Source organism: Janthinobacterium sp. GW821-FHT03A03, assembly GCF_059421435.1.
The window spans coordinates 1-55,209 of sequence record NZ_JBWKUZ010000010.1; the positions used below are offsets into that span (position 1 = coordinate 1).

Consider the following 55,209-nt stretch of genomic DNA (forward strand, 5'->3'; position numbering starts at 1 on the left):
GTGATGGCCGGCGCGCCGGCCGCCGGCGCCGCGGGCGCGACCGGCCCTTCCGGCACATCGCTGGCAGGCGCCGTCAACTGGGCCGTCACGCTCGATGGCAGCGCCGTCGGCGGCGGCGGTGGCGGCAAGCGGGGCTCGGGCACGGGCTGCAGCTTGGGCGGCGGCGGTGGCGGCGCCACCGGCAGGGGCTTGGGCGCTTCGGCGATCAGGGCCATGCTGACCACCTGCTGCCTGTCCAGTCCCGGCGGCACCGTGTCCGCATGCGAAGTGAGCCATTCCAGCGCCATGTAATGCAGCACGCCGATGACCGCGACAATGACGACGGTACGGCGGCGCGGTGGCGAAAAGAAGGAAGCGGGCATCATGGGCGCTAGTGTACCGCTTTCGCCCCACTGCTGCCCCTTGCCCGCGCTCAACTTCTGATGTTTTATGTAAGAAAATGTTGGCGGCATTGCGTCAGTTGCAAGCTGATATCTGCTACGCTAAGGGCAGGAACGAACCTACCAGGAGACTCAGCATGGCAAATCCGCAAATGCCCCACATTCCGGGCGCAGCAGTTGTGACCGATACGCTCGACTTCGTCAAAAACCTGTGGGGCAGCATGAGCGTCCCCGGCATGGGCATGCCCGGCATCACGGCGCCCACCATGTCGGTGGAAGAACTGGACAAGAAAATCAGCGACCTGAAAGCCGTCGAAGCGTGGCTGAACCTCAATACCAGCATGCTGCGCGGCAGCATCCAGGCACTGGAAGTGCAGCGCGGCACCATCGCCACTCTGCAATCGATGGGCGCTTCGCTGGCGGCGGCCATCAAGCAGCCGGGCGCCAGCGACAAGCCGCTGTTCGAATCCGCGCCCTACGCTTCCGCATTTTTCCAACAAGCAACGCCAACACCGGCCGCCCCTGAACCGGCGCCCGCGCCCGCCCCGGCGGCGGAACCTGCGGCAGCGGCGCCCGGCGACGCGGCGGGCCATGCAGCGGCCCAGCTGGCCAATCCAAGTGCTTGGTGGAATTTGTTACAAGATCAATTCAAACAGGCGGTGTCGACGGCGATGTCGCCCGATGCGGCGGCGGCCAGTTTCGGCGGCGCCGTCAACGCCAAGCCAGCGGCCGGCAAGCCGGGCAAACCTGCAGAGGCAGGCACGGCAGCCAAGGCTCCGGTGCGCAAGGCGCCCGCGAAACGCGCGGCGCCCAAAGCCAGGACGGCAGGCAAGGCCTGACGTCCCGTGGCGGCGATATGATCAGGCGATACGATGAATGCGGATCGCCTCGATCATGTTGTCGGCCTGGCGTTTAACGTCACCGATCGTGATCAGGCCTTCGTCGGCCAGCGCCTTGGCGTGCTCGTACGAAGTCTGGAATGTTTCCAGCGTGTCTCCCTTGGCGGCAACCGGGCGTACCCAGGCAACGGCGCCGACTTTCATTTTTTTGTACACTTCATTGACCACATCACGCATATTTTCTTCCTTATTGTTGTAAAGCAACTCAAGCGCAGGCGCGCCCACGCTGACCCCTAGTTTATCATCCGCCGCGCTCGCGCACCGGTTTTGCGGGTTTTTCCGGCGCGGCCTCCGTATTTTCCACCACCACGGCCTCCCCTTCCGGCGCCGGCGGCGGCGTCAGTTGCACCAGTTGCTCCATCAACTGGGCGAAGCGCTGTTGTCCTGGTGCAATTTTGTCTACATACAACAACACTTCCATGGCCTCTGCCGCCAAGTCCGCCTGGTAGCCGCGTTGTTGCAGGAAGGAAACGATGATTTGCGCGGAATTGAACAGGATGCGCAGATTGTTCGGCAGCTTTTCGCGCGCCGTGCGCATCCAGGCCACCGCTTCGTTGAGCTTGTCCGTCTTCCACAGCAGCACGCCCTTGTTCATCAGATCCGACGCTTCCTTGCGCGAGGCGATGATCAGGCTGGTGCCTTCGTCGCCCATCTTGGCCTTGTCGAAAATCTTTTGCACCTCGTCCTGCACCACCTGGTTGTCGTGGTTATTCTTCACCACGTAGCACAGCAGGCCGGCCGGCGCATCCTTGACGCCGACGGCAAACAGCAGGGTGGCCAGCTCCATGCAGATGTTTTTCTCGGGCCGCGCCGGGTCTTCCGCCAGCATCGCTTCGAGTTCGTCGCCGCACTTGCGCGCGCGCCGGTAATCGCCCGTTTCGTGGTGCACCATGCCTTCCGTGATCTTCGCGCGCAGGCCGATCTGCTCGGGCGAGAATTCGCGCTGCGCCAGCAGCAGCCATTGCAGCGCCTCCTTGGCATCCTTTTTCAGGCCGCACACGCGCGCCAGGCCCAGGTAGGCGTCCGGCGTCTTCATGACGGAAAACTCGCCGATGGAAATACACTTGCGGAAAGCCTTTTCCGCCATGCTGACATTGCCCACTTTCAGGGCCGCCAATCCCAGGTTGCGCTGGCGCGGCACGGAATTGGGCGACAGGCGGGCCGCCTTTTCCAGCACGCCGCAGGCCTCTTCGTGCTGGCCCATCAGCTGGTAGGCGACGGCCATCTGGTCGTAGGCGTCGATGTAATACTTGTTTTCGACGATCACGCCCTGGAAGATCTGCCGCGCCGCCTCGTGTTCGCCGTTGTTCATGCGGATCTTGCCCAGTCCCGCCCTGGCCCAGCTGTAATCGCGCTCGGCCAGCACTTTTTCGTACACGGCGCGGGCCTTTTCCGGCTCGCCGCTTTTCAGCAGCAAACTCGCCTTCATGCGCAGCAATTCCAGCTCGTGCAGCTTGTTGACTTCGATCTGCGCATCGCACAATTTGGCCGCGCGCAGATAATCCTTTTCCATGCAGGCCTGGTCGATTTCGCGGAAGACCTGCTTCTTGTGCCAGACGCGGTTCAGCCGCGTCAGCAGCACGCCTTCCGTGATGGGCTTGATCAGGTAGGCGTCCGGCTGGTGCTCGGCCGCGCCCATCACCGATTCCACGCTTTTCTCGGCCGACACCATCAGCCACACGCTGGACGGCGCCGTCAGATTGCGCACGCGCGTCTCTTCCAGCACCTGCTGGCCGTTCTTGCCTTCACCGAGGTTGTAATCGCACAGCACCACGTCGTAGCGCGTCTTGGCCAGCAGCTTCATGGCTTCGCCGCCGCTGGCCGCCTGGTCGATATGGCGCGCGCCCAGGTTGCGCAGCGATTCGCGCAGCAGGATGCGGATGCCGATGAAGTCGTCGACCAGCAGATAATGCTTGTCGGCCCAGTCGGTGCTGCCCGCTTCGGCGGCGGTGGCGTGGCTGTCGGTCATGGTGTCCTCGCTCAGGGCAGGCGCAGGGTGAAACAGCCGCCGCCCAGGGCGCCGCCATTGGCCAGGGCGATGCTGCCGCTCTGGCCCCGGTGCTTGTGCATCTTCGCCACTTCGCTGGAAAAATACAGGCCCAGGCCCGTGCTGTTGGTGGAAAAATTCACGCCGGAGGCCATGCCGTCCATGGCCGCGCTGCCCGCGTCGAGCAAGGCCTGCGTATAGCCGTCGCCATTGTCTTCCACGCGCAGCTCCAGCATGCCGTCGCGCTCCTGCACGGACAGGCGGATGGTGTCCTGCGTATAGCGGATGGCGTTGTTGATGGCATGCGCGAGCACGCCGATGACGAGGTCTTCGTCGAGGGTCCAGATCAGCTGAGGCGGACAGGCCGTTTCCAGGCGTATGCCCTTGGAGGCCAGCAGGATCTTTTCCTGGTCGACCACCTGGTCGATGACCTGGCTCACCAGCTGCGGCTGCACGTCGAAGGGGTAGCCGGGCTTGCCCACTTCCTTGTACAGGGCCAGCAGCTGGATCAGGTTATCGTTGAGACGCTTGGTCTGGTACAGCATCTGCGCCATCTGCAGGTAGGCGGGATCGGCCTGCGGCGCGGGCTTGGCCTGCTCGGCCGCCAGCAGCGACTCCAAAGTGCCACTGACGACGCTGATCGAATTCTTCATGTCGTGCACGGTCGACGCCAGGAACAGGAATAGCTCGGGCGAGCTGTGTTGATCTTCCACCGGATATCTCCTCGGGCGCCGGCGGCACGGCGCCGCGGCTTGAATATTGCCAAGGATAAATTATACCGCCAGCCTGCGGCCGCCTGCCAGCCGCGCGCAAAGTCCGTGACATGACGCAACAATGCCGCCCCCGCTGGCGCAGGGACGGCATCAGCTTGCCAAGCAGACAAGATCAGCGGCGCGCGCCCGCCAGGCGGCGCACCACGGCGATCATGCGGTCGATCTCCTCGTACGTGTTGTAGAAGGCGAACGACGGGCGCACCGTCGCTTCCACGCCGAAGCGGCGCAAAATCGGCTGGGCGCAATGGTGGCCCGAACGCACGGCGATGCCCTCGTCGTTGAGGGCGCGCCCCACTTCCGCCGGCGCATGGCCGGCCAGCACAAAAGAAGCCACGCTGGCCTTGTCCAGCGCCGTGCCGATCAGGCGCACGCCGGCAATCGCTTGCAGGTGGTGCGTGGCGTATGCCAGCAGCGCGTGCTCGTAGGCGGCGATGTTTTCCAGGCCGATGCGCTGCACGTAATCGATGGCCGCGCCCAGGCCCACGGCGTCGGCGATATTGCCCGTGCCGGCCTCGAAACGGTTCGGCACGCCCTGGTAGACGGTGCGCTCGAACGTCACGTCGGCGATCATGTTGCCGCCGCCCTGCCACGGCGGCAGCTGCTCGAGCAAGTCGGCCTTGCCATACACGGCGCCGATGCCCGTCGGGCCGAACACTTTATGGCCCGAAAACACGTAAAAGTCGGCCCCCAGCGCCTGCACGTCCACGCGCAAATGCGACACGGCCTGCGCGCCGTCGACCAGCACGCGCACGCCGGCCGCATGCGCCAGCGCGATGATCTGCGCCACGGGCGTCACCGTCCCCAGCGCATTCGACACCTGCGTCACGGACACCAGCCGGGTGCGGCCGTTGAGCAGCTTGCGGAACTCGTCGAGGATGATCTGCCCGCTGTCGTCGACGGGAATCACGCGCAGCATCGCGCCCTTTTCCGCCGCCAGCTGCTGCCATGGCACGATATTGGCGTGGTGTTCGAGCTGCGAAACGATGATCTCGTCGCCGCTGCCGATGTACTTGCGGCCGAAGGTGTTGGCGATCAGATTGATGCCTTCCGTGGCGCCGCGCACGAAAATGATTTCATTGGGAGAAGCGGCGCCGAGAAAACTCGCTACCTTGGCGCGCGCGGCCTCGTACGCGTCGCTGGCGCGCGCCGCCAGCGCATGGGCCGCGCGGTGGATGTTCGAATTCTCGTGCGCATAAAAATATGCGATGCGATCGATCACCGACTGCGGCTTGTGCGTGGTGGCCGCATTGTCGAACCAGGCCAGCGGCTTGCCGTTGACCCGTTCGGCCAGCACGGGAAAGTCGCGCCGCACGGCGTGCACGTCGAACGGCGCCGGCGTCTGCCCGTCGCCCCGCTGGGTCCCCGCTGGCCGCGCGGGCAGCTCGGTCTGGAAATAGAACGCGGGCTGGCTGCTGGCCGGCGTCACCGGCAGCTGGCGCGCAGGCGAGCGCTCTGGCGCGGCAAGCCAGCCACGCAGATCTTCGGGAGCGGCCTGCCCCAGCCCCTGCTGCGCCAGGCCATCGAGCTTGCTGCCTGACGCGGGATAACCATGCGCGCCACCGATAAAATAATACGGCGATGGCGCAGCGGGCGCGTTGATCGCCGACAAGCGCGGCGTCGGCACGGAGGCGGGCGCCGGTGCGAGCGGAGACGCCAATGGCGCCGTCACGGGCGGCACCTGCGCCGTCGCCACGCCGGGAGCGATGGCCGCGAACGAAGGGCCGGGTTGCGGCGGCGCACGGTGCACATAGCGGGGCGCCGCATCGAGCACGCTGCCCGAGCCGCCAAGGCTGGGGGATTTATCCGGACCGGGCAGCCGCGCGAAAAATTCACCGGCCAGGCGGTTCAGGGTCGCCTCGTCGGGCAGGAAGGACGGCGGCGCCAGGGCCGCCGCGCCATCACTTGTAGGTGTCTGGGTAGTCATGGTATTTACCGATCTCCACGTCTTCCAGTACGGCCAGCGCATCGTCGGTCAGCACGGCCAGCGAGCAATACAGCGAAATCAAATAGGACGAAATCGCATGGCGGTTGATGCCCATGAAGCGCACGGACAGGCCCGGGCTTTGCTCGCCCGCCAGGCCAGGCTGGAACAGGCCGATCACGCCCTGGCGCTGCTCGCCCGCGCGCAGCAGGATGATTTTCGTCTTGCCGTCCTCGATGGGCAGCTTATCGGACGGCACCAGCGGCACGCCGCGCCAGGTGAGAAACTGGGAACCGAACAGGCTGACGGTGGGCGGCGGCACGCCGCGGCGCGTGCATTCGCGGCCAAAGGCGGCAATGGCCAGCGGATGGGCGAGGAAGAAGCCAGGCTCCTTCCACACTTTCGTCAGCAGTTCGTCGAGGTCGTCCGGCGTGGGCGCGCCCGTCAGCGTAAAGATGCGCTGGTCGTCGTGCACGCTGGCCAGCAGGCCGTAATCGGGATTGTTGATCAATTCGCTTTCCTGGCGCTCCTTGATCGTCTCGATGGTCAGGCGCAGCTGCTCCTTGATCTGGTCATGCGGGCTGCTGTACAGGTCCGACACGCGCGTGTGCACGTCGAGCACGGTGCTGACGGCGTTGAGAAAATACTCGCGCGGCTGCTCGTCGTAGTCGACGAAGGTTTGCGGCAGTTCCGACTCGTCGCGCTGCGAACAGGCCACGCGCACGTCCTTCGGGTTTTTCACCCGGTTCAGGCGGTAGATACCCGCTTCCACGGGCAGCCATTGCAGCAGGTGCACCAGCCAGCGCGGCGTGATCGTGGACAGCTGGGGGACGCTCTTGCTTGCATTGGCCAGCTGGCGCGCGGCGTTATCGCCCAGCGCAAACTGGCTCTCTGTTACTTCTGCCATGACGACTCCTGATGAGAAAAATGAATATGCTTATCTGAAAAACAAATAAAGTATCGGGCGTCTCCCCTCTTCTCTCAACATGCTATCGCCATCATCGTGGCGCTGAATCGACCCGCTTTAATCCACCAGCTCCGGCTCGCAGCGGGCCATCAATCCCGCCAGGCCGACGCCCAGCGCGATGGCCAGTTTTTCCACCGTCAGCAGCGACGGCGTGGCGGCGCCCCGTTCGATTTCGCCGATGAACGAGCGGTTCAAGTCGGCCGCTTCGGCCAGCCGCTCCTGCGACCAGCCATGCCCTTCGCGCAACTGGCGCACGGCCAGTCCAAACTGTTTGATCAACATGCTGTCCTCATGGGTGGTGGGCAAAGGCGGGGTGGGATGGCGCCGGCAAGTCCGGCGCCTCCTGCTGGTTGTGCGCTTGCGTGATGTTGCTGCCGGGCGCCACGTTGCGGGTCAGCCAGACGTTGCCGCCGATGACGGAACCCTGGCCGATGGTCACCCGTCCGAGGATGGTGGCGCCCGCATAGATCACCACGTCGTCCTGCACGATGGGGTGGCGCGCCAGTCCCTTTTTCAGCACGCCGCCGGCGCCGGCTGGAAAACGCTTGGCGCCCAGGGTGACGGCTTGATAAATGCGCACCCGTTCGCCGAGGATGGCCGTCTCGCCGATCACCACGCCCGTGCCATGGTCGATGAAAAAGCTGCTGCCGATGACGGCGCCCGGGTGGATGTCGATGCCCGTCTGCGAATGGGCCACTTCGGCGATGATGCGCGCCACCAGCGGCGCACCGAGCGCATACAGCGCGTGCGCCAGGCGGTAATGGATGATGGCCAGGATGCCCGGATAGCACAGCAGCACTTCATCGACGCTGTGCGCGGCCGGATCGCCATGGAAGGCGGCCGCCACGTCCGTGTCGAGCTGGGCGCGGATGCGCGGCAGCGCGCGGGCAAAGCGCTGCACGATGGCCAGCGCCTGCTGTTCGACCGGCACCGTCTGCTGCAAGCCGTGCTGGCGCGCGTGGTAACTGAGTTCGCGCCGCACCTGTTCGTGCAGGCTTGTCAAGGTCGTGTCGAGCGTGTGGCCGACAAAAAAATCCTCGCTCTCCTGCTGCAGGTCGAGCGGGCCCAGGCGCATGGGAAACAGGGCCGCGCACAGGGCGTCGACGATGTCGCGCAAGTGCTGGCGCGACGGGAATTCGCGCGCGCCGCACTCCCGGCTGCTCATCAAGCCGTCGCGCCAGCGCTCGCGCACGGCGCGCAATTCATCGACGATCTGGCGCAATTCCCACTGCGGCTGCGCGGCGAGGGAGACGGGAGGCAAGGCTCGCTGGTTCATGGTGGTCCTGAAAGGTGAATTAGTCTTGCAGCCAGGGGAGTGCGTGCCAGCGCCAGCCGCCGCTGTGGCCGCGCTGCTGATGTGCGTCAAGGTCGCCCTCGAAGCCTTGTGCGATATTAAAGACATGCGTAAACCCCGCTTTGGCGGCCGCTTCGGCGGCCAGCGCCGAGCGCTTGCCGCTGCGGCACAGCAGCACCACGACGGCCTCCTTGCCGCCCGCCTTCGCTTCCAGTTCGCGGGTAAAACGGGGGTTGCGGTGCATGGCCGTGCCGGTGGCCCAGGCCACGTGCAGCGAGTGCGGCACGTAGCCGACGAAGGTGCGTTCCTCGCTGGTGCGCACGTCGACCAGCACGGCTTTGCCGGCCTGCACCAGCTGCCATGCATCCTGCGCGCTGACGACGCCCGCATACGGCAAGCCTTGCGCCTGCGCCTGGGCGCGGGCCAGATGGAGTACTTCGTCAAACGCCGCCTCGCCGTGCGCGGCGCGGGGATCGAAAATCAGTTCTGCAGCAGCCATCTTTCCACCTCTTGATTCCGTCGTCAAAATCCAGCACGCGTCCACTGTAGCGAACTTATGTTGTTCGGAAAACAAATTAAAAAGAGTTTGGAAAGCTGAAAAACACATATGGGGACTACGCGTGGAGCGTCCGCATATGGGGTCAGACCCTCACGCGCGTTGGCGCCAGGCTTTGCGTCAGCTGTGTTGGGGGTCTGCCCCCAGCCCTCGCCTGCTCTGCGCCAACGCTCAACCAGCGCGGCGGCGCTCGCGCAGCAAGAAACGCGCAGGGTCGAGCGCCTCCGCCAACTGCCTCTCCAGCGGCAGCGGCTCGCCCTCGAGCTGACAGGCCAGCAGCTCGGCCGCCAGCGGCGCCCAGATCAGGCCGCGCGAGGCATAGCCGAGCAAGCCAAACAGGCCGGGCCAGCGGGGCACGTCGCGCAGGCGCTCGCAGCGGCCCGGCACGCCCGGATCGGGCAAGGCGCCCGCCAGCGGCAGGCGGTCCGGTGCCACGCAGCGAAAGCCCGTGCGCCCGGCCAGCGGCGCGTCGAACGGGGCCACGCCCAGAATGTCGGCGATCTTCCCGATATTTTCTTGCTGGCTCGACGGGCGCAGCTTGGCGTCCGCGTCCGCATCGTAGCTGGCGCCCACGCAGACGACGCCCTGATAGGCCGGCGTCATATAGGCTTCGCGGCAGACGACGAAGGGCACGGACGGCAGGCTGGCTTCGGCCAGGTGCGTGACCTGGCCGCGCACGGCGTCGAGCGGCAGGCCGGCCGCCTGTTCAAAATCGATCGCGCCCGTGCCGGCGGCCAAAACGACGGTGGGCGCGGCCGCGATCAGGGCGCCTTGCGCATCGCGCAGCAGCCATTCGCCGTCGCCGCGCTCCAGGCGCAGCGCGCTGCTGGAAAAACGCCGCGTCAGCAGGCTGCCGCAGGCGTCGAGCATGGCCGCGCAGACGGAGGCTGGGCGCGCCCAGCCTCCCTGTGCGAACCACCAGGCGCCGTCGGGCGCCGGCGCGCCCAGCATGGCGGCCGCTTGCGGCGCTTCCAGCCAGCGGGCGAAGCCGGGCGGATACTGGCCGCCGGCGGCGATCTGCCGCTGCACCTGCGCATGTTCTGCATCGCGCGCCAGTTGCAGCACGCCGCATTGCGCGCCGTCAAAGGCGGCGCCGATGCCGCCCAGGCCCCTCCAGTAGCGCAGCGAATACAGGTAGGCGGCGCGCACCAGGCGCGTGGCGATATTGTCGTCCTTCGACAGCTGCGGCATGAAGATGCCGGCCAGGTTGCCCGACGCTTCGCTTGCCGGCTGCGCGTAGCGCTCGACCAAGGTCACTTTCCAGCCGCGCGCGGCCAGGCGTTCGCAGGCGGCGGCGCCGGCCACGCCCGCGCCGATGACGATGGCGCGCCGCTCCGGCGCCGCCGTGCCCACGCTGTCGCCGCGCCGGGCATAGAACACGGCGCGCAAGCGGCTCTCGTCGAAGACAAAACCGTTCTTTTGCAGCGCCGCGCGCTGCGTTTCGTCGAGGTGCACGGCATGCAGGCGCGCGCCGTCAACCATCAGGCGCGCCAGCACCGGCGTGGCCGGCGGCGCCCAGGCCAGGTGCACTTCATCGACTCTCGCCGACAGCTGCGCCAGGCAGGCATCGGGCTCCCCGATCAGCACGTCGAGGATGACGAGGCCGTCGCGCGAGGCCAGGCGGTGCAGGCCCGGCACGCAGGGTGGCCACAGGCTGCGCCACGGCTCGGGCAACTGGCTGGCGTCGACGGGACGGGGCGCCAGCGCGATGTAATGCAGCCTGCGCCCGCCATGCCGGGCGCAGGCCGCGTGAAAGCGCGCGCCGTCGAAATCCGTGTCGAGCGTGACGAGGGGCTTCATCGTCAGCGCCCCGCGCGGCAAAAACAGGCGGGCGCGTGGTCGTTGACCATGCCGATGCCCTGCATGTAGGCGTAGATGATGGTCGAGCCGACGAACTTGAAGCCCCGCTTGCCCAGGTCTTTCGACAAGCGGTCCGACAGGGCCGTCCTGGCGGGGAACTCGCCGGGCTGCCAGCTGTTGACGATGGGCTGGCCATCGACGTAGGCCCACAAAAAGCTGTCGAGCGTGTGCCCTTCCGCGCGCAGGCGCAGATAGGCTTGCGCATTCGTGATGGCCGCCGCCACCTTCAGGCGGTTGCGCACGATGCCCGGGTCCGCCAGCAGCTGCGCCACCTTGTCCGGGCCGTATGCGGCGATCTTTTCCGCATCCCAGTCGTCAAAAGCGGCGCGGTAGGTGTCGCGCTTGTTGAGGATGGTTTCCCAGCTCAGTCCCGCCTGCGCCCCTTCCAGGTTCAGCATCTCGAACAGCCGGCGCTCGTCGTGACAGGGCACGCCCCACTCCGTGTCGTGGTACTCGACATAGCGGGGATTGGCCGGATTGGCCCAGGCGCAGCGGAGAATGGTCATGGCATGTTCTTCGTAGGGGAAGCGGAGGTACAGTATAAATTATCGGCCGCGCAGCAGGCGCCCCAGTTCCAGCAAGCCGTGCGCCATCTCGGCCGGGGGAATGGCCGCAAATCCCAACAGCAGCCCCGGCGGCGTGGCGCACTCCGGGCCCGCCGCCGGATCGGCATAGTGGCCCAGCGGGCGCAACTCGATGCCGCGCGCCAGTCCCGCGCCGGCCACCGCCTCTTCGTCGTGGCCGCCGCGAAAATACGCGCACAGTTCCAACCCGCTGTCGGCCGGGCCGCACGCCAGCTGGTCGTCAAGCTCGCGCGCGATGCCGCGCAACAGCAGGTCGCGCCGCTCGGCATTGCTGTCGCGCGTGCGGCGGATATGCCGGCCAAAGTGGCCCTCGGCGATGAAGTCGGCCAGCGCCATCTGCGGCACGATGGCCGTGTGGCGGTCCATCACGGCCTTGGCCTGCACCAGCGCCTCGGCCAGCGCGGGCGGCGCCACCATGTAGCCCAGGCGCAGCCCCGGAAACAGCACCTTCGACAGGGTGCCCACGTACACCACGCAGCCGGCCCGGTCCTGGCTTTGCAGCGACGCCAGCGGCGCGCCCGTGTAGCGGTATTCGCTGTCGTAATCGTCTTCCACCAGCCACGCTTTGTTGTGCGCGGCCCAGGCCAGCAGGGCCAGGCGGCGCGGTAAACTCATGCTCACGCCCAGCGGCATCTGGTGCGACGGCGTCACGTAAGCCAGCTTCGCCTGCGGGCAGTGCGCCACGCCATACGCCACGTCCAGCCCCTGCGCATCGACGGGGACGGGAAAGACGCGCGCGCCGGCCGCGCGTAGCGGGCCGCTGGCGCCCCGGTAGCCGGGCGACTCCATCCAGGCGCAATCGCCGGGCGCCAGCAGGATGGTCGACAGCAAAAACAGCGCCTGCTGCGAGCCGGACGTGATGACGATCTGCTGCGGCGTGCACTGGACGCCGCGCGAGGCCTTCAGGTACACGCACAGCAGCTCGCGCAGCGGCAGGAAGCCGGCCGGGTCGCCGTAGCCGAACTGGTGGTCGGGACGGCGCCGGCGCCGCCCCTCCAGCCGGTTCCACACGTCAAACGGAAAATGGTCGATGCGCGGCATGCCGACGCGGAAGGCGCGCAGCGGCCCCCGGTGGAACGCCACCTGGCGCATGGCCGCCACCACGCCCTGCCCGCGCGCCGACAGGGGCCGCAGCAGGCCGGGCGTAGCTGCCGGCGGCACTGGCAGCGGCACCTCGCGGCTGACAAAGGTGCCGCGCCCGACGGCGCCATCAAGATAGCCTTCGGCCGTCAACAGCGCATACGCATTGAGCACCGTCTGGCGCGACACGGCCAGCAGGCGGCAAAAATCGCGCGTGGGCGGCAGCTGCATGCCGGGGCTCATCCTGCCATCGAGGATGGCGGCCTTGATGGCCGCATACAGCTGGCGGAACAGCGGCTCGGCGGCGCCGCGCTGCAGCGGCAAGGTGGCGATGATCGGGTTCAGGTGGGAGGCTGGCATGACGGGATGGCTCTTGAATTGGTAGCTTCAAGATAGCACTTATTGGCTGTTTTAAATAGCCAAGACTGGCGCTAAGATGGCGCATCCCCTTTATTCTTGCGGAGTACCCATGCATCAGTTTTTCGCCACCGTGGCCTGGCAGCGCGACGGCCAGGATTTCGCCGGCCAGCGCTACAGCCGCGGCCATGAATGGCGGTTCGACGGCGGCCTGACGGTCCCCGCCTCGTCGTCGCCCCTGTCCGTGCCGCTGCCGATGTCGGTGGCGGAAAATATCGACCCGGAAGAGGCGCTGGTGGCCGCCGCGTCGAGCTGCCACATGCTGTTCTTCCTGTCGCTGGCAGCGCAGCGCGGCTACGTCATCGACGATTACCGCGACGCCGCCATCGGCGAGCTGGGCAAGAATGCACAAGGCCGCCTGGCCATGACGCGCATCGTGCTGCGTCCGCGCATCGCCTTCGCGGGAACATCGCCCACGCCCGAGGCCTTGGCCGCCCTGCACCATGACGCCCACGAACGCTGCTACATCGCCAATTCGCTGACGGCCGAGGTGGTCGTACAAGGAGCGCACTAGATGTACACGCCCGCCACCTTCCGCGAAGAGCGCCTCGACGTGCTGCATGGCCTGATGGCCACGCATCCGCTGGGCGCGCTCGTGCGCCACGGCGCCGATGGCCTGTGCGCCGACCATCTGCCGTTCGAGATCGCCGCGCCCACGCTTGATGCGCCATTCGGCACCCTGCGCGCCCACGTGGCGCGCGCCAATCCGCTGTGGCGCGCCGCCGGTGCGGACGATGACTGCATGGTGATCTTCCAGGGGCCGCACGCCTACATCACGCCCGCCTGGTATGCGGAAAAACAGCGCAGCGGCAAGGAAGTCCCCACCTTCAACTATGCGGTGGTACACGCGCACGGCCCCCTGCGCGCCATCGACGATGCGGCATGGCTGCTGGGACTGGTGGCGCGGCTGACGGCGCGCCACGAGGCGGATCAAGCCGCACCGTGGAAGGTGGGCGATGCGCCGGCCGGCTATATCGACAAAATGCTGAAAGCCATCGTCGGCATCGAGATTCCCCTCACGCGCATCACGGGCAAATGGAAGCTGGGGCAGAACCGCAGCATGCAGGACCAGGCCAGCATGGCGCATGGCCTGGCGCTGGACGCCCAGCCGGGCGCCGCCCGGGCGCTCGGCGCGCTGATCGCCGCCAACGTCACCTCAGCGAGCTGACGGCCGCCGCAAACGTCAGGAACGACAGCGCCGTCGACACGAGGATGATGCGGGCGATGCGCGCAGCGTCGTGCTCCAGACGATAGGCGCTTGCCGGGAAAATGCTGGCGGCCGGCTACGGCTTGAGCTGGGCGCGGATCTCGCCGGCCGGGTAGGCGGCGCTGTGCACGTTCACGTACAGGTTGCCGGCCTGGTAGCTCGCATACTGGGACGGCGTGAGCATGGCGCCGGCCGGCACGGCAAACATGCCGGCGCTGGTCTGCACCAGCGGCACGATGACAGCGCCGTTGGCGCCGACGGGCGCTTCGTGGATATGCGCGACGGTGGCCACCATGCCCGTGTAGCGCACGCCGCCGCTGACGCTGCGGTCGTGCGCCACGCGGATATCGCTGTGGCCGCTGGCCGTGCTGGTATTGGCCGGCACTTCCTGCGCGCCCGTCAGGGTCACGTCATGGCCGCCCGGGTGATGCGGACCATGGGAACAGGCGCCCAGCAGGGTGGCCAGCGCCAGCACGGTGGCGGCGCGGCGTACGTGGTTTGGCAATGTGCTCATCGCAGTTCTCCTTCAACGGACATCGGCTCACGGATGGCGCCCTCCCGCACAAGCGGGCCTGCGCCGTGTCTCGCGCAAAAAAATCTTGCTGTAGTGCGACAGTAACGCCATCCCGCCGAGTCCGCTTTGCTTTGCGCCAAACTTGCTGCGCGCCCCGCCGCGCCCCGTTCAGGCAAGATGGCCTTCGGCCACCCAGCCACGGTTGGCGGGCGGCGCCTTCGGCTTGGGCGCGATGCCGCTGCTTTTTTCCGCATCGAGGATGATGCTGCGCATGCTGTCGCTGGCGGCCGGCCCCGGCGCGAACGCGTAGTACTCGTCATTGATGGGCAAGCCCGTCATGGCGTCGACCAGCACCGGATCGGCGGCCAGGCCCGTGTCGCGGCTGGCGATGACGAGGCTGGCGCCTTCCGGGGCGAAGTTCTCATTGCCCCAGGCAATGAAGGCCAGCAGGACGGGCTTGAATGCGCGGCCCGGCTTGGTCAGCACATAGTCATAGCGGGGCGGCTTGGCGCAATACAGGCGGCGCGTCATCAGCCCCCCTTCCACCAGGTCCGCCAGGCGGCGCGTCAGGATGGTGGGGGCAATCTTGAGGCTTTTTTCAAATTCATCGAAGCGCGTCTTGCCGTAAAACGCTTCGCGCAGGATGAGGATGCTCCACCATTCGCCCACCTTGCCCAGGCTGCGGGCAATCGGGCATGGCAAATTATTAAAGTTGGTATGTTTCATGACCATCTCCTCACGTTGATCCAACACAACAATCAAAAAAAATCTTGCAGTTGCCACACAAAAATTTAGTTACTATCGCTTTGCAAGCCGTTTCCCGCCCCGGCGAGGGCTTGAAAATACGCGAAAACTCACACTTTTCTTGCTCCAGTACAATCATGCCCAGTCCAGCTTCTCCCGTCCCGGTGTGCGAAACGGCGTCAGAGAATGTTGCTTCCCGTCCGTTTTTCACCTGATACGCTTACGATGACTCCTTTGAAATTTGCCGTCCTGCCAATGTTGCTCGCCCTCTCCCTCTGCCAGACCACCGCCGCCGCCACCGTCTCCTCCGCCTCGTTCCAGGCCACCTTCGTCATCAGCGAGGCCTGCACGATACGCTCGCACCTTGCGCAGGCCCAGGTGCAATGCCGCCATGCGACCCCCTATCAGGTACAGCCCGGCCAGAGCCCGGCAGGCGCGGACATGCTCACCGTCAGCTTCTAAAAATAAATCGTCGCCGTCACCGTGTCCTTGTAGTCGCCGGGGCGCGGCGACACCTGCGCCGGAACCCGGCCGTAAATCGTCAGCGGCACGCTCGCGCCCGTGCCCGTCCCCGTGACCATTGCGGTGCCGCCCGTGCCGTCGCCCCATGGCGGGCCATCGAGGGTGGACGACAGCAGATAGCTGACCTTGTCGGTGGTCACGGTGTTCTTCATTTGCCGGTTGGCCACATTGAGCGCCACGCTGCCGCCGTTCAGGGCAATCTGATACGCATTGTTGTTCACGCAGCGCACCGACAGGGTGCTGGTGCTGCGCAGGTTGCCCGTCAGGATGGAGGCGTTGGCAAACGCCATCGGCGTGGCCGTGATCGTGCAATCGTTGACGGCCGTCGCATTCACCGTAAAGCCGAAGCTGCCGCTGCTGGCGCTACAGCCCTGCAAGTTGACGAGGCCATACGTGGTGTAGGTGTAGGTGCCCACGCCGGCAAAGCTCGACGTATAGACGGTATTGGCGTTGGCCACCGTCGGCACGGCCGCCAGGGCGGCGCCGGCAGGAATCTTCGCATACACGGTGAACGTCATCGAATACGTGCCGGGCGGGGCCAGCAAGCCGGCCGACAGGACCATGTCGAACGTCGATGGCGCACCGGCCACGCCGGCGCCGCCCCAAATCTTCGCCGTCGCATATGAACTGTCCACGTACACGTTGTATTCCATGCGGTTGGCGCCGTTGCCCAGCTTGCGCGGCAGGGCCGAGGTGGAATTCGTGCCCAGCCCCAGCGAGATGCACACTTGCGCATTGGGCGTGAGCAACTGTCCCAGGTTCAGCGATGAAAACAGGCAGCTGAAGGTCCCCGTTGCCTGCGCCACGTAATCGGCGCCGGAAATCGGACTGATCTGACCGAAATCGATATTCGTCATGCTGACCGTGCAGGTATCGGCCGCCCGCGCCGCATTGCCCCAGGCACAGCCCAGCAGCAAGACGAGACATGGCAGCAGGCGGCGCATCAGCGGCCTCCCCCGGCGCCGGCAGCGCAGCGCAGCGGGCCGATCACGGGCAAGCCGCCCGCCGCCGGGCGCGCATAGGCAAAGCGCACCGTGCAGGTGCTGTCGCCTTCGCCAATCTGTAATTGATTTTGCTCAAGCAAGTCGTCGATAAAGGTGATGCCGTCAAATCCCACCACCGTGCGCTTGCCGCTTTGTACATGCAGCACGGGCAAGCCCGTGGCCAGCGGCTTGCCGTCGCCGTCCTGCACGATGACGGTGGCGGCGCTGTAGCGCCCGATGGGAAAGGCGGCCAGCACGCCGGCCAGCTGCCGCGGCACGACATTGATATGCGTCACGGGCACCCGCGCATCGACGCCCAGTTCATCCGTCGCGATGCTGATCTGGTTACTGCCATACGGATTCAGATTCGGCACCAGCAGATAGCCGCTGCCGCCCGTCACGCCGATCTGGCGGTTCTCATGCAACACGGGAATGTTCGCCACGCCGCCCGTGGACACCAGCGCATAGCCGTTGCCCACCTGGCGCGCCGCCTCCAGGTGGCCATCCATCAGCACCAGCGCGCCGGCCGCGCCCAGCGAAGAGACAGTGCCGCTGCGGCTGTTTTGCGTGCGCGCGCTCACGCGGCCGTCATTGCCCAGGTATTCCACTTGCGCCTGGCGGTAAGCGTTGCCGCCCGCCGTGCCGGCCTGCACGCTCCAGCCGAAGCCGCCGCCAAAGTCCGCCGCGCGCTGCGCGCCGACACTGCGGCCGCTCTCGCCGTTTTGCCGGCTGCCGTTCACGCTGAGGGCCAGATTGTTGTCGAAGGCCATGCTCAGGCCGAAGTAGAAACCCCGTTTATCGCGTTGCCGCAAGTCCTGGAACAGGCTGGCGCTGAAGAACAGGCCGTGAAACAGGGTGGCCGCATAGCCCACGGTGGCAATCTTCGACGGCGGCGCGCCCAGTGTGCGGTAACGGATATAGCTGCCGCTGATGCTGCTTCCGGCCGGCAATGGCAGGCTGACCGTGAGGCGGTCTGCCGCGCGCACGACGGGGCTGCCATCACGCGAGGCCAGGTCGCCAAAACCGGCGCCGGCGCGCACGCCTTGCACATCGATGCTGAAGCGCGGCCCCAGGTACTGATAACCGGCGCCCAGCTGCGCACCGCGGCTGCGGCCGGCGCTGGCCGACAGCGAACCGTTGAGCACGCCCGCCTGGCCCAGCCGCCACAACGCGCCCGCCCCCGCCTGATACAGGCCGGCCGCCAGTTCCGCATGGCCTTCGACGGTGAGACGGTCACTGACGCCATGGCGGCCGGAAGCGCTGGCGACCAGTTGCCGTTCATAGCCGAACAGGCGGCGCCCATAATCGCGCCGCACGGCTCCCGCCTCGACCGAGTAATCGCTCAAGCCGCCGGCCAGCATGCGCGTATCGACGTACAGGGGCAGCACGGTCGTCACGCTGCGCCCCAGCGCATCGCGGGTGACGATGGTGGCCTGGCCCGCGCCATTCACACCGGCCACCTGGTTCAGGATGAATGGACCGCTGGGTACGCTGGCAGAGTATTGCTGTACGCCATTGACGTACAGGCTCAGCGACGATGGCACCAGCGCCGTGCCGTCGACGGCGGCGACGGGGAAGGTCAGCAGGTCGGGGCGCAGCTGGAAATTCTTGCGCCACTGCAAGCCACCGACGCGCACGGCGCGGCTCCAGCTCAGCGATGAGGAAATCAGGTCGCCCACCTGCCACGTTTGCAGGGTGGCGGGATCCGCATGGCTCCAGAACGTGTCAAAACGCATGTATTTGCGCTGGCCCGCGCCCAGGTTCACCGTGCCGGTATTGCTGAAGACGCCGCTGTCATTGAAGTAGCGCACATCGTTGAACAGGGCGACGCGCCGCGTCTTTCCCAGTTCCGCATAGGCTTCGTAATTGAGCACGGCGCCTGGCGTGACCTGCGACGGCGGCGTCTGCGCCTCCGGGCGCGCGCTGATGCGGTACGGCGCGCGCAAGTCGTCCGCCACGCGCAGCGACACGCTCTGGCGCGCCGCGTCATAGTCGTAGCTGAGGCCTGGAATGGCGTCGAGCGCCACCTCGGCCTGACCGGGCGCGCCCAGGCGAGCCGGGTCCAGCCCCAGCTGCTGCAAGGTCGCCACGCTGCTGCGCAAGCCTTTGCCCACCTGGGTAAAGCGCAAGATCAGCCCGGTTGATTCAGCATTCAAGGTTACCTCCAGATACAGTTCATTCGGCGCCGCCGGATCGCTGGACAAGCTGGCCGGCCCCGGGTCGGCGCCCGTCACGCCGGGCGCGCCATCGGCCCAGTGCAGCGGCGCCATGGCCAGCAGCAACGCCGTCAGCGCGCGTGTCATGGCTCAGGCCAGTTGCGCCCGCCATGGCGGCAATCGTCAAGGTGTCGAAGTCTTGGCAATGAGCGCCTTCGCATTCACATTCACCGCGATGCTCAGCGGTCCATCCAGTTCAGCCTGGCCCGTGACAGGCAGACGCCATACGCGCATGCGTGCCGCCAGGACATAGCCGAACAGTCCCTTGCTGATCACAAACTCCTTCCCGGCCGGGTTCGTCAACGTCATCGCCCCGATCTGCGCATGGACATTGCCGCTGTTGCGGATGCGCAACATCCACTCGCCCTTGTCGCGGAACACTTGCCAGTCGAGCGCTTCCTTGCCCGGCGCGCCGGCCGGCAGCACGAACACGGGCACCGAATAGCGCAAGCGGATATCGACGCCGCTGCGGCCCGTGTCATCGTCGCGGCTGACTTCGTCGATGAGCACGCGATACGTCTTTTCCTGCGCGACGGGACCGGCCTGGGCACGCACCAGGCGGATGGTCTGGCGGCTGTTCGCAGCGATCTCGACAATGGGCGGACTGGCCACCAGTTCCTGGGTCGCCACCAGCGTTTCCTCGCCGTCGCGCTGGTCCCAGGCGAACACGCGCACCTGGCCATACATGGGCTGGTCGCCGAGGTTTTGCAGGTTGATGCCGGCCGCGCCCTGTTCGGCGCGGAAGTTGAGCGTCACCGGCGAAATCTGCAGATTGGCGCCCTGCACGCCCGCGGCACCGCACGCCAGCAGCGCCAGCCAGGGCCAGATCAGGGAGGCGGCAGCGGCCTTCATGCGTCGCCCGGCTTAAAAGTAAACGGTGGCCGTGATGGTCGACTTGTAAGTGTCGGGCGCCGGCGTCGCCTGCGGCGGAATGTTGCCGTACACGGTGATCGGCTGAGAGCTCCCATTGCCGGTGCCGCCGACCGTATTCGTGCCCTGCGTATCGCCCCACAAGGTGCTGCCCGCCGTCTGGAACAGGTTGAATTGCACCGTTCCCAGGTTGCCGCCGGTGCCGCTCAGATAACGCGTGGTGCCGGTCGAGCCCGTACCCGTGCCCGCCGTCAGGCCCACGTTGTACGGCGTGGTATTGGTGCAGGTGACATCCACGGTCGTATTGACGTTAACGGCAGTAGCCAGTACACCCTGACTTTGACCAAAGTCGAGATTGGCCGCCGCAATCGTGCAATTGGCGATGATTTTCAGGGTCACGTCAAAGGTCGTGGTGTTGCTGCCGTTCAGATACACGGCGGCATCGGCATAGCCAGGCAGGAAGGCCGCAGCGGCAAGGACGACACTGGCGGCAGCGGTCAAGCGGGGTGAAATAACTCGCAACATGATACCTCCTGATGACGGGACATCATTAATGCGCCCATCGGCTGAAGGGCTTCGAGGATAGTCACGGTATTGCCGGCGTTTTCTGGGGCACGCAAACCAGGACGACAAAATACTTGCGCCGAGAGTCAGGAAGCCAGGGACTCCAGCATTTTTTGCAGCATTTGCAAAACAGATTTTTTGGCAAGCGACATTGCTTAAAATCAATGCATGAGTGAATTATTAGCCATCTGGGAAATCCGCGCTTCTTCTCGCGGAGAAACCTCTTTTGAAACACGAGAAAAGCAGAAAAAAAAGAAAAAGCAGGGCATAATAAGCCACAACTTGCTATTTGGTTAAGTCATCCATGCCATGCCATTGACCAGCGAACCCATCAAAAAAAACATCCTGATCGTGGACGATTCCGCGTTCGAGCAGCGCATGCTGATGGAACTGCTGAGCGAGCAACCGTACCGTTTCAGCATCGCTTTCAACGGCTACCAGGGCTACCAGCTGGCGCTGGCCACGCATCCCGACCTGATCCTGCTCGATGTGCGCATGCCGGAAATGGATGGCTACACGGCGTGCCGTTTGCTCAAGGCGAATCCCGAAACGGAACCGATCCCCGTGATTTTTCTCAGCGGCGCCGATGCCGCCAAGGAACGCATCATGGGCTTGCAGGTAGGCGGCGTCGATTACATCTCGAAGCCGTTTACACCGGAGGAACTGGCCGCGCGCATCCATATCCACCTGGGCTTGATGCGTAAAAGCAACAGCACCTTGCCCGCCGCGTCGCCGGCCAGCGAGCGCCAGCAGCATCCCGACCTGGTGTTCGTCAATGCCGTCAAGCAACTTATTCTCGACAACCTGGGCAGCCTGCCCAACCTGTCCGAAATCGCCCGCAGCGTGGGCACCTACCGCGAAAAGCTCACCCTGATGTTCCGCGAACAGACGGGCATGACGGTCTTCGCCTTCATCCGCGAGGCGCGCATCGCCCGCGGCGTGGAATTGCTGCAGCAGACCGAGATCGACGTGCAGGATATCGCCCTACTGATCGGCTTCCACAACGCGGGCAACTTCGCCACGGCCTTCCGCGAGCGCATGGGCATCACGCCCAGCGCCTACCGCCAGCGCCTGCAGGAGCAGACGGGCCAGCGGCAGGTGTCGAACGGGCACTGAGGGGCACGCATGCCCCCCGCACCCTAGAACTTGTAGTTCAGCTTGAGCGAGGCGAAGCGGCCGCGCGGATCGGCTTGCGTATAGTCAAAGCCCGAGGCCGAGTAATCCCACGGCGCGCGCTTGTTGGCCAGGTTCTGCACGATGAAGGTGACGTTCGCCGCTGGCGTCACCTGCCAGCTGGTGGTCACGTCAAACGTGCTGAAGGCGGCCACGGATTCATCGAGATGCGTGTTTTGCGCATAGCTGCCGACATAGTTCCAGGTCAGCGTGGACGACCATTTGCCCTGTTCCCAGGTGGCCGAGCTGACGCCGCGCCATTTCGGGATGGAGCCGAAATAATTGGTGCCGGCGCCGTCCGTCAGCGGCGCGCCGTCCGACAGCGGTTCGGCAAAGCGCAGCACGCGGCTCAGCTGGCCGGCCAGGGTCAGCTTGCCCCAGTCCTTGTCGACGAAGCGCTGGCGCAGGTCCAGATCGATGCCCGACACTTCGCGCTGGCCCTGGTTGCGGTACTGGCGGTACAGGGTCGTGATGCGGCCATCGGCGTCGCGCGTGATCTTTTGCGGCGCCGACGCTTCGTTGGCGATGGTGGTGGTGGCGCTTTCCGTGCCGATCACGCCATCCTGCTTGATGCGGTAGTAATCGAGGCCGATGCTCGAACTGCTGGTCGGCGAGACCACCACGCCCAGGTTCAGGTTATTCGACCGTTCCGGACGCAAGGCGGTGTTGGCGATGGTAATGGCCGTCACGCCGCGCGTCTGCGTCGGCGTGATCGGATCGCGCGGATCGAGCACGCTGACATAGCTGACGGCCGTGCTTTGCGTGATTTCCGGCAGCGACGGCGCGCGGAAGCCGCGCGAGACGGTGCCGCGCACCAGCAGCCATGGCGCCGCCTGGTAGCGGGCGCTGGCTTTCGGCGAAAACGCATTGCCGAAATCGCTGTAATGGTCGGCGCGGCCCGCCAGGTTGACGGACAGGTCTTTTACCACCGGCACGTTGAATTCGGCAAACAGGGCCGACACGCTGCGCGAGCCGTTGATGATGTTAATCGCCGGGCGCAGCTCGGTGCCGGACAGCACGGCCGTCGAGGTCTGCGAATCCATCTTTTCGCGGCGCCATTGCGCGCCGGCGGCAAAGCCCAGCGGACCGGCCGGCAACTGCCACAGGTCCTTCGCGGCCGAGAAGTCGACGGTGTCGAGCGTCGATTCGGCCGGACGCAGGGTCGACAGGCGCAGGCGGTTGCGCACCGCTTCGCTGTTTTGCGCCTGATCAAAGAAGTTATAGCTGCCGTCGGCCAGCACTTTCTGGAATTCGTAGCGGTTGACGAAGTTCTGCACGGTTTCTTCCAGCTTGCTGCTCGAGTGGCCCACGGCCGCGTCCCAGTCCCAGCCCGCCAAGGTGCCCTTGACGCCCGCCAGGGCGCGGTAGAACGTCACTTTGTCCTGCTTCAGGCGCGGTCCCAGGTCGAACAGGGTGGCCGTGAACGGCAGGGGCGTGGCGCCCGGATTGTTCGGATGGCCCACGGGCAGCACGACGGGTATCGTGTCGAGCGCCTGGGTGGCGTTGTTCCACACGCGCGTGGCATTGTTTACCGTCAAGGGCGCGCTGAAGGTCTGGTCGGCGCGCGAGTAGCTGTGCAGCAAATCGACATACGCTTCCATGTCCGCATTCAGCTTCAGGGTGCCGCGCGCGGCCGAGTGGATGCGCTGGATGCCGGGAATCAGGGTTTTGTATGGCGAGGGGTTGTACGCCAGCACTTGCCCCGTCTTGCCGGGCGTGATGTCGCCATAATTGACCAGTTGCAATGGCCCGCGCACGCCGCCCAGGGTCTTCGTCGGGTCCGTGCCCGCATAGTTGGTGATGGCCCAGCCCAGGCTGCCCCGCTGCTGCTTGCGGAAGTCCGCATCGCGCATCCACGCCACGTCGCTTTGCTGCAGCTTGTCGCGCTGCTGCGCATCGACCGAGAAGACCAGGCTGTAGCCGTCTTCTTCCAGCTTGCCGAAACCCGTCTGCAGCGCCGCGCTCTTTTCATGCTGGCCCGTGCCTTCGGTCGAACCGCCCCACTGCGCCGTAATGTCCGTGCCCGTGAATTCCTTGTACAGGATGATGTTGACCACGCCGGCCACGGCATCGGAACCATAGACGGACGAAGCACCGTCCTTGAGCACCTCGATGCGCTGCACGGCCGCCATCGGCAGGCTGTTCAGGTCGACAAAGGTTTCCTGCAGGTTTTGCGCCGTCGCATAGCTGGCCACGCGCTTGCCATTGACCAGGATCAAGGTATTTTTCTGGCCGATGCCGCGCAGCGACAGGCCCGAGGTGCCGGCCGAGAAGCTGCCCGTATATTGCTCGTTGTAGCTGTTGCCGCTGTTGGCGGAAATCGCGCGCAGCACGTCCGACACGCTGGTCTTGCCGCTGGCTTTCAATTCCTTGGCGGTGATGACCTGGACGGCGCTGGCGCCCTCCTTTTCGCTGACACGGATATTCGACCCGGTGACGTTGACGCGCAGCATTTCCTCCTCGGCATGGGCGAAGGCAGGAAAGGCGGCGGCGATGGCAAGACTGATGGCGAGTGGTTTGAACATGGTTTCCTCTTATTGGGATTGCGGCCTTCTTCAGATAAAAAAAGCCGAGCAGGGGCACGCGGGCCGGATGGGCCTGCGGGAATTACGACAACGGGGGGAATGCAGGAATTACGGGATGCGTGGACGCGCACGCATCGGCATCCACTGCGCCATGGATTGCATGGTCAGCTGGTGCCGGGTGGCGGAAAAAATGGCAGAAAGAGTAAAGCGCAACATAAAAGACACCGGTAAGCGGGGAAATGCCACTATATCGCGACGTCTTTATGGTGTGAACGAATTAAAAATTGATTGTATATATGATTTGAATCTAAGGCCTTGCCGATGGCGCGCCGTCAGGCATCGGCGATGGCCGCCGGCGGGGCCGCCGCCGCGCGGCGCGCCTGCAGGCGCCACCAGTACCAGGAGATGAGCGCATTGACCCAGTAGGCGGCGTACAGCACGGCCGTCAGGTACAGGCCGCGGCTGTAGTACAAGGGCACGGCCACCGTGTTGACAAGCAGCCAGAAACCCCAGGTTTCGATGCGCCGGCTCATCAGCAAGAATTGCGCGATGACGCTAAATACCAGCACCGCAGAATCGATGAAGGGCGCGTAGGCATTCGTGAAGCGGTGCAGCAGCATGCCGTAGATGAACACGGCGGCAAAACCGGCCGGCACCACCCAGGCCAGGCTGCGCCAGCCCGTGCGCGTGATCGGCAGCGGCTGGCCGCTTGCGCCGCGCCGCCATTGCAGCCAGCCGATGACGCAGGTAACGATGAAAAACAGCTGCAGCAGCACGTCGGCGTACAGGTTGACCTGGAAAAACAGCACGGCGAACAGCACGCAGCCGACCATGCCGATCCACCAGGAATGAATATTGTTGCGTCCGGCCAGGACGATGGAAACGGTCATCAGCACGTTGGCGGCGATCTCGAGTGGGGGAGTCAAGCGGTCTTCCTTTGCGGGGCAGTGGTTGGATGCACGGCGCCACTATAGCCGAATACACTGCCCGGTGTCCTGCGCGCCAGAGGCAATTGCAAGGGGGGCAGGCGGCGAAAACCGCGCAAAAGTCCAGGAAAAACACGCCAGGCAGGCCTTCAGCAGCAGCAACCCTTGACTTCCCTGGCCATTCTGGCAAATTGAATATCAAGTTGAAACTCTATGGAAGCACCCGTATGCGCATGCGCCATCTCCTGTTTGCGGCAGTGCTCGGCGTATCGGCCCTGCCAGCCCTGGCTTGCCGCATGACGATGGCGCTGGAGCAGTGGCCGCCGTACGTCTACCGCGACGCCGAGGGCCGCTACACGGGCCTGGACCTGGAGTTGCTGCGCGCCATCTTCAAGGAAGCCCGCTGCACCCTGGTCACCTTGCCGGAACTGCCCACGGCGCGACGCGAACTGCTGTTCCAGAAGGGGAAACTGGACCTGATGCTGGCCGCGTCCGAAACGCCGGAGCGCCAGTCGTATGCCCGCTTTTCCATTTCGTATCGCGATGAAGCCGTGGGCATCTTCAGCAAGTCCGGCCATGCCGACGGCCTGCGCCAGATCGCCAGCGTCGCGCAGCTCGCGCGCGGCAAGGCCACCCTGCTGGCGCCCAAAGTGGGCTGGTATGGCGCGCAATACGCGGCGGCCCGCCCGGCGCTGGAAAAGGCCGGCCGCCTGAATGCGTTCGGCACCTTCCAGCAAGGCGTGCGCATGCTCGACGCGGGCCGCGCCGACCTGCTGATGGGCGACGTGCTGGCCGTGCGCCACGAGGCGCGCCAGCAGGGCGTCGCCTTGAGCGCCCTGCCCTTCCTCGCGCTGCGCGCGCCCGTGCACCTGATGCTCAATGCGCACAGCACCAGCGCCGCCGACCTGGCCCGCCTGAACGCCGCCATCACGCACCTGGAGCAGCGCGGCGCGCTGGCGGCGATCCGCGCCAGCTACGACGCGCCGTAAGGCGATCAGCCCTTGGCAGCCGCTTCCAGGATTTCCAGCTTCGTTTCGCGGCCATTCCTTTGCACGCCCTGCGCCTTGTCGTAGCTTTCGATCAGGGCGCGGTACGGCGGCACGATGTGGTCCGTCATGATGGCGGCGAACTCCATCGCATCGGCGCGGTTCCAGGTGCTCATCACTTCCGCCAGCACCGCATACGTATCGATCGGCACGGCGCCGGCCTGCGCCACGCGCGCCATGGTGATATCGGTGGCCATCTTCGACCAGTTGCCCGAGGCGTCGATGATGGCAAACACCTTGTAGCCGGCCGCCAGCGCGCTGATGGTGGGGAAAGCCATGCATACGCTGGTGAGCGTGCCGGCGATCAGCAAGGTCTTGCGGCCCGTCTTTTCGATGGCCTCGACCCAGGCCGGATTGTCCCAGGCGTTGATCTGGCCCGTGCGCGGGATGTAGACGGCTTCCGGGTTGAAATGGTGGATTTCCGGGATCAGGGGGCCGTTCGGGCCGTCCGGCACGGAAGCGGTGGTAAAAGTCGGCATGTTCGCCAGGCGCGACAGCTTGGCCAGCGCCGTGACGTGGCCGCGCAGCACGTGCTGCTCGATGTCGCGCACCAGCTGGAACAAGCCGCTCTGGTGGTCGATCAGCAGCATGACGGCGTCGTCGGGATCGATCATCGGTGGCAAACCTTGGAAGTTGGCGGGGGTGCTCATGGTAGTCTCCTGAAGGTGGCGCCGCCTGGCGGCGCCGGTTGAATGCCCATGCCGCCGGGTGCGGCATGGGTTGTTGCTTGCTGCCTGCTGCACAAAGTCGATTACTTCTCGATGCGGGCAAAGCGGCCGCTGTTGAAATCCTCGAACGCCTGCACGATTTCCGCTTCGGTGTTCATGACGAACGGGCCATGGCCGACGATGGGCTCGTCGATCGGCTCGCCGCTCAGCAGCAGCACCACGGCGTCGTTGTTCGCCTCGACGGTGATGCTGTCGCCATCGCGCCCGAACAGCGCCATCTGCGCTTCGCGCAGCACGCTCTCGCCATTGACCAGCACCGTGCCGTGCAGGACGATCAGCGCCGTGCTCCAGCCCCTGGTCACGGGCAGTTCCGTCAGCTTGCCCTGGGCCAGGCGCACATCCCACACCTGCATCGGCGAGAACGTGCGGGCCGGGCCATGCTGGCCGCCGAATTCGCCGGCGATCACACGCACGGAGCCTGCATCGTCCGGCAACGCCACCGTGGGAATCGTGTCGCTGGTGATGGCCTGGTAGCCGGGCGCCGTCATCTTGTCTTTCGCCGGCAGGTTCACCCACAGCTGCACCATTTCCAGCGTACCGCCCGACTGCGTGAAGGCAGGCGAGTGAAACTCTTCATGCAGGATGCCGGCGCCGGCCGTCATCCATTGCACGTCGCCGGGGCCGATCACGCCGCCCTGGCCCGTCGAATCGCGGTGCGCCACTTCGCCCTTGTAGACGATGGTCACCGTCTCGAAGCCGCGGTGCGGATGCGAGCCGACGCCGGGCGGTCGCGTGCCGGGCGCAAATTCGGCGGGGCCGGCATAGTCGAGCAGCAGGAATGGGCTCAGCTGCTTGCCATGGCCGTTGTACGAAAACATCGAGCGCACGGGGAAACCGTCGCCGACCCAGTGCTGGCGCGGTGCGCTGTAGATACCTGTGACTGTGTTCATCTCGATCTCCTGTTGGGGTTTGCATTACGATGGAGACAGAATAGACTCGCAACGATCAACGCGGTAGACGGTAAAATAGGCCTTCAGCGTTCCAAAAATAGAACGATCAAGGAGGCGGCATGCAGGACCTGAACGACTTGTATTACTTTGTGCAGGTGGTCGACCATGGCGGCTTCGCGCCGGCCGGGCGCGCGCTGGGCATGCCGAAATCAAAACTGAGCCGGCGCATCGCCCTCTTGGAAGAGCGCCTCGGCGCGCGCCTGCTGCAGCGCACCACGCGGCATTTCTCCGTCACCGACGTGGGGCAGACGTTTTACGAGCATTGCAAGGCGATGCTGGTGGAAGCGGAAGCGGCGCAGGAAGCGATCGACCTGACGCGGGCCGCGCCGCGCGGCACGGTGCGCCTGTCCTGCCCCATCGCCCTGCTGCATGCACTGGTGGGCCCCATGCTGGCCGGTTTCATGCGCGACCATCCGCAGGTGACCCTGCTGCTCGAAGCGAGCAACCGCCGCGTCGACCTGGTGGCCGAGGGCATCGACGTGGCCATCCGCGTGCGTCCGCCGCCGCTGCCCGACAGCGACCTGGTGCTGCGCGTGCTGGCCGAACGCAGCCAGTGCATGGTGGGCAGCCCGCTGCTGTTCGCCGGCGCGCCCGTGCCGCAGGCGCCGGCCGACCTGGCCGACTGGCCCAGCCTGGCCCTGGGCACGCCGCAGCAGCACTACCAGTGGGATTTGCATGGCCCGGACGGCGCGCGCGCCCAGCTGCGCCACACGCCGCGCTTCGTCACGGGCGACATGCTGACCCTGCGCGACGCGGCCGCGGCCGGCGTGGGCGTGGTGCAGCTGCCGACCATGATGATCGTCGAGCAGGTGGCCAATGGCAGCCTGCTGCCACTGATGGCGCAGTGGCGGCCGCAGCGCGAAATCATCCACGCCGTCTTCCCGTCGCGGCGCGGCCTGCTGCCCGCCGTGCGCGCGCTGATCGACTACCTGGCGCACAGCTTCGCCGCGCTGGAGGAAGAATGAGGGTTTTCAGGTACGATGACGTACTCGCCAATCGCCTGGACACCGCATGCGTTTATTGATTCTGTCGGACCTGCACCATGAGTTATGGCGCGAGGATGCGCCGCAAGGCGATCTTGCGCTCAGCCGTCCCGACGCCGTGATCCTGGCCGGCGACATCGACACGGGCGCGCGCGCCGTTGCCTGGGCCGCCACGGCGTTTGCGGGCCTGCCCGTGCTGTACGTGCACGGCAACCACGAAGGCTATGGCCACCACCTCGACAAGGTGCGCCAGGAATTGCGCAGCGCCTGCGCCGCCACGGACAACGTGCATTTTCTCGACGCCGACAGCCACGTCATCACCGACCAGGCAGGCAAGCCGGTGCGCTTCCTGGGCGCCACCCTGTGGACGGATTTCCGCCTGCTGGGCGAAGATACGCGCCTGGCCGCCATGCGCGACGCGGAAGCCGTCATGAACGACTACAAGCGCATCCGCCTGGCCAACATGGGCTTTCGCAAGCTGCGCGCGGCCGACACGGCCATGTTCCATGCGCAGCAAAAAGCCTGGCTGGCGCGCGAACTGGCGCAGCCCTTCGACGGCCGCACGGTGGTCATCAGCCACATGGCGCCCTCGCTGCAGTCAGTCGACGACGCCTACGGCAGCGAGGGCTGCGCGCCCGCCTACGCCTCGCGCCTGGACGAGCTGGCCGCGCAGGCGGACCTGTGGGTGCATGGCCACATTCACGTCTCGCGCGACTACCGCATCGGCCCGTGCCGCGTCGTAGCCAACCCCTGCGGCTACAAGACGCGCAGCGGCACGCCGCAAAATCCCCGTTTTGATCCGAACTTCATCGTCGAACTGGCCCCGCGCTAATCCTCGGGCTTCAGACGCCCCGCCAGCAGTTGCTGCAGGCGGTGCTTGCCGGCCCGCCGCGCGGCCCTTGGCGACGCCTCCGACTGGTGCGCGCCGGCGCCGCCGCGCAGCCTGGCGGCCGCCACCAGCGGATTGCGCGGCTTGGACGGGGCTTTCACTTTGATCTTCATGGCCACTCCTTTCAGCCCTTGATGCAGACGACCTGGCGCAAGGTATGCACCACTTCCACCAGGTCGCGCTGATGCGCCATGACGGCGTCGATATTTTTATAGGCGGCGGGGATTTCGTCGATCACGCCGCCATCCTTGCGGCACTCGATGCCGGCCGTCTGCTCGGCCAGGTCGAAGCGGTTGAAGCGGCGCTTCGCCTCGCTGCGGCTCATGCTGCGCCCCGCCCCGTGCGAGCAGGAGCAGAACGATTCCGGATTGCCCTTGCCACGCACGATGAAGCTGCGCGCGCCCATGCTGCCGGGGATGATGCCCAGTTCGCCCTGTCGCGCCGAAATGGCGCCCTTGCGCGTCACATATAAATCCTCATTGCCATGCGTTTCGCGCGCGATGTAGTTGTGGTGGCAGTTGATGGCTTCCCCGTCGAGCCGGAACGGCGGAGCAAACTGCGCCAGCACGTCGAGCACGCGGCGCATCATTTCGCTGCGGTTGAGCAGCGCGTAATCCTGCGCCCAATCCACCGCGTCCACGTAGTCGTCAAATACCGTGGAGCCCTCGCTCAGGTACGCCAGGTCCGCGTCCGGCAGCTGCAGCTGGTGGCGCCGCATATCCTTCTGCGCGGCGGAGATAAAATAACGGCCGATCACGTTGCCGATGCCGCGCGAACCCGAATGCAGCATGATCCACACCCGCTGCTCCTCGTCGATGCAGATTTCAATGAAGTGATTGCCGCCCCCCAGGGTGCCGGCCTGGCAAATCCACGTGCGCTCGAACTGGCGCAGCATCTTGGCGATGCCCCGGTGGCGCTCGACGATGCGCGCCAGGCGGTCGCCGAGGGGCCGCACGGCGCGCGCCTGGCGCGAGCCTTGCACGCGGCTCCATTCGTGCTGCTCGAAGCCGACGGGCACTTGCGCTTCGATGGCGCTGCGCAGGCGCGCCAGGTTGTCGGGCAGGTCGCTGGCCGTCAGGGTCGTGCGCACGGCGTTCATGCCGCAGCCGATGTCGACGCCAACGGCGGCCGGGATGATGGCGGCGCGCGTGGGAATCACGCTGCCGACGGTAGCGCCGATGCCGGCATGCACGTCGGGCATGGCCGCCACATGCGGATGGACGATGGGCAGGCTGGCAATATTGTGCAGCTGGCGCAGCGCCTGCGCGTCGATATCGTCGGTAAAGATATGCACGGGCACATGGGCGCCGCGCAGTGTCTGATGAATGGGCATAACGTCTTCCTTGGTATTGTCGTTATGCCGGGGTCGTTTAAAACAAAAAACCCCGGCGAGTTTCCTCACCGGGGTTTTGAAGGACACCGGCTCGGGATCGGCAATGTGCCGATGGCCCCGAGCGTCATGCACGGGGCTAGTGGTAGTACAACTTGCTGCCAGCCTGCTCGAACATGGGTTTCCTTTCTTTTGTCTGGTTAATCTGAACTGCGGATGCTGATTCTGCACCTTATGCTGCAGTGCGTCAATCCCTTTTCATGGCGAAGACGCCAACGTTGTTATTTTGTCGCAGCTTCTTTTTCCTTCGCGATGCGGGCATCGAGTTTCGCTTCATTCCTGGCAGCGTAGTTGCTGCACGCCTGCGCGTCGATGAAGGGGTTCGGCGTGACGCCTTCCAGCAACTGCGTCAGCTTGCCGTCGCCGCCCGAGTGGTCGGGATGGGCCGAGACCAGGATGTCGCACGGCAGTCTGGCAAAGTCCTGCATGACGCGGCGGAAGGCCGGCGTCAGGTCTCCATGGCGTTCATCGCCCAGGTAGTGAAAATCGTCGGCCGCCACCGGCGTGAGGCTGGCGCCGAACACCACGTTCAGGCATTCCTCGCGCTCGGCATCCTCGCACGAGACCCAGGTCCAGCTGGTGCTGCCCGGCGTGTGGCCGGGCGTGTAGTGCGCCGTGATGGTCACCTCGCCCAGTTGCAGGGTTTCGCCATCGGCGATCTCGCGCACGTTTTCCACGGCCGGCATGGGGTCGATTTCGCCCGCTTGCGGGTCCATGGCGAGTACCGAGCCCGCGCGCAGCGCCTGCGCGCCGAGCGGACTGGCGACCACTTGCGCGCCGCTGTCGCGGGCCAAGGCGGCGATGCCGCCCGAATGGTCGAAATGCGCTTCCGTACTCAGGATGAACTTGATGTCCTCCACACGAAAACCCAGTTCGAGGAGATGCTCCTTGATGGCGGCCACCGACTGCGGCAGCGCGCCGTCGATCAGGATCAGCCCCGCCTGCGTGTGGATCAGCACCACGCTCAAGCCGCCCACGCCCACATAATACGTGTCGCCGTGGATGCGCGCCGGCTGCTGCGGGCGGTTCCACTGCGCCGCATACGGAGAAGCGATCGGCTGCGTCAACGGATCGACGGGGGGCGTAGCGGCATGCGCCGTCAACGGCAGCGCCATGGCGGCCAGCGCGATGCTGAGCAAGGTCTTGGGAAGAAAGAAAGGCGGCATGCGGCTCCAGGAAGATAGGCGGTATGAATAGATGCCACAGGGTAACGTCGCTACCCTCGCGCGGTCAAGCGGACGGGCGCAGCGACTTGCGCTACGATAGAGGCCCCTATACTGCCGCGCGCCCTGCCGCCTTCTTGCCATGCGTTTGCTGATCCTGTCCGACCTGCACCTGGAAGTCTGGGGTGCCGACACGCCCGCCATCGACCTTGCCGCCAGCCGCCCCGACGCGGTGATCCTGGCCGGCGACATCGACACGGGCAGCAATGCCATCGCCTGGGCCGCGCGCACTTTCGGCGCCCTGCCCGTGCTGTACGTGCACGGCAATCACGAGGGCTATGGGCACCAGCTCGAACACATGCAGGACGCCGTGCGCGACGCCTGTGCCAGCGCCAATGCCCATGGCGCCAATATCGGCCTGCTCGACGGCGACGCCGTAGTGCTCGACGGCGTGCGTTTTCTCGGCATGACGCTGTGGACGGATTTTTTACTCTTCGGTGCGGAGCGCCAGGAAGAAGCCATGCAGGCGGCGCAAGCCTACATGCCCGACTACAAGCGCATCAGCACGGGCGGCGACGCGCCGCGCCTCTTGTGCGCCAGCGATACGGCGCAGCTGCACGCGCAGCACCGCTCCTGGCTGGAGCGGCAGCTGGCGCAACCGTTCGCCGGCAAGACAGTCGTCATCACGCACATGGCGCCATCGATGCTGTCGGTGGACGCGCAATATGCGACGAACCTCGGTTCGCCCGCTTTCGCCTCGCAGCTCGACGACCTGGTAGCCCAGGCCGACCTGTGGGTGCATGGCCACATGCATGCCTCGCTCGACTACCAGATAGGCGAATGCCGCGTCGTCTGCAACCCCTGCGGCTACAAGCGTCCCGACGGCACGCCGGAAAATGAACGCTACGATTCCGGCTTCATCGTCGACATCGCCAGCGCGGTTTAATTTTTTCGATAGCGCAGCTGTACCACGCCGCTGGGCAGCTGGCGCGTGCCGTCCAGGCGCCAGTCGCTGCGCGGCAAGCCGTCCTCGAACAGGCGCACGCCGCGCCCCAGCACCACGGGCAGCACGGACAGAATCAGGCTGTCGATGACGCCCTCGCGCAAGCCGGCGCGGATGACGGCGCCGCCATCGAGATACACGTGGCGACAACCCTCCCCTGCCAGTTCCTCCAGTACTGACCGCACACTGCCTTCGCGGCGCTGCTCGCCATGCCGCGGCGCGAAATCGCGGTGGCTCAGCACCACCACGCGCTTGCCCGCATACGGCCACGGCGAAAAATCCAGCACGGCGTCATAGGTGGTGCGGCCGATCAGCAAGGTATCGACCTGCGCCATCAAGGCCGTGTAGCCGGTGGCCTCGGGCGTATCGGGCGCCAATTCGGCCAGCCAGGACAGGTCGCCGTTTTCTCCCGCGATGCAGCCGTCGATGCTGATGCCGAGAAAAACGCTGACAGAAGTTTTTTTCATGGGTGTGCCTTCATTTAATTCTACAGTGTAGAATTATGCCAATGAAATCGACAAAACTTCAAGCCATTGAAAATCCCGCGCGCCGCGCGGGCCGCCCCCGCCGCGCCGCGCCCGCGCTGGACGGCGATACCATCCTGCAGGCTGCCCTGGCTCTGCTGGAAAAACAAGGCGAAGCGTTTTCCATGCGCGCGCTGGCGCAAAGCCTGGGCGTCGACGCCATGGCCCTGTATCACTACTATGCGGGGAAAGATGAATTATTGCTGGCCTTGATGGCGCAGCGTTTTGCCGCGCTCGATCCGCGCCAGCCGCCGTTTACGCGGCGCCAAACGCCCCAGCGGCGCCTGCTCGCGCTGTGCGCACTGTACCTGGAACTGGTCAGCGCCACGCCGTATTTCGTGCGCCTGATGGCGCGCGGACTCGTGACGCAAGCCGACGTGGCAGAGCGGTTTACGGCGCTGTTCGAGCTGGCCCTGGAGGGCCTTGATCTGCCGCAAAATATCCAGCTGCGTGGCCGCGATGCGCTCGTCGATTTTTTGCACGGCTATGCGCTGGCGGGCAGGCCGGCCGGCGAGACGCGGTGGCACGCCTCGATTTCTCTGATCCTGGCCGGCATGCGCACAAGCGCTTAATTGAACTTCTTGAAATCCGGCTTGCGTTTTTCAAAGAAGGCAGTAAACGCTTCCTTCGCCTCGGCGCCGCCCAGCATGGCGCTGAACAGCTTGTTTTCGTCGGCGATAGCTGCCTTCATCGGCTCCATGCGGCTTTGCTTCATCAGGCGCTTGGTGGCGCGGATGGACGCGGCTGGCAATGCCACCAGCTTGGCGGCCTGGCCTTGCGCGAACGTCATCAGCTCGTACAGGGGCACGACTTTCGACACCAGGCCCATTTCCAGCGCTTCGCTGGCGGGGAACGCTTCGCCCAGCATCAGCTTTTCCGCCGCGCGCGGATAGCCGGCCAGTTGCGTGAGCAGCAGGCTGGAGCCGAATTCCGGGCACAGGCCCAGCTGCGTGAACGGCATCGAGAAGCTGGCGTTGTCGGCCGCGTAGACGAGGTCGCAGTGCATCAGCAAAGTCGTGCCGATGCCGATGGCGGGGCCGGAGACGGCCGCCACCACGGGTTTGCTGCTGCCATACAGGGCGCGCATGAACTGGAACACGGGGCGGTCATGGTCGAGCGAGCCATCCTTCGGACGCGCCGTCTTCATGAAGTCATCGAGGTCGTTACCGGCCGTGAAAATCTCGCGCTTGCCGCAGATCAGGATGGCGCGCACGTCATCGTCCGTCTCCGCCGCCACCAGCGCGTCGGCCAGGGTCTGGTACATGGCGCCCGTGATCGCATTCTTGCGTTCCAGGCGGTTGAATTCCAGGGTCAGAACACCCTCGCTCTTGCTGCACAAAATATCCATGTCGTCTCCAAAAGATAAAGGGCGCCGAGATATCCCCAGCGCCCAGGTTCTGACTAATCTTATCTGACCACTGACGTCACGACGCCTGTGTCATCAAACGCGTTCGAAGATGCCTGCCGCGCCCATGCCGGCGCCCACGCACATCGTCACCATGCCGTACTTCTGCTTGGTGCGCTGCAGCGCGTGGATCACGGTGGCGGCGCGGATGGCGCCGGTGGCGCCCAGCGGGTGGCCCAGGGCGATCGCGCCGCCCATCGGGTTGACCTTCGATGGATCCAGGCCCAGGTCGCCGATGACGGCCAGCGCCTGTGCGGCAAACGCTTCATTCAGCTCGATCCAGTCCAGCTGGTCTTGCGTGATGCCGGCGGCGGCGCACGCTGCTGGAATGGCGAATTTCGGACCGATGCCCATGATTTCCGGCGGCACGCCGCGCACGGCGAACGACGAGAACTTCGCCAGCGGGGTCAGGTTATGCTCGCGCAAAATCTTCTCGCTGACGATCAAGAGCGCGCCGGCGCCGTCGGACATCTGCGAGCTGTTGGCGGCGGTCACGCTGCCCTTGGCGGCAAACACTGGCTTCAGTTTTGCCAGCGACTCCATCGACGAATCGGCGCGCGCGCCTTCATCCGTGTCGACGGTGCGGCGGCTCACATCAACCTGGCCGGTGGCCAGGTTCGGCGTGCGCGTGATGATTTCCACTGGCGTCGTTTCGGCCTTGAAGAAACCGGCTTGCTGCGCGGCGATGGCGCGGCGGTGCGATTCAACGGAGAACGCGTCCTGCTGTTCGCGCGACACTTTCCATTGCTGCGCCACTTTCTCGGCCGTCAGGCCCATGCCGTAGGCCATGCCGATGTTCTCGTCGCTGAACATGTCCAGGTTCATCGATGGGTGGTGGCCCATCATCGGCACCGTCGACATCGATTCGATGCCGCCGGCGATCATGACGTCGGCTTCGCCCACGCGGATGCGGTCGGCCGCCATGGCAATGGCCGTGATGCCCGAGGCGCAGTAACGGTTGACGGTGACGCCGCCGACGGTTTTCGGCAAGCCTGCCAGCAGCACCGAGTTACGCGCGATATTGAAGCCCTGCTCCGCTTCCGGGAACGAGCAGCCGATGATGGCGTCGGTGATCAGCGCCGGGTCCAGGCCAGGCGCCTGCGCCAGGGCCGATTGCAGCACGCGCACCAGCAGGTCGTCCGGGCGGGTGTTCTTGAACATGCCGCGCGGCGCCTTGCCGATCGGGGTGCGGGTTGCAGAGACGATGTAGGCGTCTTGAAGTTGTTTGCTCATTTTATGCTTTCAAAGATGTTGAACGAGGTTCGTGTTCTGTCGAATGTCCGGGGTGGCGGTTTATCGCTTCTGCGACAAATACCAGTCCACCGTCACCTGTGCCGCCAGCGTGCCTTCACAGTCAAAAATATCGACTGCCACGGGAAACGCCACCTTGCCGTCCTGCGCCAGCTGCGCCTTCAGTGCGGCCAGGTCGCCCGGCACGCGGCCTTCGGCGCGCGTCGCGCCCCGGGCCACCTTCTGGTAGGCGATGCGCGACTCCTTGGCCACCGGGCGCAAGCCCAGTATCAGCTCGGCAAAGCCGCCAGCCATGGCCGCGCCGGAAGCCGTTTCGGCCAGGGTAAACAAGGCGCCCGCGTGCTGCGTGCCCAGGTGATTATGCAGTTTGGGATCGTCCGGCAGCGACACCTTCGAGGTGCCGGCGCCGATCTCGTCGATGCTGATCCCCAGCAGCCGCACGAAGGGCAAGGTGTCCATCATCTGTTGTTTGATACGGTCATACACCATGCTTGGCCTCACGCGCAGCAGTACTTTAAATACGAGGGACAGGATCGTCATCGACGTTGTGCTTAGTTGCGTACCGGCTTACCGGTCTGCATCATGCCCATGATCCGTTCCTGGGTTTTCGGATGGTTCAACAGCTCCAGGAATGCCTTGCGTTCCATATCCAGCAGCCACTGCTCGCTGACGAAGCTGCCCTGGTCCACGTCGCCGCCCGATACGATCTCGGCGATCATCTCGCCCAGCTTGAAATCGTGCGCCGAGATGAAGCCGCCGTCGCGCATATTGACCAGCTGCGCCTTGATGGTGCCCCAGCCGTAGCGGCCCGTCACCTGGATCAGCGACGGCAGTTGCGGACGGAAGCCCGCGTCGAACATGGCGCGCGCTTCGACCTTGGCCACGTGCAGCAGCTCGTAGGCGTTGAACACGATCACGTCGTCTTCCTTCAGGTAGCCCATCTTCTTCGCTTCCAGCGCCGATTTCGACACGTTGGCGGTGGCTGCGTTGGTAAAGCCCGTTTTCAGGAATTGCAGGATGTCGTTACCCTTGGCTTCCTTGTAGGCGCGCTGCGCCGCTTCCTTCAAGCCGCCGCCGGCAGGAATCAGGCCCACGCCCACTTCCACCAGGCCGATGTACGACTCGATCGAGGCCACGCGCTTGGACGCGTGCAGCGCCAGCTCGCAACCGCCGCCCAGCGCCAGGCCAGCGACCGCGGCGATCACCGGCACGTTCGCGTATTTCAGCGACATGAAGGTGTTCTGCAGTTCGGCGATGATAGGATCGACGGCTTTCACGCCGCCTTGCATGAAGGCCGGCAGGGCCGATTGCAGGTCGGCGCCGGCCGAGAAGGCGCCGCCTTCGGCTGCGTCGGCATGCCAGATCACCAGGCCCTTGAAGTTTTTCTCGGCTTCAGCCAGGGCCAGTTTCAGGCCATTGATCACGCCTTCGCCGATCACGTGCATCTTCGTCTTGAACGAGATGATCAGGACGTCGTCGCCCGTATGCCAGACGCGCACGGATTCGTCTTCGAAGACGGTGGTGCCGGCGGTCTTGCCGTCGATGGCGCCGCTGCCCAAGACCGGCGCGCGGAACGGCTGGCGGTCGTACACGGCCAGGCTGGAGCGGGGCACGAAGCTGTTCGATACGGCGGAATACGAACCTTCCGGCGTGTGCACGCCGCCCTTCTCAGCGACCGGACCTTCGAAGACCCAGGCAGGCAAAGGCGCATTGCACAGCGCATGGCCGGCGTCGATGTCTTCCTTGACCCAGTTGGCCACTTGCAGCCAGTTCGATGCCTGCCACGTTTCAAACGGACCGACGTTCCAGCCGAAGCCCCAGCGCATGGCGAAGTCGATGTCGCGCGCATTGTCGGCCACGGTGTCGAGGTGAATGGCGATGTAGTGGAAGGCGTCGCGGAAGATCGCCCACAGGAACTGGCCTTGCGGATTCGTCGACTCGCGCAGCGCCTTCATCTTCTTGACCGGATCCTTTTCCTTCAGGATGCGGGCGATGATGTCGGCTGCCTTGGCGCCGCCGGCCACGTATTCGCCGGTGGCAAAATCGAGACGTTGGATTTCCTTGCCGACCTTCTTGTAGAAGCCCGCGCCGCTCTTCTGGCCCAGCGCGCCCTTTTCCACCAGCTGCGCCAGCACGGCCGGCGTCTTGTAGACGGCGGCGAACGGGTCGTTCGGCAGGTAATCCTGCATGGTCTTGATCACATGGCCCATGGTGTCCAGGCCGACCACGTCCGCCGTGCGGAAGGTGCCCGACTTGGCGCGGCCCAGCTTGGAGCCGGTCAGGTCATCGACGACGTCCACGGACAGGCCGAATTTTTCCGCTTCGTGCACGATGGCCAGGATGCCGAACACGCCAACGCGGTTGGCGATGAAGTTCGGCGTGTCCTTGGCGCGCACGACGCCCTTGCCCAGGGTGGTGGTCAAAAAGCCTTCCAGCTGGTCGGCGATTTCCGGCTTGGTGAACGCGGTCGGGATGATCTCGACCAGGTGCATATAGCGCGGCGGATTGAAGAAGTGCACGCCGCAATAGCGCGATTTCAGGTCGGCGTCGAAGCCTTCGGCCAGCTTGGTGATCGACAGGCCCGAGGTGTTCGAGGCGAAGATCGCGTTCGGGCCGATGTGCGGGGCCACCTTCTGGTACAGGTCGTGTTTCCAGTCCATGCGCTCGGCGATGGCTTCGATGATCAGGTCGCAACCGGCCAGCAGGTCCAGGTTGTCTTCGTAGTTGGCTACCTGGATCAGCGCGGCGTCATCCTTGTTGCCCAGCGGCGCAGGCGACAGCTTTTTCAGGTTCTCGATGGCGCGCAGCACGATCGCGTTTTTATCCGTCCCGCCGGAGACATGCTCCGGCTTTGCAGGCAGGTCGAACAGCACGACCGGCACTTTCGCGTTGATGCAATGGGCGGCGATCTGCGCGCCCATCACGCCGGCGCCGAGGACGGCTACTTTTTTAACGATGAAATTGGTCATATTTTCCTCAAGTCTTAGAACAGGTCTGCGTCGAGTGCCATCAGGTTGGCCGAACCGGAACGCGCCTGACGGATCAGGGTTGCCGTCTCAGGCTGCAAGCGGGCGAAGTAGAAACGTGCGGTAGCCAGTTTGGCGGTGTAGAACTTGTCGCCGCTGGACTCTTTTTCGAGGGCGATCTTGGCCATCTGCGCGAACAGGTAGCTGTAGATCATGTGGCCGACGACGCGCAGGTAAGGCACGCAGGCCGCGCCCACTTCGTCAGGATTCTGGAAGGCCTTCATGCCGATTTCCATGGTCAGCTTGGTGACTTTGTCGCCCAAATCGCCCAGTGGGGTGACGAATTCGCTCATCGCTTCATCGGTGCCGTTGTCTTCGACGAAAGCCTTGATTTTTTCGCCGAACTTGCGCAGCTTGGCGCCGTTGTCGCCGAGGATCTTGCGGCCCAGCAGGTCCAGCGACTGGATCGTGTTCGTGCCTTCGTAGATCATGTTGATGCGCGCGTCGCGCACATACTGCTCCATGCCCCATTCCGAGATGTAGCCGTGGCCGCCGAACACTTGCATCGCGTCCGAGGTGGCGATCCAGGCGTTGTCGGTAATAAAAGCCTTGATGACGGGCGTCAGCAGCGCCACTTCGTCGGCCGCTTCCTTGCGCACGTCGGCGTCCGGGTGGTGCAGTTCGCGGTCGATCTGCAGCGCCACGTACGAAGTGAAGGCGCGCGCGCCTTCGGCGTAGGCTTTGCCCGTCAACAGCATGCGGCGCACGTCAGGGTGCACGATGATGCGGTCGGCCGGCAGTTCCGGGTTCTTGATGCCGGACAGCGAACGCATTTGCGTGCGGTCCTTGGCGTAGATCAGCGCGTTCTGGTAGGCGATTTCCGTCAGGCCCAGCGACTGCATGCCCACGCCCAGGCGGGCCGCGTTCATGAAGACGAACATGGCGTTGAGGCCCTTGTTCGGCTGGCCGATGATCCAGCCTTTTGCGCCGTCCAGGTTCATCTGGCAGGTCGAATTGCCGTGGATGCCCATTTTTTCTTCGATGGCGCCGCAGGTGATCGGGTTGCGTTCGCCGACCGTGCCATCCGCGTTCGGCAGGAATTTCGGCACCAGGAACAGCGAGATGCCTTTCGAGCCTTCCGGCGCGTCCGGCACGCGGGCCAGCACCAGGTGCAGGATGTTTTCCGCCATGTCGTGCTCGCCGGCGGAGATGAAGATCTTGTTGCCGGTGATGGTCCAGGAACCGTCCGCCTCAGGCAATGCCTTCGAGCGCAGCAGGCCCAGGTCGGTGCCGCAGTGCGGTTCGGTCAGGCACATGGTGCCCGTCCATTCACCCGACACCAGCTTCGGCAGGTAGACTTCCTTCTGGTGGTCGGTGCCGTGCTCCTTCAGGCACTCGTAGGCGCCGTGCGACAGGCCAGGGTACATGGACCAGGCCTGGTTCGACGAGTTCAGCATTTCATAGAAGGAATTGTTCAGCACGACAGGCAAGCCCTGGCCGCCGTATTCCGGATCGCACGCCAGTGCTGCCCAGCCGCCTTCGACGTACTGCTTGTAGGCTTCTTTAAAACCTTTGGGCGTGGTCACGCTCTTCGTGACGGGGTCGTGGTGGCAGCCTTCGCGGTCGCCGGAGTGGTTCAGCGGGAACAATACTTCGGAAGTGAATTTGCCGCCCTCTTCCAGCACCTGGTTGATGATGTCGGCGTCGACGTCGGCGTACGACGGCATTTGCTTCAGTTCTTCTTCCACTTGCAGGAACTCGTGCAGGACGAATTGCATATCCCGGATTGGCGCGACGTATTGACCCATAATTTTCTCCTGAAGGCGTTTAGCTAAAGTGTTTTACTTGTGAACTGCTTGTTCGTTGCTGCGGATAATTCCTGGACTGCTTATTCCTTGCTGACTGCGGCCGGATTCTGGTACGACGCCAGCAGGCGCACAAAGCCTGCCTGCGCCCGTTCGATGCTGCCGGGCACGCGCAGGAAGCGCGCATCATGATGCAGGGCCAGGATCAGGCCATACATCTCGTACACCAGCTGCTGCGCGTCCGTGTCCGCCTTCAGGTCGCCCGTGGCGATCGATTGCTCGACACAGCGCAGCAGCGCGCCCTGCCAGGCCCGCACCATGGCCACCAGGGCCTCGCGGATGGGACCGGGACGGTCGTCATACTCGACGGCGCCGCTGATATAGATGCAGCCGGAAGCGATTTCCACGCTGACCCGCTTGACCCAGCGCGCAAACATCGATTGCAGACGCTGGATGCCGCGCGGTTCTTTCATGCTGGGGAAAAAGACTTCTTGCTCGAAACGGTAGTGGTAGAGCTTCAGCACTTCCATCTGCAAGTCTTCGCGCGAACCAAAGTGGGCAAACACGCCCGACTTGCTCATGTTCATTTTGTCCGCAAGCAGCCCAATGGTCAGGCCTTCCAGGCCGTCACGGCTGGACAGGTCCAGCGCCACGTCGAGGATGGCGGCACGGGTCAGTTCGCCCTTGCGCATGAATTTGACTGAAGTATTCAAGAGGTCCGTTCTAAAAGTGATGTTGCCGATCTGGCGGACTGGAACGCGGGGTAAAAAAAGCACGCTCCAAAAAAATCCGAACGCTCGTACTATTATCCACTACCACGTAAAAGTCAAACGGGAACTTTAGAGCCGGCGTTCTATTGGTGCGGTGCAGCATTTTTAGGCCAAGTGTTTATGGCAATGTCAGGCAGGCAAAAGCGGTGGACGCCCTTGCCTTACAGCAACAAGCGCACCTCAGGACAGGTCGCCCGCCTTGCTCAGTTGACGGCGGTCGCGCTTGGTCGGACGCCCCTTGATGGTGCTGCCCGGCTCGCGGAACAGCTTGCGTTCCTGCGCCAGCTGCTCGCGGCGGGCGACGCTGGCCGGCGTTTCGCCATACAGCAGGCGCGCCACGGGAGCCGCGCCGCGCTTGTCGGACAGGCCCAGCACGGCCACTTCCCACGTCTCCGCGCCATTGTCGATGGCCAGCTCGTCGCCCACGCGCACGCTGCGCGCCGGTTTCACGCGCTCGCCGCCCACTTTGACCTTGCCCGTGTCGACGGCCTCGCTGGCCAGCGAGCGCGTCTTGAAGAAGCGCGCCGCCCACAGCCACTTGTCCAGCCTGACCGTTGTCATTTCATTCATGCGTACTTGCCTACTGAAAAAATGCGCATCACCAGCCGGTACACGAGGAAGGCGGCCTCATAGCCGATGCGACGGAAACGGCCAATGTGCTTGAAATCATCCTGGTGGATCACGATGCCGTCGGCGATGCCCTGTTCTATATGCTGGCGCAGGCTTTGCGCAAACGCAACGTCCTTGATCACCACGTTGGCTTCCTGGTTCAGGAACAGGCTCAGCGCGTCAATATTGCTGGACCCCACCGTAGCCCAGTCATCGTCGACGACGGCCACCTTGGCGTGCAGCTGCGTCTTGCGGTACTCGACGATCTTTACGCCGGCGGCCAGCAGTTTCGGATAAAACGAGTGCGCCACGGCATCCTGCATGCGGAACTCGCCCACGCCGATCAGGAGCACCACGTCAACGCCCCGCTGGGCCGCCTGGGCCAGGGCCTGGCGCAGCTTGTGCCCGGGCGCGAAATACGGGTTGGCCAGCATCACGCTCTTGCGCGCCTGGCCCAGCGCCTGCAGGTAGGCGCGCTGGATGGTGCGGCGGTTGCGCAGGTTGTCGCGCACGACAAAGCCGGCCACGACGGGGTTCTTCGCCAGTTCCTTGCTGACCACGCGCATCTTGCGATACAGCTTGATACGCCGCACCAGGTTCATCTTGCCCAGGCGCGCCCACTGCGCCTGCGCTTCCTCATGGATGGCGTCCACCAGCGGGCCCCGCACCTGCACGGCGAAATCCCAGCGCGGCGCTTCCAGGCTGATGCTGTGGTCGTAGTCGCAAAACATGTCGTCGTTGATGTTGATGCCGCCCACCAGGGCCACTTCGAAGTCGACGACGCAGATCTTGCGGTGCGTGCGCGTGATGCCGCGCCGGAACCACGGGTTGAAGATGCGGTGATGCACGCCGGCCGCTTCCAGCTGCGCGTGCATGGCATTGACGCGGCGGTTGCCGGTGCCGAACCAGTCCGTGATCATGCACACCAGCACGCCGCGCGCGGCCGCGCGCTTGAGCGCGTCGAGCACCAGGGTGCCCGTGGCGTCGTCAGCGAAGATATAGGTTTCGAAATAGACTTCCGTGCGCGCGCCGTCGATGGCCGCGATCAAGGCTGGGAAGTAATCAGTGCCGCAATACAGCAGCTGGATGTCGTTGTGGGCGGTGAAATTGACTGATCGCATGCCGGCAGTCTACGCGAGTTTCAAAGCGGCAACGATCGGCGCGTGGTCCGACAGTTTCGCCCACAGGGTGCCATGCATCACTTGTGCGCCTTCCACATGGAAACCGCGCACATAGATGCGGTCCAGGCGGAACCACGGCAAGGCGGCGGGAAAGGTGCGCGCCGGCACGGGCACGGGTGTTTTCGTCTGGCGCCGCGCCAGGGTGCGCACGAGGTCGCCCAGGGCCGAGTTCGACGCGCGCTGGTCGAATACTTCCACCACGCCGAGCGCATTGCGCAGCTTGTCGCTGAGCGTGTTGCGCCAGTCGTTGAAATCGCCGGCGATGATGACGGGTTCGCCGTTCGGCGCCGATTCCATTACGGCGTCGATCAGCGCCTGCGTCTGCCGTCCCCGCCCCGATTCGAACAGGCCCAGGTGGACCACGTAGCAGTGCACGTCCGCCTGCGGCGTGTTGAGCACGCAATGCAGGATGCCACGCTGCTCGTAGGCATGGTCGGAGACGTCGTGGTTGGTTTGCGAGGCGATGGGAAATTTGCTGAGCAAGGCGTTGCCATGGTGACCATGGTCATACACGGCATTCATGCCATACGCGGAATGGTGTTCCGCGCCGGCAAAGAATTCATGCTGCGACGCTTCCGGCCAATGCTTGTGGCCGTTTTTCTCGGCACCATAGCGGGCCGCATTGCGGTCATGCTTGCCCTGCACTTCTTGCAGGAAGACAACATCGGCATGGAACAGGGCAATCGCCTGTTTTAAAGCATGCACGCGGGGCAGGCCTCGCACGGAGGAGACACCCTTGTGTATATTATAAGTTGCTACGCGGATTTTCATGCATTGATTCTACTCCCAGACGTCCCCCGCGCGGCGCCCCGGTAGGTGCGCGTTCGCACCTAAACGCACACAATCACGCCAGCATGCGGCCCACGCCCGCCGTCACGCTCACGCACAAGGCCGTAATACCGGCCGCCCAGACGATCTTGACCAGCAATGGTGCGCCGCGCCAGGCCACCGTGCGCTTGCCCTTGGCAAAGGCGCCCGGATGCAGCAGCCAGCCGATCGCCATCAGCGGCATGCCGATGGGCGGCGTGCGGCCGGGCACGGTGGAGCTGAACAACAGGAAAATAAAGCACAGGCAAAAAACGATGCCCAGGGTGCCCAGCAGTTTTTGCTGCGCAGTCAGATATAACCAGTTCAACATGGAATGCTTTCTAGGGAAATTAGGTGGGGCGCGCCAGGCCCGTCATGGCCGGCAATTGCAGGATCGCTTCCGCGTTGGAGGAAGAAAAACAGCGGTCGGCCGCCGCCAGATACGGCAGCCATGCATACTGCAGGTGCTCGCGCGGGCTCAGGGTGATGGTGATGTCGCGCGGCACTTGCACGCTGAACACATGTTCCGTGTTGCGCGTCACGCCGGGCGCATAGCGGTGGCGCCAGATCGGGTAAATCTCATACACATTCGACAAGTTCCAGTCGCGCAGCACGATGTCGTGTCCATCGGCGACGATGCCGGTTTCCTCGGCCAGTTCGCGCGCGGCCGTCTGCAGCAGCGGTTCGTCGACGGCGTCGACGGAACCGGTCACCGATTGCCAGAAACCGGGCTGGCCAGCGCGCTCGATCAGCAAGACCTCAAGATCAGCCGTATGAATGACGACCAGCACGGAAACGGGAATTTTATGAGTCATATCAACAATGAAAAAGGCGCCACGACAGCGCCTTTTTTTGCATAGCGGATCAAACAGCGGCCGCCGGGGCAGCCGCATGCTTCATTACACTACTTTAGGCTCGGCGCCGCGCAAACGGATGTGCAGTTCGCGCAGTTGCTTCTCGTCCACTTCCGACGGCGCTTGTGTCAGCAGACACTGGGCGCGCTGGGTTTTCGGGAAGGCGATCACGTCGCGGATCGAATCGGAACCCGTCATCATGGTCACGATACGGTCCAGGCCGAATGCCAGGCCGCCATGCGGCGGCGCGCCGTATTGCAGGGCGTCGAGCAGGAAGCCGAACTTCAGCTGCGCTTCTTCCGCGTCGATCTTCAGTGCGCGGAAGACCTTGCTTTGCACTTCTTCGCGGTGGATACGGATCGAGCCGCCACCCAGTTCCCAGCCGTTCAGGACCATGTCGTAGGCCTTGGCGATGCAAGCGCCTGGATTGCTTTCCAGCATGTCTTCATGGCCGTCTTTCGGCGCCGTGAACGGATGGTGGGTCGCCGTCCAGCGGTCCGCTTCTTCGTCGTGCTCGAACATCGGGAAGTCGACCACCCACAATGGCTTCCACACGTCCTCGAACAGGCCGGCTTTCTTGCCGAAATCGCTGTGGCCGATCTTCACGCGCAGCGCGCCGATGGCGTCGTTGACGACCTTGGCCTTGTCGGCGCCGAAGAAGATCAGGTCGCCGTCTTGCGCGTTGGTCAGTTCGATGATCTGCGCCAATGCCGCGTCGTGCAGGTTCTTCACGATAGGCGATTGCAGGCCGTCGCGGCCCTTGGCTTTTTCATTGACCTTGATGTAGGCCAGGCCCTTGGCGCCGTAAATGGCGACAAATTGCGTGTAAGCATCGATTTCCGAGCGTGGCATGGCGCCGCCGCCTGGTACCAGCAAGCCGACGACGCGGCCGTTCGGCATGTTGGCCGCACCGGAGAAGACCTTGAAATCGACGTCTTTCATGACTTCGGTCAAGTCCGTGAAGGCCAGCTTGACGCGCATGTCCGGCTTGTCGGAGCCGTACAGGCCCATGGCCGTCGCGAAGTCCATGACCGGGAACGGGTTCGGCAGGTCGATGTTCAGCGTGTTCTTGAAGACGACGCGTATCATGTCTTCGAACAGGTCGCGGATTTCCTGTTCCGTCAGGAACGAGGTTTCGCAGTCGATCTGCGTGAATTCAGGCTGGCGGTCAGCGCGCAAGTCTTCGTCGCGGAAGCACTTGGTGATCTGGTAGTAACGGTCGAAGTTAGCAACCATCAACAGTTGCTTGAACAACTGTGGCGATTGTGGCAAGGCGAAGAAGTTGCCCGCGTTCACGCGCGACGGCACCAGATAATCGCGCGCGCCTTCCGGCGTCGACTTGGTCAGCATCGGCGTTTCGATGTCGATGAAGCCCAGCGCGTCGAGGTACTTGCGCACTTCCATCGTCACCTTGTAGCGCAGGCGCAGGTTGTTCTGCATTTGCGGGCGGCGCAGGTCCAGCACGCGGTGCGTCAGACGCGTCGTTTCCGACAGGTTGTCGTCATCGAGCTGGAACGGCACGGGCACGGACGGGTTCAGCACTTCCAGCTCCGAGCAGACCACTTCGATCTTGCCCGACTTCAGGTTGTTGTTGATCGTGCCTTCGATACGGTTGGTCACGACACCCGTCACGCGCAGGCAGAATTCATTGCGCACGGCTTCGGCGACCTTGAACATTTCCGCTTGTTCCGGGTTGCAGACGATTTGCACCAGGCCTTCGCGGTCGCGCAAGTCGATGAAGATCAGGCTGCCGTGGTCGCGGCGGCGATGTACCCAGCCGCACAGGCTGACGGTTTGTCCCAGCATGGCTTCGGTAACGAGGCCGCAGTATTCAGTACGCATAGACATAAAATTCTCAGTTCAGGTTAGTGAGTGTTCAATCCGGCCACGTCCCGCGCGGGACGCCTGCCTTTATTCTTTGGCTGCCGGGGCCGGTACAGCAACAACTTCCGCAGGCGCCACCACGCCCATCGAGACGATATATTTGAGCGCCGCGTCGACGCTCATGTCGAGTTCGACGACATCGCTGCGCTTCATCATCAGGAAAAAGCCTGACGTCGGATTCGGCGTCGTCGGCACGTACACGCTGACAAAGTCGCCCACCAGGTGGTTCGCCGCATCGCCGCCCGGCACGCCGGTCAGGAAAGCGATGGTCCAGGAGTTCTGGTGCGGATACGGCACCAGCACGGCCTTGCGAAAGGCATTGCCCGACGGGGAAAACAGGGTGTCCGATACTTGCTTGACGCTCGAATACAGGGAATTGACGATGGGTATGCGTTGCAGCAATTTTTCCCACAGTTTCACCACGTAATTGCCGACCAGGTTATTCGTCAGCAAGCCCGTGAAGAACACGATCAGTACCGTCAATACCGTGCCCAGGCCGGGAATGGTGCTCAGCGGGGGAACTTGGTGGCCGAACCAGACGCTGGGCTTCGTACTGCCGGGCACCAGCAGCAGCGACTGGTCCATCGTGCTGATGACCAGATTCAGGACCCAGGCCGTAATGGCCAGCGGTACCAAAATCAGTAATCCGGTAATAAAGTATTTACGCATCGGTTTCTCGGTAAGGGATCGTCTCGGCGGCGCTTTTCAGTCCGCTTTCGGCGCAGCGGCGGCGGCCGCCGGCGCAGGTGCAGCAACGGGCGCGCTCTCGGCAGCAGGAGCCGGCTTGGTGCTGTCGGCCGGGCCCGTCGGAATAGCCGTGGTGGGCGCCGTGCCGCCGCGGAAATCGGTCGCGTACCAGCCTGTGCCCTTCAATTGGAAACCGGCAGCCGTCAATTGTTTCTTGAAACTGGGCTTGCCGCACGACAGGCACACCGTCAGCACTGGATCGGAGATCTTTTGCAAGACATCCTTGGCAAAACCACACTCGTCACAACGGTAAGCGTAAATCGGCATCTCTACTCCGAGAAAATCATCAAAACCCTGAATTATAAAGCTTTTCCGCCATTCCCAGCGGAAAATGCCCGGCCGCGGCCTTTGCCGCCTCAGTCCGCCCGGCACCGCCAGCTCATCCAGCGCTCCCGGCCCGCAAAGACGGCGATGGAATCGCTGACGGCTTCATCGGCCAGGCAATCGAAATGCGGCGCCAGCAAGGCGTTTAGTTGCTCACGAGAAATTCCGAACGGCGGTCCCTTGGCATTGTCGTCAAAGAAAAAGTAACCGGCCAGCATGGCGCCCGGCGCCAGCAGCTGCGCCCAGCGGGCCGCCACCTGGGGCCACATGGCGCGCGGCATGGCGCACAAAAAGGCCCGCTCATAGATCAGGTCCAGCGGCGCGTCCGGCTGCCAGGCAAAGAAATCGGCCTCCTCCACCTGCCCTGCCCGTTCGGCCAGTTGCCCGCGCGCGGCGGCCACGGCAGCCGGCGAAAAGTCGATGGCCGTGGCATCCCAGCCGTGATCCAGCATGAAAGCGAGCTCATAGGCGGAACCGCAGCCGGGAATCAGGCAGCGCAGCGGCGCCGGGCTGCCTGCCACGAAGCTGCGCAGCCGCGCGGGCACGCCGCCCTGGTCCCAGGGCGTGAATTGCTTTTCGAAGCGCTCGTCCCAGAAGGCGGGAGACAGCGGATCGCGGTTATGGAAGTCAGTCATCACTTACGTCCTCAGCCTTTAAAACGGCAATTGATGCCAGCGCATGTACACTTGCAAGCCCAGCGCGCCCAGCGCAAAGGCGCCCACGAAGTACACGATAAAGCTCAGCAAGCGGTTTGTCTGGCGTTGCTCTGCGAGCAAGGTTTTCATCAGTTCCACATCGTTTTCACGCGGTTCGCCATGCACGGTCAAGGCCTGGTGCAGCAAGCGCGGCAGTTGTGGGAAGATGTGCGCATAGCGGGGCGCCTCGGCGCGCAGGCGCTCCATGAAGCCTTGCGGACCCACCTGGTTGCTCATCCATTTTTCCAGATACGGCTTGGCCGTCTGCCACAGGTCCAGCTCCGGGTCCAGCTGGCGCCCCAGGCCTTCGATATTGAGCAGGGTCTTTTGCAGCAGCACCAGTTGCGGCTGCACTTCCACGTTGAAGCGGCGCGAGGTCTGGAACAGCCGCAGCAGAACTTGTCCGAAAGAAATATCCTTCAGCGGACGGTCGAAGATCGGCTCGCAGCAGGCGCGCACGGCCGCTTCCAGCTCGTCCACGCGCGTATCCTTGGGCGCCCAGCCCGATTCGATGTGCGCCTCGGCCACGCGCTTGTAGTCGCGGCGGAAGAAGGCGAGGAAGTTTTGCGACAGATAATCCTTGTCGTAGTCGTTCAGGGTGCCGACGATGCCGAAATCGAGCGCGATGTAGCGGCCGAACGATGCGGGCGCGATCGACACGAGAATATTACCTGGGTGCATATCCGCGTGGAAAAAACCGTCGCGGAACACTTGCGTGAAGAAAATTTCCACGCCATCGCTGGACAGCTTGCGCAAATCCACGCCGGCCGCCACCAGGCGGTCGATCTGCGACACGGGAATGCCGTACATGCGCTCCATGACGATGACGCTGCTGGAGCAATAATCCCAGTGCATTTCCGGCACCAGCAGCAAGTCCGAATTGGCGAAGTTGCGGCGCAGCTGGCTGGCGTTGGCCGCCTCGCGCATCAGGTCCAGCTCGTCGTGCAGGTATTTGTCGAACTCGCCCACGACTTCCTTCGGTTTCAAACGCTTGCTGTCGGCCCACAGGCGGCTGATCCAGCCGGCCGCGATGTGCATCAGCGCCACGTCCTCGTCGATCAGCTTTTTCATGCCTGGACGCAAGACCTTCACGGCCACTTCCTTGCCGTCCTTCAAGGTAGCAAAATGCACCTGGGCAATCGAGGCGGACGCCACCGGCTCACGCTCGAAGCGGGCAAACAGCTGATCGGGATGCGCGCCCAGCGATTTGGTGATCTGCGCGATGGCCAGGTCGGAATCAAAGGGCGGGACCCTGTCCTGCAAGCGCGCCAGTTCCTCGGCGATATCGGGCGGCATCAGATCGCGCCGCGTCGACAGCACCTGGCCGAATTTGACGAAAATCGGGCCCAGCTCTTCCAGCGCCAGGCGCAGGCGCAGGCCCCGTGGCGACGACAGGTCGCGCCAGAAAATCAGGGTGTCGATCAGCTTGGCGGTGCGGGGAACTTGCAGACCAGAAATCGCTATCTCATCCAGGCCGTACTTGATGGAAACACGGATGATTTTAAACAGGCGCAGGAATTTCAATATCATGTAGACAAATCCGGTGAGGAGGGCTGCGGCTGGGCGGCGGCGGCCGCCTTTTCCAGCCGGGCGAGGCGCTTGGCCAGGCGTTCGACGTCATCGCGCACGCGCGTCACGCCGGCGGAATAGTCGTGCAAGGTGGTGGGACGGATCAGCATGGGCTGTTCGTCCAGAAAGTATTCGGCCACGTTTTCCGCCAGCTTTTGCTGGCCCGTGCGGACAAACGCGACGGCGTCCCTGGCCCCGGCGACGAGGCGCGTGGCGAGGATGGGGCCGAGCAGCTTTTCCAGGTCGTGCTCGGCTTCCCAGCGCAAGCCCTGGCTCAATTGCGAAATCGCATTGGCAAACTCGGCATCGCCTTCAATTTTCACGTAGGAAAACGCCCGCTCGCGGTTTTGCAGGATCAGCGGCACATCGGACAATTTCACGCGGATGGTGACGCTGGCAGGCACGTCGGCCGGCGCGTTTTCCAGCAGGCCGGCGCTGTCGACGCGCATGCGCAAGGCCACGGCGCCCGCATCGATGCAGGCCAGCTTGCCGGCGTGCACGGCCAGCTGCTGGCGCGCCCATGGCTCCTGCGCCAGCAAATGGTTGATCGTCGCGATGACGGGAGTCATCAGGGAGATGTCGGAAAGTGGTGCCATCATGTGCTGCGCTTTGCGCGCCCTTAAAAAGAAAAAACCGCCCGTATGACAACGCGGGCGGTTCCGATCTTACCAGTTCAGCAGGAAATATCCCTCAAGCACCACGAATTGACCGTGGGCTTAAGCTGCTACTCAGGAAACTATTATCATCAACCCAACTGTTGAATACCTGCCAAGACCCAGCCGCTATTGCCGCTGACGGGTTTCGACATATTCCACACTTCCGCAAACGGTTCCGCCGCCGCGCCTGGCGCGGAGCGGATCATGCCCGTAAACTTCACGCTGGCCAGGTAATCGTTGACACTGGTCTCGATGCCCAGCAATTCGGCGTCGATGGTGACCACGTCCGTGAAATCGGCCTGCGCGCCCCGTTCCTGGATCTGCATGCGCAGTTCCGCATACACTTCCGGCGACGTGAATTCGCGGATATCGTTGATGTCCGCCTTGTCCCAGGCCGCTTGCAGGCGAATGAAGTTGCTTTTCGCGTGGCGCAGGAAGGCATCCTTGTCGAAGTCGGCAGGCACGCCCCATGGCGCGGCCGCAGGCGCCGGCTTGTCCAGGCCTACGCCGGACGAGACGGGCTGCAGCGGCGGCAGCGGCGGGATGCGCGAACCGATGTCGGGCACGTTGTTGACCGGTGCCGGCTGGTTGCCGCCAAAGCCCGCAAACGGCGCATTGCCGGCGCTGCTGTTACTGTCGCGCTTGCCGCGCACCATGCGGTAGATGAAGAAGGCCGCGCCGGCCAGCAAAGCCACCATCAGCAAGGTGCTGATCATGCTGGCCAGGGCGCCGCCCAGGCCGAAATGCGACAGCAAGGCGCCCAGGCCCAGGCCCAGCAGTGCGCCGCCCAATAGCCCCTTCCAGCGGCTAGGCGCCTTGGCGGCGGGTGCCGGTGCGGGCGCCGGCGCAGGCTGCGCCTGGCGTGGCGCGGCGGCCGGCGCCGGCGCTGGCGCAGGAGCGGGTGCCTGGCGGCCCACGTTCTGCGACTGGCGGCCTATCGAGCGGCCACCGCCCATCGGACGGGCCAGCGCCTCGCCCAGCATGGATACCGTGGTCGCGGCCAGCATCATGCCGACCATAAATTTCTTCAATTTCATTCCATCTCCTAAAATCACCAACGTTGATGCATTACATCTTGATGCCAGTGTGCAAAGCGGCAATGCCTGCCGTCAAATTGTAGTACTGCACGCGCTCCAGGCCCGCCGTTTCCATCATGGTCTTCAAGGTTTCCTGGTCCGGGTGCATGCGGATCGATTCGGCCAGGTAGCGGTAGCTTTCCGCGTCGCCGGCGATTTTCTGTCCGAACCACGGCAAGACCGAGAACGAATACAGGTCGTACGGCTTTTGCAGCGGCGCCGCCACCTTGGAAAACTCCAGCACCAGCAGCTTGCCGCCCGGTTTCAGCACGCGGCGCATTTCCGCCAGCGCCACATCCTTGTGCGTCATGTTGCGCAGGCCAAAGGCCACGCTGACGCGGTCAAAATAGTTATCGGGGAATGGCAGTTTCTCTGCGTCACACAACAAGGTGGGGGTGAGCAAGCCGCGATTCAAGAGGCGGTCGCGGCCCACGCGCAACATCGATTCATTGATATCGGTCAACCAGACTTCGCCCGTAGGGCCCGCCTGCTTGGCAAACGCCTTCGACAGGTCGCCCGTGCCGCCGGCGATGTCGAGCACCTTGAAGCCGGGGCGCACGCCCGCGTTGGCGATGGTAAACGTCTTCCACAGACGGTGCAGCCCGCCCGACATCAAGTCGTTCATCACGTCGTATTTGGCAGCGACGGAATGGAACACCTTGGCGACTTCGCGCACTTTGTCGTCTTCTGCAACTGTTTTGTATCCGAAATGGGTCGTATTGGTCATGGTAGGCAGTCTGTTTGAACTTGCGAGCATTATACAAGCGGCAGACGCATTTCCCCGTGACGCCGGAGAAGGTATTGCCTTTCCACTGCATTCTCTGCCAGCATTGCCGCCTGCGCATACGCCGCCAGCGCCCCGGGCCTGTCGCCCTGGCGGCGCAGCAGGTCGGCGCGGGCCGCGTGCAGATAATGCGAGTTGGCAAGGCTGGGCACGGCTTCGAGCCGCGCCAGCCACGCCAGCCCGTGTGCGGCGCCATGCGCCATGGCGCAGGCGATCACGGCATTGAGCAAGATCAAGGGCTCCGGCTTGTGCCGCAGCAAGGCACCGTACAGGGCGCTGATCTGGCGCCAGTCCGTCTGGCTGGCGATTGCCGCCCGGGCGTGCAGGGCGGCAATCGCCGCTTGCAACTGGTACGGCCCGGGCGTCCGGACGGCCATCGCCTGCTCCAGCAACGCCAGCCCTTCCGCCACCAGCTCGCCATCCCACAGGCGGCGGTCCTGCTCTTCCAGTGTCAGCAACTGGCCCTCGGGCGAGAGGCGGGCCGGGCCGCGCGACGCCTGCAGCAGCATCAGGGCCAATAGCCCCCGCACTTCCGGCTGGCCCGCTTGCAGGCTATCGAGCAGCCGCCCCAGGCGCAGCGCTTCCGCGCACAGATCCGCGCGCAGCAGGCTATCGCCGCCGCTGGCGCAATAGCCTTCACTGAAGACCAGGTAAATCACATGCAGCACCTGCGCCAGGCGCGGCTGCAATTCTTGCTCCGCTGGCAACTCGAACGGGATGCGCGCTTCGGCGATCTTGCGCTTGGCGCGCAATACGCGCTGCGACTGGGACGCTTCGGCCACGCCGAAGGCGCGCGCGATCTGGGCCGTGGACAAGCCGCACAGGGTGCGCAGGGCCAGCGCCACCTGCGCCTCGGGCGCCAGCGCGGGATGGCAGCAGATGAACAGCAGGCGCAAGCGGTCGTCCTCGATGGCGTGCGTTTCATCAACCATGGTCGCCGGCAGGCAGGACAGCACGGCGTCGGCATCGCCGACGCTCTTGCCCGCGCGGCGCACATGGTCGAGCGCCGCATGGCGCGCCACGGCACTGAGCCAGGCGGCAGGATTGTCGGGGATGCCTGCCTGCGGCCACAGTTCCAGCGCCTTGCGGCACGCCTCCTGCAGCACGTCTTCCGCCAGCCCCAGGTCGCCAAAGCGACGCATCAGGCCGGCCAGCACCCTGCCCTTTTCCTGGCGAAAGACGTATTCGACGGCCGCGATGGCGTCGCCGGCCATGCTCAAGCCGTGACGGGGCGCACTTCGATGGTGCCCAAGGACGCCGCCGGGCAACGCCCGGCCCAGGCCAGCGCCTCGTCCAGGTGGGCGCAGTCCAGCAGATAGTAGCCGCCCAGCTGCTCCTTGGTTTCCGCGAACGGCCCGTCCGTGATGACAGGCTTGCCATTGCGCACGCGCACGCTGGTGGCGCTGCCCACGGGCGCCAGCTCGGCCCCGCCGCGCAGCACGCCGGCCGCTTCCAGCGCCTGCGTGTAGCTGGCAAAGTCGGCCATCAGGCTGGCCATCTGGCCCTCTGCCATGGCGGCATAGCGCGCCTCGTCGGCGTAGATCAGGATCATGTATTCCATAGTCTCTTCTCCAAAAGAAAAATGCCCGCAAGCGCGGGCATTCATACGACGAATGGATATGCGGCAATCCGACAAGCTTACCGCATTATTTTTAATTCAATGTTGATGACCGCAGCCGCCGCCATTGCCGCCGCTACCGCAGCCGCCGCCGGACGATTGCTTGACCGTCATGTCGGCCTTGGCGTCGCGGCCGCTGTCACCGGGGTAGCCGGCAGCCGCCAGCTGGTCCAGGTAGGCTTGCCACAGGGTCGCTTGCTCCGCGCCCAGCTTGTACAGATACGCCCAGGTGTACAGGCCGGAGTTGTGGCCATCGCTGAAGGTCGGCTGCACGGCGTAGTTGCCGACAGGTTCGATGCCCGTGATGCCCACCAGGTGCTTGCCGAGTTGCAAAGTTTCCTGGCCCTTGCCATGGCCCTGCACTTCGGCCGACGGCGAGTACACGCGCAGGTATTCGAACGGCAGCGCAAATGTGCTGCCATCGTCGAATGCCACGTCGAGCACGCGCGACTGGTTGTGCACGGTCAAGCCGGTCGGTTGCGGTGTTGCTGTTTTTTCAGTCATGACGATACTTTATGCGGATAAACGTTGAATGATGGCGGCGCGCAAGGCCGGCAGCAGGGCGCGGCG

At 64.5% G+C, this 55,209-nt stretch carries 59 protein-coding genes and 1 pseudogene (1 of these 60 only partly in view); 11 read left to right on the forward strand and 49 right to left on the reverse strand.

What is annotated here, in order from left to right; genetic code table 11:
* Positions 1-365: pseudogene (locus AC07VI_RS18250) on the reverse strand (hypothetical protein); the annotation flags it as partial.
* 152 nt (positions 366-517) lie between these two features.
* Here AC07VI_RS18250 and AC07VI_RS18255 point away from each other — a divergent pair.
* A complete protein-coding gene (locus AC07VI_RS18255; RefSeq protein WP_086147176.1) occupies positions 518-1,219 on the forward strand; it encodes a PhaM family polyhydroxyalkanoate granule multifunctional regulatory protein in 702 nt (233 codons plus the stop codon).
* Between the two features lie 21 nt (positions 1,220-1,240).
* Here the strand turns inward: AC07VI_RS18255 and AC07VI_RS18260 are convergent, their stop codons facing one another.
* The 11 genes from AC07VI_RS18260 to pdxR all read right to left on the reverse strand — a co-directional run bounded on the left by AC07VI_RS18260 (position 1,241) and on the right by pdxR (position 12,661).
* Positions 1,241-1,504 (reverse strand): hypothetical protein, encoded by a 264-nt coding sequence (locus AC07VI_RS18260; RefSeq protein WP_253251964.1) that lies wholly within the window; start codon positions 1,502-1,504, stop codon positions 1,241-1,243.
* Positions 1,505-1,520: 16 nt separating this feature from the next.
* Complete coding sequence (locus AC07VI_RS18265; RefSeq protein ID WP_099375251.1) at positions 1,521-3,248, reverse strand: tetratricopeptide repeat-containing response regulator; 1,728 nt, start codon at positions 3,246-3,248, stop codon at positions 1,521-1,523.
* Between the two features lie 11 nt (positions 3,249-3,259).
* The gene (locus AC07VI_RS18270; RefSeq protein ID WP_086147174.1) at positions 3,260-3,979 is read right to left on the reverse strand and encodes a sensor histidine kinase; all 720 of its coding nucleotides are present in this window, start codon (positions 3,977-3,979) and stop codon (positions 3,260-3,262) included.
* Positions 3,980-4,151: 172 nt separating this feature from the next.
* Positions 4,152-5,963 (reverse strand): family 2A encapsulin nanocompartment cargo protein cysteine desulfurase, encoded by a 1,812-nt coding sequence (locus AC07VI_RS18275; protein WP_086147173.1) that lies wholly within the window; start codon positions 5,961-5,963, stop codon positions 4,152-4,154.
* Positions 5,938-6,867, reverse strand: a complete 930-nt coding sequence (locus AC07VI_RS18280; protein ID WP_076565434.1) for a family 2A encapsulin nanocompartment shell protein — start codon at positions 6,865-6,867, stop codon at positions 5,938-5,940. Before AC07VI_RS18280 ends, AC07VI_RS18275 begins: the two co-directional genes overlap by 26 nt.
* 117 nt (positions 6,868-6,984) lie before the next feature.
* A complete protein-coding gene (locus AC07VI_RS18285) occupies positions 6,985-7,209 on the reverse strand; it encodes a helix-turn-helix domain-containing protein (protein WP_086147172.1) in 225 nt (74 codons plus the stop codon).
* Positions 7,210-7,216: 7 nt separating this feature from the next.
* Complete coding sequence (gene epsC, locus AC07VI_RS18290) at positions 7,217-8,203, reverse strand: serine O-acetyltransferase EpsC (RefSeq protein WP_492992329.1); 987 nt, start codon at positions 8,201-8,203, stop codon at positions 7,217-7,219.
* 19 nt (positions 8,204-8,222) lie between these two features.
* Positions 8,223-8,720, reverse strand: a complete 498-nt coding sequence (locus AC07VI_RS18295) for a rhodanese-like domain-containing protein (protein WP_086147170.1) — start codon at positions 8,718-8,720, stop codon at positions 8,223-8,225.
* Positions 8,721-8,948: 228 nt separating this feature from the next.
* Positions 8,949-10,577 carry an FAD-dependent 5-carboxymethylaminomethyl-2-thiouridine(34) oxidoreductase MnmC1 gene (gene mnmC1 / locus AC07VI_RS18300; RefSeq protein WP_492992327.1) on the reverse strand — a complete coding sequence of 543 codons (1,629 nt, stop codon included), beginning with the start codon at positions 10,575-10,577 and terminating at the stop codon, positions 8,949-8,951.
* Positions 10,578-10,579: 2 nt separating this feature from the next.
* Entirely contained in the window at positions 10,580-11,143 is a 564-nt protein-coding gene (locus tag AC07VI_RS18305) for a DNA-3-methyladenine glycosylase I (protein ID WP_086147169.1), read from the reverse strand.
* Between the two features lie 39 nt (positions 11,144-11,182).
* Positions 11,183-12,661, reverse strand: coding sequence for a MocR-like pyridoxine biosynthesis transcription factor PdxR (gene pdxR / locus AC07VI_RS18310; RefSeq protein WP_492992325.1), 1,479 nt, complete (start codon positions 12,659-12,661; stop codon positions 11,183-11,185).
* 109 nt (positions 12,662-12,770) lie between these two features.
* Between pdxR and AC07VI_RS18315 the strand changes: the two genes are divergently transcribed.
* Positions 12,771-13,232, forward strand: a complete 462-nt coding sequence (locus AC07VI_RS18315; RefSeq protein WP_086147167.1) for an OsmC family protein — start codon at positions 12,771-12,773, stop codon at positions 13,230-13,232.
* Positions 13,233-13,886, forward strand: coding sequence for an FMN-binding negative transcriptional regulator (locus AC07VI_RS18320; RefSeq protein ID WP_492992322.1), 654 nt, complete (start codon positions 13,233-13,235; stop codon positions 13,884-13,886). It abuts the gene before it with no gap.
* Between the two features lie 115 nt (positions 13,887-14,001).
* Here the strand turns inward: AC07VI_RS18320 and AC07VI_RS18325 are convergent, their stop codons facing one another.
* On the reverse strand, positions 14,002-14,439 hold the full coding sequence (locus AC07VI_RS18325) for a CHRD domain-containing protein (protein ID WP_086147165.1): 438 nt from the start codon (positions 14,437-14,439) through the stop codon (positions 14,002-14,004).
* Positions 14,440-14,607: 168 nt separating this feature from the next.
* Complete coding sequence (locus AC07VI_RS18330) at positions 14,608-15,165, reverse strand: winged helix-turn-helix transcriptional regulator (protein ID WP_076565423.1); 558 nt, start codon at positions 15,163-15,165, stop codon at positions 14,608-14,610.
* 243 nt (positions 15,166-15,408) lie between these two features.
* Between AC07VI_RS18330 and AC07VI_RS18335 the strand changes: the two genes are divergently transcribed.
* Positions 15,409-15,645, forward strand: a complete 237-nt coding sequence (locus tag AC07VI_RS18335) for a hypothetical protein (RefSeq protein ID WP_139842576.1) — start codon at positions 15,409-15,411, stop codon at positions 15,643-15,645.
* Here the strand turns inward: AC07VI_RS18335 and AC07VI_RS18340 are convergent.
* Genes AC07VI_RS18340 through AC07VI_RS18355 form a run of 4 tightly spaced genes read right to left on the reverse strand, consistent with a single transcriptional unit; the run spans position 15,642 to position 20,299 of the window.
* Complete coding sequence (locus AC07VI_RS18340; RefSeq protein WP_086147163.1) at positions 15,642-16,649, reverse strand: Csu type fimbrial protein; 1,008 nt, start codon at positions 16,647-16,649, stop codon at positions 15,642-15,644. The two genes, AC07VI_RS18335 and AC07VI_RS18340, sit on opposite strands and share 4 nt — an antisense overlap.
* Entirely contained in the window at positions 16,649-18,991 is a 2,343-nt protein-coding gene (locus AC07VI_RS18345; RefSeq protein ID WP_492992319.1) for a fimbria/pilus outer membrane usher protein, read from the reverse strand. Before AC07VI_RS18345 ends, AC07VI_RS18340 begins: the two co-directional genes overlap by 1 nt.
* A 36-nt stretch (positions 18,992-19,027) precedes the next feature.
* A complete protein-coding gene (locus AC07VI_RS18350; protein WP_086147161.1) occupies positions 19,028-19,756 on the reverse strand; it encodes a fimbrial biogenesis chaperone in 729 nt (242 codons plus the stop codon).
* Positions 19,757-19,768: 12 nt separating this feature from the next.
* Positions 19,769-20,299, reverse strand: a complete 531-nt coding sequence (locus tag AC07VI_RS18355; protein WP_086147160.1) for a Csu type fimbrial protein — start codon at positions 20,297-20,299, stop codon at positions 19,769-19,771.
* Between the two features lie 207 nt (positions 20,300-20,506).
* On the opposite strand from AC07VI_RS18355, the gene AC07VI_RS18360 reads away from it, so the two are divergent.
* The gene (locus AC07VI_RS18360) at positions 20,507-20,635 is read left to right on the forward strand and encodes a hypothetical protein (protein WP_264296508.1); all 129 of its coding nucleotides are present in this window, start codon (positions 20,507-20,509) and stop codon (positions 20,633-20,635) included.
* Between the two features lie 12 nt (positions 20,636-20,647).
* Positions 20,648-21,454 (forward strand): response regulator transcription factor, encoded by an 807-nt coding sequence (locus tag AC07VI_RS18365; RefSeq protein ID WP_086147159.1) that lies wholly within the window; start codon positions 20,648-20,650, stop codon positions 21,452-21,454.
* A gap of 23 nt (positions 21,455-21,477) precedes the next feature.
* Here AC07VI_RS18365 and AC07VI_RS18370 read toward each other — a convergent pair whose 3' ends face one another.
* Together AC07VI_RS18370 and pnuC are read right to left on the reverse strand one after the other, a co-directional pair.
* Positions 21,478-24,036, reverse strand: coding sequence for a TonB-dependent receptor (locus AC07VI_RS18370; protein ID WP_492992316.1), 2,559 nt, complete (start codon positions 24,034-24,036; stop codon positions 21,478-21,480).
* 332 nt (positions 24,037-24,368) lie between these two features.
* Complete coding sequence (gene pnuC, locus AC07VI_RS18375; protein WP_086147157.1) at positions 24,369-24,962, reverse strand: nicotinamide riboside transporter PnuC; 594 nt, start codon at positions 24,960-24,962, stop codon at positions 24,369-24,371.
* 227 nt (positions 24,963-25,189) lie between these two features.
* On the opposite strand from pnuC, the gene AC07VI_RS18380 reads away from it, so the two are divergent.
* Positions 25,190-25,951, forward strand: a complete 762-nt coding sequence (locus AC07VI_RS18380) for a substrate-binding periplasmic protein (protein WP_086147156.1) — start codon at positions 25,190-25,192, stop codon at positions 25,949-25,951.
* 5 nt (positions 25,952-25,956) lie between these two features.
* Here the strand turns inward: AC07VI_RS18380 and AC07VI_RS18385 are convergent, their stop codons facing one another.
* Positions 25,957-26,658 (reverse strand): isochorismatase family protein, encoded by a 702-nt coding sequence (locus AC07VI_RS18385; protein WP_492992313.1) that lies wholly within the window; start codon positions 26,656-26,658, stop codon positions 25,957-25,959.
* 101 nt (positions 26,659-26,759) lie between these two features.
* Positions 26,760-27,626 (reverse strand): pirin family protein, encoded by an 867-nt coding sequence (locus AC07VI_RS18390; protein WP_099420138.1) that lies wholly within the window; start codon positions 27,624-27,626, stop codon positions 26,760-26,762.
* A gap of 119 nt (positions 27,627-27,745) precedes the next feature.
* On the opposite strand from AC07VI_RS18390, the gene AC07VI_RS18395 reads away from it, so the two are divergent.
* Positions 27,746-28,651 carry a LysR family transcriptional regulator gene (locus AC07VI_RS18395; RefSeq protein ID WP_086147153.1) on the forward strand — a complete coding sequence of 302 codons (906 nt, stop codon included), beginning with the start codon at positions 27,746-27,748 and terminating at the stop codon, positions 28,649-28,651.
* A gap of 46 nt (positions 28,652-28,697) precedes the next feature.
* Positions 28,698-29,501: a metallophosphoesterase gene (locus AC07VI_RS18400; protein WP_099375257.1), complete on the forward strand. Its 804-nt coding sequence runs from the start codon at positions 28,698-28,700 to the stop codon at positions 29,499-29,501.
* On the opposite strand, the gene AC07VI_RS18405 is transcribed toward AC07VI_RS18400, so the two are convergent.
* The 3 genes from AC07VI_RS18405 to bla form a co-directional block, all read right to left on the reverse strand.
* On the reverse strand, positions 29,498-29,671 hold the full coding sequence (locus AC07VI_RS18405) for a hypothetical protein (protein ID WP_226936303.1): 174 nt from the start codon (positions 29,669-29,671) through the stop codon (positions 29,498-29,500). The two genes, AC07VI_RS18400 and AC07VI_RS18405, sit on opposite strands and share 4 nt — an antisense overlap.
* 11 nt (positions 29,672-29,682) lie before the next feature.
* On the reverse strand, positions 29,683-30,891 hold the full coding sequence (locus AC07VI_RS18410; protein WP_086147150.1) for an RtcB family protein: 1,209 nt from the start codon (positions 30,889-30,891) through the stop codon (positions 29,683-29,685).
* A gap of 278 nt (positions 30,892-31,169) precedes the next feature.
* The gene (gene bla / locus AC07VI_RS18415; RefSeq protein ID WP_492992309.1) at positions 31,170-32,114 is read right to left on the reverse strand and encodes a subclass B3 metallo-beta-lactamase; all 945 of its coding nucleotides are present in this window, start codon (positions 32,112-32,114) and stop codon (positions 31,170-31,172) included.
* 139 nt (positions 32,115-32,253) lie between these two features.
* Between bla and AC07VI_RS18420 the strand changes: the two genes are divergently transcribed.
* Positions 32,254-33,057 carry a metallophosphoesterase family protein gene (locus AC07VI_RS18420; protein WP_086147148.1) on the forward strand — a complete coding sequence of 268 codons (804 nt, stop codon included), beginning with the start codon at positions 32,254-32,256 and terminating at the stop codon, positions 33,055-33,057.
* Here the strand turns inward: AC07VI_RS18420 and AC07VI_RS18425 are convergent.
* Positions 33,054-33,581, reverse strand: coding sequence for a dihydrofolate reductase family protein (locus tag AC07VI_RS18425; protein WP_086147147.1), 528 nt, complete (start codon positions 33,579-33,581; stop codon positions 33,054-33,056). The two genes, AC07VI_RS18420 and AC07VI_RS18425, sit on opposite strands and share 4 nt — an antisense overlap.
* 41 nt (positions 33,582-33,622) lie before the next feature.
* Between AC07VI_RS18425 and AC07VI_RS18430 the strand changes: the two genes are divergently transcribed.
* Positions 33,623-34,210 (forward strand): TetR/AcrR family transcriptional regulator, encoded by a 588-nt coding sequence (locus AC07VI_RS18430; RefSeq protein WP_172404829.1) that lies wholly within the window; start codon positions 33,623-33,625, stop codon positions 34,208-34,210.
* Here the strand turns inward: AC07VI_RS18430 and AC07VI_RS18435 are convergent.
* The 23 genes from AC07VI_RS18435 to AC07VI_RS18545 form a co-directional block, all read right to left on the reverse strand.
* Positions 34,207-34,986 (reverse strand): enoyl-CoA hydratase, encoded by a 780-nt coding sequence (locus AC07VI_RS18435; protein WP_086147145.1) that lies wholly within the window; start codon positions 34,984-34,986, stop codon positions 34,207-34,209. The two genes, AC07VI_RS18430 and AC07VI_RS18435, sit on opposite strands and share 4 nt — an antisense overlap.
* A gap of 93 nt (positions 34,987-35,079) precedes the next feature.
* On the reverse strand, positions 35,080-36,276 hold the full coding sequence (locus AC07VI_RS18440) for an acetyl-CoA C-acyltransferase (protein ID WP_492992306.1): 1,197 nt from the start codon (positions 36,274-36,276) through the stop codon (positions 35,080-35,082).
* 60 nt (positions 36,277-36,336) lie between these two features.
* Positions 36,337-36,834 (reverse strand): PaaI family thioesterase, encoded by a 498-nt coding sequence (locus AC07VI_RS18445; RefSeq protein ID WP_226936302.1) that lies wholly within the window; start codon positions 36,832-36,834, stop codon positions 36,337-36,339.
* Between the two features lie 11 nt (positions 36,835-36,845).
* Complete coding sequence (locus AC07VI_RS18450; protein WP_086147144.1) at positions 36,846-39,263, reverse strand: 3-hydroxyacyl-CoA dehydrogenase/enoyl-CoA hydratase family protein; 2,418 nt, start codon at positions 39,261-39,263, stop codon at positions 36,846-36,848.
* A 14-nt stretch (positions 39,264-39,277) separates the two neighbouring features.
* Positions 39,278-41,068 (reverse strand): acyl-CoA dehydrogenase C-terminal domain-containing protein, encoded by a 1,791-nt coding sequence (locus AC07VI_RS18455; protein WP_034753387.1) that lies wholly within the window; start codon positions 41,066-41,068, stop codon positions 39,278-39,280.
* Between the two features lie 80 nt (positions 41,069-41,148).
* On the reverse strand, positions 41,149-41,757 hold the full coding sequence (locus tag AC07VI_RS18460; protein WP_086147143.1) for a TetR/AcrR family transcriptional regulator: 609 nt from the start codon (positions 41,755-41,757) through the stop codon (positions 41,149-41,151).
* Between the two features lie 258 nt (positions 41,758-42,015).
* On the reverse strand, positions 42,016-42,405 hold the full coding sequence (locus AC07VI_RS18465) for an RNA-binding S4 domain-containing protein (protein ID WP_086147142.1): 390 nt from the start codon (positions 42,403-42,405) through the stop codon (positions 42,016-42,018).
* Positions 42,402-43,565, reverse strand: a complete 1,164-nt coding sequence (gene clsB / locus AC07VI_RS18470; RefSeq protein WP_086147141.1) for a cardiolipin synthase ClsB — start codon at positions 43,563-43,565, stop codon at positions 42,402-42,404. Before clsB ends, AC07VI_RS18465 begins: the two co-directional genes overlap by 4 nt.
* A 9-nt stretch (positions 43,566-43,574) precedes the next feature.
* Positions 43,575-44,396: an endonuclease/exonuclease/phosphatase family protein gene (locus AC07VI_RS18475; protein ID WP_086147140.1), complete on the reverse strand. Its 822-nt coding sequence runs from the start codon at positions 44,394-44,396 to the stop codon at positions 43,575-43,577.
* Between the two features lie 73 nt (positions 44,397-44,469).
* Positions 44,470-44,763, reverse strand: coding sequence for a hypothetical protein (locus AC07VI_RS18480; RefSeq protein WP_492992302.1), 294 nt, complete (start codon positions 44,761-44,763; stop codon positions 44,470-44,472).
* 19 nt (positions 44,764-44,782) lie between these two features.
* Positions 44,783-45,247: a dihydroneopterin triphosphate diphosphatase gene (gene nudB / locus AC07VI_RS18485; RefSeq protein ID WP_086147138.1), complete on the reverse strand. Its 465-nt coding sequence runs from the start codon at positions 45,245-45,247 to the stop codon at positions 44,783-44,785.
* Between the two features lie 84 nt (positions 45,248-45,331).
* A complete protein-coding gene (gene aspS / locus AC07VI_RS18490; protein WP_172404828.1) occupies positions 45,332-47,134 on the reverse strand; it encodes an aspartate--tRNA ligase in 1,803 nt (600 codons plus the stop codon).
* 63 nt (positions 47,135-47,197) lie between these two features.
* Positions 47,198-47,839, reverse strand: coding sequence for a DUF502 domain-containing protein (locus AC07VI_RS18495; protein WP_086147136.1), 642 nt, complete (start codon positions 47,837-47,839; stop codon positions 47,198-47,200).
* Between the two features lie 36 nt (positions 47,840-47,875).
* On the reverse strand, positions 47,876-48,184 hold the full coding sequence (locus AC07VI_RS18500) for an FmdB family zinc ribbon protein (protein WP_086147135.1): 309 nt from the start codon (positions 48,182-48,184) through the stop codon (positions 47,876-47,878).
* 89 nt (positions 48,185-48,273) lie between these two features.
* On the reverse strand, positions 48,274-48,876 hold the full coding sequence (locus AC07VI_RS18505) for a methyltransferase (protein WP_492992299.1): 603 nt from the start codon (positions 48,874-48,876) through the stop codon (positions 48,274-48,276).
* Between the two features lie 18 nt (positions 48,877-48,894).
* A complete protein-coding gene (ubiB, locus tag AC07VI_RS18510; protein WP_086147133.1) occupies positions 48,895-50,466 on the reverse strand; it encodes a ubiquinone biosynthesis regulatory protein kinase UbiB in 1,572 nt (523 codons plus the stop codon).
* A complete protein-coding gene (locus tag AC07VI_RS18515; protein ID WP_226936332.1) occupies positions 50,463-51,101 on the reverse strand; it encodes a ubiquinone biosynthesis accessory factor UbiJ in 639 nt (212 codons plus the stop codon). Before AC07VI_RS18515 ends, ubiB begins: the two co-directional genes overlap by 4 nt.
* Positions 51,102-51,250: 149 nt before the next feature.
* Positions 51,251-52,198 (reverse strand): Tim44 domain-containing protein, encoded by a 948-nt coding sequence (locus AC07VI_RS18520; RefSeq protein ID WP_099375260.1) that lies wholly within the window; start codon positions 52,196-52,198, stop codon positions 51,251-51,253.
* A gap of 31 nt (positions 52,199-52,229) precedes the next feature.
* Positions 52,230-52,964 (reverse strand): bifunctional demethylmenaquinone methyltransferase/2-methoxy-6-polyprenyl-1,4-benzoquinol methylase UbiE, encoded by a 735-nt coding sequence (gene ubiE / locus AC07VI_RS18525; protein WP_034753359.1) that lies wholly within the window; start codon positions 52,962-52,964, stop codon positions 52,230-52,232.
* 29 nt (positions 52,965-52,993) lie between these two features.
* Entirely contained in the window at positions 52,994-54,235 is a 1,242-nt protein-coding gene (locus tag AC07VI_RS18530; protein WP_099420132.1) for an RNA polymerase sigma factor, read from the reverse strand.
* 2 nt (positions 54,236-54,237) lie between these two features.
* Positions 54,238-54,582, reverse strand: a complete 345-nt coding sequence (locus AC07VI_RS18535; protein ID WP_086145775.1) for a YciI family protein — start codon at positions 54,580-54,582, stop codon at positions 54,238-54,240.
* Between the two features lie 96 nt (positions 54,583-54,678).
* Positions 54,679-55,143: a gamma-butyrobetaine hydroxylase family protein gene (locus tag AC07VI_RS18540; protein WP_492992295.1), complete on the reverse strand. Its 465-nt coding sequence runs from the start codon at positions 55,141-55,143 to the stop codon at positions 54,679-54,681.
* Between the two features lie 9 nt (positions 55,144-55,152).
* Positions 55,153-55,209 carry the end of an HIT family protein gene (locus AC07VI_RS18545; protein WP_086145774.1) on the reverse strand. Its footprint extends 393 nt past the window's final position, so the window shows 57 of its 450 coding nt (coding positions 394-450); its start codon lies off the right edge, out of view — the gene reads right to left on this strand; it ends in the stop codon at positions 55,153-55,155.

Coding starts and splice junctions, on each gene's coding strand:
- AC07VI_RS18255 (WP_086147176.1), top strand. CDS start 518: ATGGCAAATCCGCAAATGCCCCACATTCCGGGCGCAGCAGTTGTGACC.
- AC07VI_RS18265 (WP_099375251.1), bottom strand. CDS start 3,248: ATGACCGACAGCCACGCCACCGCCGCCGAAGCGGGCAGCACCGACTGG.
- AC07VI_RS18275 (WP_086147173.1), bottom strand. CDS start 5,963: ATGACTACCCAGACACCTACAAGTGATGGCGCGGCGGCCCTGGCGCCG.
- AC07VI_RS18280 (WP_076565434.1), bottom strand. CDS start 6,867: ATGGCAGAAGTAACAGAGAGCCAGTTTGCGCTGGGCGATAACGCCGCG.
- AC07VI_RS18285 (WP_086147172.1), bottom strand. CDS start 7,209: ATGTTGATCAAACAGTTTGGACTGGCCGTGCGCCAGTTGCGCGAAGGG.
- epsC (WP_492992329.1), bottom strand. CDS start 8,203: ATGAACCAGCGAGCCTTGCCTCCCGTCTCCCTCGCCGCGCAGCCGCAG.
- AC07VI_RS18295 (WP_086147170.1), bottom strand. CDS start 8,720: ATGGCTGCTGCAGAACTGATTTTCGATCCCCGCGCCGCGCACGGCGAG.
- mnmC1 (WP_492992327.1), bottom strand. CDS start 10,577: ATGAAGCCCCTCGTCACGCTCGACACGGATTTCGACGGCGCGCGCTTT.
- AC07VI_RS18305 (WP_086147169.1), bottom strand. CDS start 11,143: ATGACCATTCTCCGCTGCGCCTGGGCCAATCCGGCCAATCCCCGCTAT.
- pdxR (WP_492992325.1), bottom strand. CDS start 12,661: ATGCCAGCCTCCCACCTGAACCCGATCATCGCCACCTTGCCGCTGCAG.
- AC07VI_RS18315 (WP_086147167.1), top strand. CDS start 12,771: ATGCATCAGTTTTTCGCCACCGTGGCCTGGCAGCGCGACGGCCAGGAT.
- AC07VI_RS18320 (WP_492992322.1), top strand. CDS start 13,233: ATGTACACGCCCGCCACCTTCCGCGAAGAGCGCCTCGACGTGCTGCAT.
- AC07VI_RS18325 (WP_086147165.1), bottom strand. CDS start 14,439: ATGAGCACATTGCCAAACCACGTACGCCGCGCCGCCACCGTGCTGGCG.
- AC07VI_RS18330 (WP_076565423.1), bottom strand. CDS start 15,165: ATGAAACATACCAACTTTAATAATTTGCCATGCCCGATTGCCCGCAGC.
- AC07VI_RS18335 (WP_139842576.1), top strand. CDS start 15,409: ATGACTCCTTTGAAATTTGCCGTCCTGCCAATGTTGCTCGCCCTCTCC.
- AC07VI_RS18340 (WP_086147163.1), bottom strand. CDS start 16,649: ATGCGCCGCCTGCTGCCATGTCTCGTCTTGCTGCTGGGCTGTGCCTGG.
- AC07VI_RS18345 (WP_492992319.1), bottom strand. CDS start 18,991: ATGACACGCGCGCTGACGGCGTTGCTGCTGGCCATGGCGCCGCTGCAC.
- AC07VI_RS18350 (WP_086147161.1), bottom strand. CDS start 19,756: ATGAAGGCCGCTGCCGCCTCCCTGATCTGGCCCTGGCTGGCGCTGCTG.
- AC07VI_RS18355 (WP_086147160.1), bottom strand. CDS start 20,299: ATGTTGCGAGTTATTTCACCCCGCTTGACCGCTGCCGCCAGTGTCGTC.
- AC07VI_RS18360 (WP_264296508.1), top strand. CDS start 20,507: ATGAGTGAATTATTAGCCATCTGGGAAATCCGCGCTTCTTCTCGCGGA.
- AC07VI_RS18365 (WP_086147159.1), top strand. CDS start 20,648: ATGCCATTGACCAGCGAACCCATCAAAAAAAACATCCTGATCGTGGAC.
- AC07VI_RS18370 (WP_492992316.1), bottom strand. CDS start 24,036: ATGTTCAAACCACTCGCCATCAGTCTTGCCATCGCCGCCGCCTTTCCT.
- AC07VI_RS18380 (WP_086147156.1), top strand. CDS start 25,190: ATGCGCATGCGCCATCTCCTGTTTGCGGCAGTGCTCGGCGTATCGGCC.
- AC07VI_RS18385 (WP_492992313.1), bottom strand. CDS start 26,658: ATGAGCACCCCCGCCAACTTCCAAGGTTTGCCACCGATGATCGATCCC.
- AC07VI_RS18390 (WP_099420138.1), bottom strand. CDS start 27,626: ATGAACACAGTCACAGGTATCTACAGCGCACCGCGCCAGCACTGGGTC.
- AC07VI_RS18395 (WP_086147153.1), top strand. CDS start 27,746: ATGCAGGACCTGAACGACTTGTATTACTTTGTGCAGGTGGTCGACCAT.
- AC07VI_RS18400 (WP_099375257.1), top strand. CDS start 28,698: ATGCGTTTATTGATTCTGTCGGACCTGCACCATGAGTTATGGCGCGAG.
- AC07VI_RS18405 (WP_226936303.1), bottom strand. CDS start 29,671: ATGAAGATCAAAGTGAAAGCCCCGTCCAAGCCGCGCAATCCGCTGGTG.
- AC07VI_RS18410 (WP_086147150.1), bottom strand. CDS start 30,891: ATGCCCATTCATCAGACACTGCGCGGCGCCCATGTGCCCGTGCATATC.
- bla (WP_492992309.1), bottom strand. CDS start 32,114: ATGCCGCCTTTCTTTCTTCCCAAGACCTTGCTCAGCATCGCGCTGGCC.
- AC07VI_RS18420 (WP_086147148.1), top strand. CDS start 32,254: ATGCGTTTGCTGATCCTGTCCGACCTGCACCTGGAAGTCTGGGGTGCC.
- AC07VI_RS18425 (WP_086147147.1), bottom strand. CDS start 33,581: ATGAAAAAAACTTCTGTCAGCGTTTTTCTCGGCATCAGCATCGACGGC.
- AC07VI_RS18430 (WP_172404829.1), top strand. CDS start 33,623: ATGAAATCGACAAAACTTCAAGCCATTGAAAATCCCGCGCGCCGCGCG.
- AC07VI_RS18435 (WP_086147145.1), bottom strand. CDS start 34,986: ATGGATATTTTGTGCAGCAAGAGCGAGGGTGTTCTGACCCTGGAATTC.
- AC07VI_RS18440 (WP_492992306.1), bottom strand. CDS start 36,276: ATGAGCAAACAACTTCAAGACGCCTACATCGTCTCTGCAACCCGCACC.
- AC07VI_RS18445 (WP_226936302.1), bottom strand. CDS start 36,834: ATGACGATCCTGTCCCTCGTATTTAAAGTACTGCTGCGCGTGAGGCCA.
- AC07VI_RS18450 (WP_086147144.1), bottom strand. CDS start 39,263: ATGACCAATTTCATCGTTAAAAAAGTAGCCGTCCTCGGCGCCGGCGTG.
- AC07VI_RS18455 (WP_034753387.1), bottom strand. CDS start 41,068: ATGGGTCAATACGTCGCGCCAATCCGGGATATGCAATTCGTCCTGCAC.
- AC07VI_RS18460 (WP_086147143.1), bottom strand. CDS start 41,757: ATGCGCAAGGGCGAACTGACCCGTGCCGCCATCCTCGACGTGGCGCTG.
- AC07VI_RS18465 (WP_086147142.1), bottom strand. CDS start 42,405: ATGAATGAAATGACAACGGTCAGGCTGGACAAGTGGCTGTGGGCGGCG.
- clsB (WP_086147141.1), bottom strand. CDS start 43,565: ATGCGATCAGTCAATTTCACCGCCCACAACGACATCCAGCTGCTGTAT.
- AC07VI_RS18475 (WP_086147140.1), bottom strand. CDS start 44,396: ATGAAAATCCGCGTAGCAACTTATAATATACACAAGGGTGTCTCCTCC.
- AC07VI_RS18480 (WP_492992302.1), bottom strand. CDS start 44,763: ATGTTGAACTGGTTATATCTGACTGCGCAGCAAAAACTGCTGGGCACC.
- nudB (WP_086147138.1), bottom strand. CDS start 45,247: ATGACTCATAAAATTCCCGTTTCCGTGCTGGTCGTCATTCATACGGCT.
- aspS (WP_172404828.1), bottom strand. CDS start 47,134: ATGTCTATGCGTACTGAATACTGCGGCCTCGTTACCGAAGCCATGCTG.
- AC07VI_RS18495 (WP_086147136.1), bottom strand. CDS start 47,839: ATGCGTAAATACTTTATTACCGGATTACTGATTTTGGTACCGCTGGCC.
- AC07VI_RS18500 (WP_086147135.1), bottom strand. CDS start 48,184: ATGCCGATTTACGCTTACCGTTGTGACGAGTGTGGTTTTGCCAAGGAT.
- AC07VI_RS18505 (WP_492992299.1), bottom strand. CDS start 48,876: ATGACTGACTTCCATAACCGCGATCCGCTGTCTCCCGCCTTCTGGGAC.
- ubiB (WP_086147133.1), bottom strand. CDS start 50,466: ATGATATTGAAATTCCTGCGCCTGTTTAAAATCATCCGTGTTTCCATC.
- AC07VI_RS18515 (WP_226936332.1), bottom strand. CDS start 51,101: ATGGCACCACTTTCCGACATCTCCCTGATGACTCCCGTCATCGCGACG.
- AC07VI_RS18520 (WP_099375260.1), bottom strand. CDS start 52,198: ATGAAATTGAAGAAATTTATGGTCGGCATGATGCTGGCCGCGACCACG.
- ubiE (WP_034753359.1), bottom strand. CDS start 52,964: ATGACCAATACGACCCATTTCGGATACAAAACAGTTGCAGAAGACGAC.
- AC07VI_RS18530 (WP_099420132.1), bottom strand. CDS start 54,235: ATGGCCGGCGACGCCATCGCGGCCGTCGAATACGTCTTTCGCCAGGAA.
- AC07VI_RS18535 (WP_086145775.1), bottom strand. CDS start 54,582: ATGGAATACATGATCCTGATCTACGCCGACGAGGCGCGCTATGCCGCC.
- AC07VI_RS18540 (WP_492992295.1), bottom strand. CDS start 55,143: ATGACTGAAAAAACAGCAACACCGCAACCGACCGGCTTGACCGTGCAC.